This window comes from Solemya velum gill symbiont (genome assembly GCF_002020255.1).
GTDB lineage: Bacteria > Pseudomonadota > Gammaproteobacteria > Chromatiales > Chromatiaceae.
The window spans coordinates 1-57,671 of sequence record NZ_MPQG01000014.1; the positions used below are offsets into that span (position 1 = coordinate 1).

The 57,671-nt window shown below is 53.3% G+C and carries 53 protein-coding genes and 1 pseudogene (1 of these 54 running past the window's edge); 31 read left to right on the forward strand and 23 right to left on the reverse strand.

The window, feature by feature from the left end; genetic code table 11:
• Positions 1 to 122: 122 nt before the first annotated feature.
• Entirely contained in the window at positions 123 to 551 is a 429-nt protein-coding gene (locus tag BOW06_RS09730; protein WP_043116238.1) for a phosphate-starvation-inducible protein PsiE, read from the reverse strand.
• A gap of 217 nt (positions 552 to 768) precedes the next feature.
• Between BOW06_RS09730 and BOW06_RS09735 the strand changes: the two genes are divergently transcribed.
• On the forward strand, positions 769 to 1,455 hold the full coding sequence (locus BOW06_RS09735; protein WP_043116235.1) for a YiaD family glycine zipper/OmpA-like lipoprotein: 687 nt from the start codon (positions 769 to 771) through the stop codon (positions 1,453 to 1,455).
• Positions 1,456 to 1,523: 68 nt separating this feature from the next.
• On the opposite strand, the gene BOW06_RS09740 is transcribed toward BOW06_RS09735, so the two are convergent.
• The 10 genes from BOW06_RS09740 to hemB form a co-directional block, all read right to left on the reverse strand.
• Complete coding sequence (locus tag BOW06_RS09740; RefSeq protein WP_078454668.1) at positions 1,524 to 2,417, reverse strand: LysR family transcriptional regulator; 894 nt, start codon at positions 2,415 to 2,417, stop codon at positions 1,524 to 1,526.
• 86 nt (positions 2,418 to 2,503) lie between these two features.
• Complete coding sequence (pmbA, locus tag BOW06_RS09745; RefSeq protein ID WP_043116232.1) at positions 2,504 to 3,841, reverse strand: metalloprotease PmbA; 1,338 nt, start codon at positions 3,839 to 3,841, stop codon at positions 2,504 to 2,506.
• Entirely contained in the window at positions 3,838 to 5,271 is a 1,434-nt protein-coding gene (gene tldD / locus BOW06_RS09750) for a metalloprotease TldD (RefSeq protein WP_043116230.1), read from the reverse strand. The genes pmbA and tldD overlap by 4 nt, the downstream gene beginning before the upstream one ends.
• Positions 5,272 to 5,276: 5 nt before the next feature.
• Positions 5,277 to 6,146: a carbon-nitrogen hydrolase family protein gene (locus BOW06_RS09755; RefSeq protein ID WP_230209790.1), complete on the reverse strand. Its 870-nt coding sequence runs from the start codon at positions 6,144 to 6,146 to the stop codon at positions 5,277 to 5,279.
• A 51-nt stretch (positions 6,147 to 6,197) separates the two neighbouring features.
• On the reverse strand, positions 6,198 to 9,821 hold the full coding sequence (locus tag BOW06_RS09760; protein WP_078459457.1) for a YhdP family phospholipid transporter: 3,624 nt from the start codon (positions 9,819 to 9,821) through the stop codon (positions 6,198 to 6,200).
• 109 nt (positions 9,822 to 9,930) lie between these two features.
• Positions 9,931 to 11,391, reverse strand: a complete 1,461-nt coding sequence (gene rng, locus BOW06_RS09765) for a ribonuclease G (RefSeq protein ID WP_078452677.1) — start codon at positions 11,389 to 11,391, stop codon at positions 9,931 to 9,933.
• Positions 11,392 to 11,413: 22 nt separating this feature from the next.
• Positions 11,414 to 12,004, reverse strand: a complete 591-nt coding sequence (locus BOW06_RS09770; protein WP_230209658.1) for a Maf family protein — start codon at positions 12,002 to 12,004, stop codon at positions 11,414 to 11,416.
• Positions 11,997 to 12,467: a 23S rRNA (pseudouridine(1915)-N(3))-methyltransferase RlmH gene (gene rlmH, locus BOW06_RS09775; RefSeq protein ID WP_078454666.1), complete on the reverse strand. Its 471-nt coding sequence runs from the start codon at positions 12,465 to 12,467 to the stop codon at positions 11,997 to 11,999. The genes BOW06_RS09770 and rlmH overlap by 8 nt, the downstream gene beginning before the upstream one ends.
• A complete protein-coding gene (gene aroE / locus BOW06_RS09780) occupies positions 12,464 to 13,276 on the reverse strand; it encodes a shikimate dehydrogenase (protein ID WP_043116225.1) in 813 nt (270 codons plus the stop codon). The genes rlmH and aroE overlap by 4 nt, the downstream gene beginning before the upstream one ends.
• 6 nt (positions 13,277 to 13,282) lie before the next feature.
• Positions 13,283 to 14,302, reverse strand: coding sequence for a porphobilinogen synthase (gene hemB / locus BOW06_RS09785; RefSeq protein ID WP_043116223.1), 1,020 nt, complete (start codon positions 14,300 to 14,302; stop codon positions 13,283 to 13,285).
• A gap of 147 nt (positions 14,303 to 14,449) precedes the next feature.
• Between hemB and BOW06_RS09790 the strand changes: the two genes are divergently transcribed.
• The 10 genes and pseudogenes from BOW06_RS09790 to BOW06_RS09835 all read left to right on the forward strand — a co-directional run bounded on the left by BOW06_RS09790 (position 14,450) and on the right by BOW06_RS09835 (position 26,331).
• The gene (locus BOW06_RS09790; RefSeq protein ID WP_043116221.1) at positions 14,450 to 14,812 is read left to right on the forward strand and encodes a thioredoxin family protein; all 363 of its coding nucleotides are present in this window, start codon (positions 14,450 to 14,452) and stop codon (positions 14,810 to 14,812) included.
• Positions 14,813 to 15,102: 290 nt separating this feature from the next.
• Positions 15,103 to 15,945, forward strand: coding sequence for an RnfABCDGE type electron transport complex subunit B (locus BOW06_RS09795; protein ID WP_078454671.1), 843 nt, complete (start codon positions 15,103 to 15,105; stop codon positions 15,943 to 15,945).
• 27 nt (positions 15,946 to 15,972) lie between these two features.
• Positions 15,973 to 20,898, forward strand: a pseudogene (locus BOW06_RS09800) (2-oxoacid:acceptor oxidoreductase family protein).
• A gap of 15 nt (positions 20,899 to 20,913) precedes the next feature.
• A complete protein-coding gene (gene rsxC / locus BOW06_RS09805; RefSeq protein ID WP_078452713.1) occupies positions 20,914 to 22,275 on the forward strand; it encodes an electron transport complex subunit RsxC in 1,362 nt (453 codons plus the stop codon).
• A complete protein-coding gene (locus tag BOW06_RS09810) occupies positions 22,275 to 23,324 on the forward strand; it encodes an RnfABCDGE type electron transport complex subunit D (protein WP_078454664.1) in 1,050 nt (349 codons plus the stop codon). The genes rsxC and BOW06_RS09810 overlap by 1 nt, the downstream gene beginning before the upstream one ends.
• Entirely contained in the window at positions 23,321 to 24,004 is a 684-nt protein-coding gene (locus tag BOW06_RS09815; protein WP_043116217.1) for an RnfABCDGE type electron transport complex subunit G, read from the forward strand. The genes BOW06_RS09810 and BOW06_RS09815 overlap by 4 nt, the downstream gene beginning before the upstream one ends.
• Positions 24,001 to 24,654, forward strand: coding sequence for an electron transport complex subunit RsxE (rsxE, locus tag BOW06_RS09820; RefSeq protein WP_043116215.1), 654 nt, complete (start codon positions 24,001 to 24,003; stop codon positions 24,652 to 24,654). The genes BOW06_RS09815 and rsxE overlap by 4 nt, the downstream gene beginning before the upstream one ends.
• Positions 24,644 to 25,225, forward strand: coding sequence for an electron transport complex protein RnfA (locus tag BOW06_RS09825; RefSeq protein ID WP_043116213.1), 582 nt, complete (start codon positions 24,644 to 24,646; stop codon positions 25,223 to 25,225). Before rsxE ends, BOW06_RS09825 begins: the two co-directional genes overlap by 11 nt.
• 2 nt (positions 25,226 to 25,227) lie before the next feature.
• Complete coding sequence (locus BOW06_RS09830) at positions 25,228 to 25,413, forward strand: chemotaxis protein (RefSeq protein WP_179115110.1); 186 nt, start codon at positions 25,228 to 25,230, stop codon at positions 25,411 to 25,413.
• A 54-nt stretch (positions 25,414 to 25,467) separates the two neighbouring features.
• Positions 25,468 to 26,331, forward strand: a complete 864-nt coding sequence (locus BOW06_RS09835; protein WP_043116211.1) for a ferredoxin reductase domain-containing protein — start codon at positions 25,468 to 25,470, stop codon at positions 26,329 to 26,331.
• A gap of 42 nt (positions 26,332 to 26,373) precedes the next feature.
• On the opposite strand, the gene BOW06_RS09840 is transcribed toward BOW06_RS09835, so the two are convergent.
• The 6 genes from BOW06_RS09840 to tsaC form a co-directional block, all read right to left on the reverse strand.
• Positions 26,374 to 26,571 carry a hypothetical protein gene (locus BOW06_RS09840; RefSeq protein ID WP_043116209.1) on the reverse strand — a complete coding sequence of 66 codons (198 nt, stop codon included), beginning with the start codon at positions 26,569 to 26,571 and terminating at the stop codon, positions 26,374 to 26,376.
• Between the two features lie 24 nt (positions 26,572 to 26,595).
• Positions 26,596 to 27,123 (reverse strand): GNAT family N-acetyltransferase, encoded by a 528-nt coding sequence (locus BOW06_RS09845; RefSeq protein ID WP_052132045.1) that lies wholly within the window; start codon positions 27,121 to 27,123, stop codon positions 26,596 to 26,598.
• Positions 27,062 to 27,733, reverse strand: a complete 672-nt coding sequence (locus BOW06_RS09850; RefSeq protein ID WP_078452672.1) for a transglycosylase SLT domain-containing protein — start codon at positions 27,731 to 27,733, stop codon at positions 27,062 to 27,064. The genes BOW06_RS09845 and BOW06_RS09850 overlap by 62 nt, the downstream gene beginning before the upstream one ends.
• Position 27,734: 1 nt before the next feature.
• The gene (locus tag BOW06_RS09855; protein ID WP_043116208.1) at positions 27,735 to 27,962 is read right to left on the reverse strand and encodes a DUF350 domain-containing protein; all 228 of its coding nucleotides are present in this window, start codon (positions 27,960 to 27,962) and stop codon (positions 27,735 to 27,737) included.
• 102 nt (positions 27,963 to 28,064) lie between these two features.
• A complete protein-coding gene (gene hemF / locus BOW06_RS09860; protein ID WP_370607995.1) occupies positions 28,065 to 28,988 on the reverse strand; it encodes an oxygen-dependent coproporphyrinogen oxidase in 924 nt (307 codons plus the stop codon).
• On the reverse strand, positions 28,985 to 29,551 hold the full coding sequence (gene tsaC, locus BOW06_RS09865; RefSeq protein ID WP_043116205.1) for an L-threonylcarbamoyladenylate synthase type 1 TsaC: 567 nt from the start codon (positions 29,549 to 29,551) through the stop codon (positions 28,985 to 28,987). The genes hemF and tsaC overlap by 4 nt, the downstream gene beginning before the upstream one ends.
• Before the next feature lie 129 nt (positions 29,552 to 29,680).
• Here tsaC and BOW06_RS09870 point away from each other — a divergent pair, with 129 nt between their 5' ends.
• A complete protein-coding gene (locus tag BOW06_RS09870; RefSeq protein ID WP_043116204.1) occupies positions 29,681 to 30,646 on the forward strand; it encodes a hydrolase in 966 nt (321 codons plus the stop codon).
• Here the strand turns inward: BOW06_RS09870 and radC are convergent.
• Positions 30,620 to 31,294 (reverse strand): RadC family protein, encoded by a 675-nt coding sequence (radC, locus tag BOW06_RS09875; RefSeq protein ID WP_078454661.1) that lies wholly within the window; start codon positions 31,292 to 31,294, stop codon positions 30,620 to 30,622. The genes BOW06_RS09870 and radC overlap by 27 nt on opposite strands.
• A 98-nt stretch (positions 31,295 to 31,392) precedes the next feature.
• Positions 31,393 to 32,778: an oxygen-independent coproporphyrinogen III oxidase gene (gene hemN, locus BOW06_RS09880; protein WP_078454660.1), complete on the reverse strand. Its 1,386-nt coding sequence runs from the start codon at positions 32,776 to 32,778 to the stop codon at positions 31,393 to 31,395.
• Between the two features lie 180 nt (positions 32,779 to 32,958).
• On the opposite strand from hemN, the gene coaBC reads away from it, so the two are divergent.
• Genes coaBC through slmA form a run of 4 tightly spaced genes read left to right on the forward strand, consistent with a single transcriptional unit; the run spans position 32,959 to position 36,126 of the window.
• Positions 32,959 to 34,167 (forward strand): bifunctional phosphopantothenoylcysteine decarboxylase/phosphopantothenate--cysteine ligase CoaBC, encoded by a 1,209-nt coding sequence (gene coaBC, locus BOW06_RS09885; RefSeq protein ID WP_043116199.1) that lies wholly within the window; start codon positions 32,959 to 32,961, stop codon positions 34,165 to 34,167.
• A gap of 14 nt (positions 34,168 to 34,181) precedes the next feature.
• Entirely contained in the window at positions 34,182 to 34,637 is a 456-nt protein-coding gene (gene dut / locus BOW06_RS09890) for a dUTP diphosphatase (RefSeq protein WP_043116198.1), read from the forward strand.
• Between the two features lie 12 nt (positions 34,638 to 34,649).
• A complete protein-coding gene (gene argB, locus BOW06_RS09895) occupies positions 34,650 to 35,546 on the forward strand; it encodes an acetylglutamate kinase (RefSeq protein WP_043116197.1) in 897 nt (298 codons plus the stop codon).
• A 1-nt stretch (position 35,547) separates the two neighbouring features.
• Positions 35,548 to 36,126: a nucleoid occlusion factor SlmA gene (gene slmA / locus BOW06_RS09900; RefSeq protein ID WP_043116195.1), complete on the forward strand. Its 579-nt coding sequence runs from the start codon at positions 35,548 to 35,550 to the stop codon at positions 36,124 to 36,126.
• Between the two features lie 27 nt (positions 36,127 to 36,153).
• Here the strand turns inward: slmA and BOW06_RS09905 are convergent, their stop codons facing one another.
• Positions 36,154 to 37,131 (reverse strand): DUF4124 domain-containing protein, encoded by a 978-nt coding sequence (locus tag BOW06_RS09905; protein WP_179115111.1) that lies wholly within the window; start codon positions 37,129 to 37,131, stop codon positions 36,154 to 36,156.
• A 159-nt stretch (positions 37,132 to 37,290) separates the two neighbouring features.
• Here BOW06_RS09905 and BOW06_RS09910 point away from each other — a divergent pair, with 159 nt between their 5' ends.
• From BOW06_RS09910 to BOW06_RS09920, 3 genes are all read left to right on the forward strand, one after another.
• Complete coding sequence (locus BOW06_RS09910) at positions 37,291 to 38,037, forward strand: sulfite exporter TauE/SafE family protein (protein ID WP_043116731.1); 747 nt, start codon at positions 37,291 to 37,293, stop codon at positions 38,035 to 38,037.
• Positions 38,038 to 38,323: 286 nt separating this feature from the next.
• Positions 38,324 to 40,516 carry a primosomal protein N' gene (locus tag BOW06_RS09915; protein WP_043116191.1) on the forward strand — a complete coding sequence of 731 codons (2,193 nt, stop codon included), beginning with the start codon at positions 38,324 to 38,326 and terminating at the stop codon, positions 40,514 to 40,516.
• A gap of 32 nt (positions 40,517 to 40,548) precedes the next feature.
• Positions 40,549 to 40,923: a hypothetical protein gene (locus BOW06_RS09920; RefSeq protein WP_043116190.1), complete on the forward strand. Its 375-nt coding sequence runs from the start codon at positions 40,549 to 40,551 to the stop codon at positions 40,921 to 40,923.
• 360 nt (positions 40,924 to 41,283) lie between these two features.
• Here the strand turns inward: BOW06_RS09920 and moaB are convergent, their stop codons facing one another.
• A complete protein-coding gene (gene moaB / locus BOW06_RS09925; RefSeq protein ID WP_078452668.1) occupies positions 41,284 to 41,805 on the reverse strand; it encodes a molybdenum cofactor biosynthesis protein B in 522 nt (173 codons plus the stop codon).
• A gap of 152 nt (positions 41,806 to 41,957) precedes the next feature.
• Here moaB and argS point away from each other — a divergent pair, with 152 nt between their 5' ends.
• The 12 genes from argS to BOW06_RS09985 all read left to right on the forward strand — a co-directional run bounded on the left by argS (position 41,958) and on the right by BOW06_RS09985 (position 56,144).
• Positions 41,958 to 43,718, forward strand: a complete 1,761-nt coding sequence (gene argS, locus BOW06_RS09930; RefSeq protein WP_043116730.1) for an arginine--tRNA ligase — start codon at positions 41,958 to 41,960, stop codon at positions 43,716 to 43,718.
• Between the two features lie 10 nt (positions 43,719 to 43,728).
• A complete protein-coding gene (locus tag BOW06_RS09935) occupies positions 43,729 to 44,304 on the forward strand; it encodes an SPOR domain-containing protein (protein ID WP_078454657.1) in 576 nt (191 codons plus the stop codon).
• A 72-nt stretch (positions 44,305 to 44,376) separates the two neighbouring features.
• Positions 44,377 to 45,072, forward strand: coding sequence for a phosphate regulon transcriptional regulator PhoB (phoB, locus tag BOW06_RS09940; protein ID WP_043116186.1), 696 nt, complete (start codon positions 44,377 to 44,379; stop codon positions 45,070 to 45,072).
• Entirely contained in the window at positions 45,069 to 46,415 is a 1,347-nt protein-coding gene (gene phoR, locus BOW06_RS09945) for a phosphate regulon sensor histidine kinase PhoR (RefSeq protein WP_052132043.1), read from the forward strand. The genes phoB and phoR overlap by 4 nt, the downstream gene beginning before the upstream one ends.
• Before the next feature lie 90 nt (positions 46,416 to 46,505).
• Positions 46,506 to 47,633, forward strand: coding sequence for a substrate-binding domain-containing protein (locus BOW06_RS09950; RefSeq protein WP_043116185.1), 1,128 nt, complete (start codon positions 46,506 to 46,508; stop codon positions 47,631 to 47,633).
• A gap of 170 nt (positions 47,634 to 47,803) precedes the next feature.
• The gene (gene pstC, locus BOW06_RS09955) at positions 47,804 to 49,159 is read left to right on the forward strand and encodes a phosphate ABC transporter permease subunit PstC (protein ID WP_043116728.1); all 1,356 of its coding nucleotides are present in this window, start codon (positions 47,804 to 47,806) and stop codon (positions 49,157 to 49,159) included.
• A gap of 10 nt (positions 49,160 to 49,169) precedes the next feature.
• On the forward strand, positions 49,170 to 50,978 hold the full coding sequence (pstA, locus tag BOW06_RS13395; RefSeq protein WP_078452666.1) for a phosphate ABC transporter permease PstA: 1,809 nt from the start codon (positions 49,170 to 49,172) through the stop codon (positions 50,976 to 50,978).
• A gap of 25 nt (positions 50,979 to 51,003) precedes the next feature.
• The gene (gene pstB, locus BOW06_RS09965) at positions 51,004 to 51,876 is read left to right on the forward strand and encodes a phosphate ABC transporter ATP-binding protein PstB (protein WP_078452712.1); all 873 of its coding nucleotides are present in this window, start codon (positions 51,004 to 51,006) and stop codon (positions 51,874 to 51,876) included.
• 16 nt (positions 51,877 to 51,892) lie between these two features.
• On the forward strand, positions 51,893 to 52,615 hold the full coding sequence (gene phoU / locus BOW06_RS09970) for a phosphate signaling complex protein PhoU (protein ID WP_043116184.1): 723 nt from the start codon (positions 51,893 to 51,895) through the stop codon (positions 52,613 to 52,615).
• A gap of 119 nt (positions 52,616 to 52,734) precedes the next feature.
• Positions 52,735 to 54,477, forward strand: coding sequence for a chloride channel protein (locus BOW06_RS09975; protein ID WP_043116183.1), 1,743 nt, complete (start codon positions 52,735 to 52,737; stop codon positions 54,475 to 54,477).
• Between the two features lie 232 nt (positions 54,478 to 54,709).
• On the forward strand, positions 54,710 to 55,402 hold the full coding sequence (rpe, locus tag BOW06_RS09980) for a ribulose-phosphate 3-epimerase (RefSeq protein WP_043116181.1): 693 nt from the start codon (positions 54,710 to 54,712) through the stop codon (positions 55,400 to 55,402).
• A gap of 73 nt (positions 55,403 to 55,475) precedes the next feature.
• Entirely contained in the window at positions 55,476 to 56,144 is a 669-nt protein-coding gene (locus BOW06_RS09985; protein WP_043116179.1) for a phosphoglycolate phosphatase, read from the forward strand.
• A 100-nt stretch (positions 56,145 to 56,244) separates the two neighbouring features.
• Here BOW06_RS09985 and BOW06_RS09990 read toward each other — a convergent pair whose 3' ends face one another.
• Positions 56,245 to 57,102 carry an RluA family pseudouridine synthase gene (locus tag BOW06_RS09990; RefSeq protein WP_052132042.1) on the reverse strand — a complete coding sequence of 286 codons (858 nt, stop codon included), beginning with the start codon at positions 57,100 to 57,102 and terminating at the stop codon, positions 56,245 to 56,247.
• Positions 57,099 to 57,671 carry the 3' end of an excinuclease ABC subunit UvrA gene (uvrA, locus tag BOW06_RS09995; protein WP_078454656.1) on the reverse strand. The gene runs 2,256 nt beyond the window's last position, so 573 of the gene's 2,829 nt are visible here — the last part of the coding sequence; its start codon lies off the right edge, out of view; it ends in the stop codon at positions 57,099 to 57,101. Before uvrA ends, BOW06_RS09990 begins: the two co-directional genes overlap by 4 nt.

Here is a 57,671-nt window from a genome sequence, read left to right on the forward strand (position 1 = left end):
TGAACAATCGTCCCCGAAAATGTCTTGGCATTAAAACGCCCAATCAAGTATTTTTCGGGATTAACCCATCCGTTGCACTAGTGAGTTGAATCCGCGCTTGGAAATACCTGTTATCAGGCTCCCTAATCATTAGCGGGATCATCTTCCGGACGGCCATATTTCTTTGAGGTCATTGACAGGACAAAGAGTGCACCACTGAGCAGTAGTATCGAAACCGAGATGCTGAGCAGCAGATAGAGATGAAAGCTGTCCGATACGTGTTGCACGTCAATCACCAGGTGCCTCGAAAGTGCTGTAATGGCAATAAATATCAGGAACTGTACCGGCAGTCTGTGTGTTTTGAAATAAATTCCGATCATTGCGCCCAGTTCAAGATAGATAAAAAGCAGAAGAATATCTTTTAATGCTGCGTACCCTTTGCTCATCATCTCCAGGTACTCGTAAGCAGCAGACCACACGATCGTTGCGCCGATAATAAACAGGGCAAGGTAATGGAATCCATCGACAAGAATGTTTCCGAACCTTTGTACTTTTTCAGTATCTTTATTCATGAATATTTACCAGCCTCTCGATTCCCGGGTGTTTATATATTTTTCTTGTCAGGAAGCATCGCATATTTTTCGATAGATTGCAGTTGTTGCCCTGGGTGCACAGGAGGAGTGCAACAAAACTTTCTTGAAATAAATGCAATGAATACTCTGTTCTATTGTCTAAACTTATAATGTTAAATATAGAGATGTATTTCAAGTTCATTGCGGAGGAGTAGAGATGAAAAAACGAATCATAGCGGTTGCCATTGCGAGCAGTATGATGGTAACTGGCTGTATGGAAAATGACCCGAACAAGCGTGCAAAAATTGGCGCAGGCATCGGTGCGGTGACTGGTGCGATTATTGGCAATAATGTTGGTGGCGGAGGTGGAAGAAACCGTTTTGCCGGCGCAGTAATCGGTGCACTTGCTGGTGGTGCAGTTGGCCATTACATGGATGAACAAGCGCGTGAACTACGACGTGCACTCGAGAGTGAACTGGCGGCTGATTATGCAACCATCGAACGCCTCGATATGGATACTATTAAGATAAGCCTAAGTAGCGAGGCTTCCTTCAGTCTTGATAGTGCGAGCCTGAAAAGTACCATGAAACCGGCACTCAACCGTGTAGCCTCGGTAATGGGCCGTTACAATAAAACCGTTGTTTATGTTGTCGGCCATACCGACAGTACCGGTAGCGACAGTCATAACCAGGGGCTCTCCGAGCGACGTGCATCAAGCGTTAGTGGTTACCTGTCCGGTCGTGGTGTTTCAAGGAACAGGCTATATGCCGAGGGTCGTGGAGAGTCGCAACCGCGTGCTTCAAATTCCACCCACCAGGGGCGTAAGCTTAACCGCAGAGTTGAGCTGTTCATTAATGCCGTGGTTGCCGGAAGAGAGAGCCATGCCAGCCGGAGTCCTTACTGAGTCCGGATCAAGCTCTTCACTTGTTGGCCGCGCACTCACTGCGCGGCCAATGCTTTGCGTTATAACGACTAGATAGAAGTTGCATTCTCCATGACGAAATCACGGAATGCTCTTGCAGCCGGTGACAGGCGTTTGCCTTTGCGGTGAACAAGGTGCCAATGTCGAATCAACGGGAAACCATCGACATCAAGAATGGCGAGACGGCCTGTTTCCAGTTCCAGTTCAATCGTATGGGCTGAGACAATTGAGACACCCATGCCGGCGCGGACAGCTTGCTTGATTGCCTCGTTGCGTGTCATCTGCATGCCGCTTTTAAGCTTCAGTCCAGCAGAATCGAAGAGGCGCTCGATAGCGATGCGTGTACCGGAACCGGTTTCACGAATCACAAAGGTCTCCTCGGCAAGTTCCTGCATGGAGATATTCTTTTTTCCTGCCAGCGGGTGATCAGGCGCTGCGATAACGACCAGCGGGTTTTCCATGAAGGGCTCCCATTCGAGCTCCATCTCTTCCGGAGGCAGGCCCATCAGGACCAGGTCCTCTTCATTTTCCTTGAGTAATTGCACCAGGCTTTCACGATTTGTGACCAGTAGTGATAGCTCGATACCGGGATAGATTTTACTGAATGCTGCAAGCAGGCGCGGAGCAAAGTAGTTGATCGTACTCGCGACGGCAATTTTCAGATGCCCGCTGTTGACGCCCTTCATTGATTTCATCACCTCGGCTGCTTCATCGAGTTCGCGGCAGATGTTCTGACTGTAGTGATTGAGTTCGTGCCCGGCCTCGGTAAGGGATATCTGACGCCCGGTTTTTTCAAACAGCGGTAAACCGACACTCTCTTCGAGTTGGCGTACTTGCATGGAGACTGCTGGTTGAGAGAGGTGCAGTTCTTCAGCAGCGCGTGTGAAACTCAGGTGACGTGCGACGGCCTGAAAGACATGGAGTTGTCTGAGTGTGACATGCATTTGAATAAGCCCACTGAAGAAGTTACATATCAGTATAACAAAAAACTTATCCCTGTTATAACAAAACAGATGGGCAATTTATACAGTTACTCGCCGGCGATCATCATCTCCCTGATCAGCCATGAACCGGTCTGGATACTGCCCGGATAGTCTGCATCATTACCGACAGCAAGAAGGTCCATGAGCATCTGCTTCATGTTGCCGGCGATGGTGATCTCTTCCACGGGATAGAGAATTTCACCATTCTCGACCCAGAATCCGGCTGCACCGCGTGAATAATCACCGGTCACCATGTTGAGGCCCTGCCCCATCATTTCGGTCACAATAAGACCAGTATCCAGTGCAGCCACCATCTCTTCGAAGGTTTCAGTGTTTGGAGTAATTGTCAGGTTTCTCACACCGCCAGCGTTACCCGTGGTTTCCATGCCAAGGCGACGAGCTGAATAGCTGCTTAGAACATAACCCTGAATGATACCGTCGGCGACAATATCTCTGGCCGATGTCGCTACGCCTTCAGAATCGAAAGGTGCGCTTGCCAACCCCCCGGGTTTGAGAGGATCTTCGTGAATATTTATCCATTCCGGAAACACCTGTTGGCCAAGCGAGTCGAGCAGAAAACTCGATTTACGGTAGAGACTGCCACCTGAAATGGCGCCAATAAAGTTGCGCAGCAGGCCGGCTGCGACCTCTGGTTTGAATAGTATCGGTGCAGAACGCGTGGACAACTTGCGTGCACCGAGACGTGAGATGGTACGTTCTGCAGCGCGACGGCCGATCGATTCGACAGACTCCAATTCACTTGCATCACGAGCCGTGCTGTACCAGTAGTCGCGTTGCATGTCGTCATTTTCACTGGCGAGTACACTGCAGCTGATCGTTTGGCGACTGCTCGGATAACCACCAATGAATCCGAGTGAATTGCCATATACTCCAACGCCTTCATCCTGGTTGACGGTAGCGCCGTCTGAATTAGTAATGCGTTCATCGTAAGAGCGCGCAGCTGTCTCACAGGCTGTTGCAATAGATATCGTCTCTTCTACGGGAATCTGCCAGGGGTGATAAAGATCCAGGTCTGGCCACTCTTTTGCAAGGCGGTTCTCATCGGGCAAGCCGGCGCAAGGATCTTCGGCAGCATACTTTGCAATATCGCACGCTGCGGTCAATGCTTCATCTATGGCACCTTCAGAGAGATCTGAAGTGCTGGCTGAGCCTTTGCACTGACCGTAGTATACGGTGATGCCAAGCCCGTTATCCGCGGTGTTTTCAATCGTCTCGACTTCGCCAAGGCGCACCGTGGCAGCGATGCCGTGAGAGCTGTTGGCTGCAACTTCAGCTGCTGAAGCACCCTTCTTGCGTGCATGATTGAGAACCGTATCGACCAGGCTTTGCAACTGTGCCTGTTTTGCACTCGCATCAAAACTCATGCGGTACCTCCAACAGTCAGTTCATCGATTTTGAGGGTTGGCTGGCCGACACCGACCGGGACACTCTGTCCATCTTTACCACACACGCCGACGCCTGCATCAAGGGCCAGGTCATTGCCGACCATACTGACCTTGGTGAGTACATCAGGACCATTGCCGATCAGGGTTGCACCCTTGACCGGGGTCGTAATTTTTCCATTCTCGATAAGGTAGGCCTCGCTGGCAGAGAAGACGAACTTGCCCGAGGTGATATCGACCTGGCCACCACCAAAGTTGACTGCATAGAGCCCCTTGTCAACGCTGGCAATAATTTCATCCGGTTCCTGTTCGCCGGCCAGCATGTATGTGTTGGTCATACGCGGCATTGGCAGATGTGCATAGGATTCACGTCGGCCATTACCCGTGGACTGGCATCCGGAGAGGCGCGCATTGAGCTTGTCCTGCATGTAACCTTTGAGAATGCCCTTCTCGATCAATACCGTCTGCCTGGTTTGTGTGCCTTCATCGTCCATGTTGAGCGATCCCCTGCGCTGTTCAAGCGTGCCGTCATCTACAACCGTACAGAGCGGTGAAGCAACCTGTTCGCCAATGCGGCCGGAAAATGCAGAAGTACCCTTGCGGTTGAAATCGCCTTCAAGTCCATGGCCAACAGCTTCATGCAGCAGAACGCCAGGCCAGCCTGACCCCAGTACAACAGGCATCATACCGGCCGGGGCATCGACAGCCTCAAGATTGACCAATGCTTGCCTGCTTGCTTCCTCGGCGAGTTCCAGGCCTCGACCGTTAAGGAAGAACTCCAGTGTTGTGCGTCCACCCGCGCCGGCACTGCCCTGTTCACGGCGGCCTTTCTGTTCGGCAATCACTTGTACGTTCATGCGTACCAGCGGGCGTACGTCACCAGCCAGTGTTCCATCAGTTGCTGCAACAACGACGCTGTCATGGGCCGCTACAAGACTGACAATAACCTGCTGGATTCGCGGATCCTGTGCACGCGCATGTTGTTCAACTTCTTGCAGCAGCTCTATCTTGTTTTCACGTGAAATGGTGTCGAGCGGATTTACTGGCTGGTAGAGCGCAGGCTGGTTTCTCAGAGAAACCGGCACAGTAACAGAGTTGCCGCTGGCAGCAATGGCACGGGATGTTTTTGCGGCGGATAGGAGGCTGGCAAAGTCGAGATCATCAGTATAGGCAAAACCGGATTTCTCGCCACTGTTTGCGCGGATGCCAGCACCTTGCTCAATATTGTAACTGCCTTCCTTGACGATTCCGTCTTCCAGTGTCCATGCTTCCAGGCGGCTGGCCTGAAAATAGATATCTGCATAATCGAGTTGGTGAGCACAGAGCTCTCCAAGCAGGCGGTCAATTTCCTGTTCACCAATGGAAACAGGTGCCAGCAGTTGCCGGCTGGCAAGTTCATAGGAGGTCGTCATACTGTTCAGCTCGTTTTGCAGGTAAGGCGTCTGTGATTGAGGCTTGGAAAATTGTGGCGAGTTGATTCAAGAAAATCAAGATCAACTGTGGCTGAAGCGACATCTGTACCTTTACCAAGTTCGGCAAGAACATTTCCCCAGGGGTCTACCAGCATGCTGTGGCCATGGGTTTCACGCCCACTGACATGAAAACCACCTTGTGCACTGGCAACCACGAAAGAGAGGTTCTCGATCGCCCTTGCCCTGACCAGAATGTCCCAGTGTGCTTTTCCTGTGGCTTCAGTGAAGGCGGCGGGAACAGCGATGATGCGTGCACCCTTATCGATGAGATCACGAAACATTTCGGGAAAACGCAGATCGTAGCAGATGGCAACGCCGAGTGGGCCGCACGGGGTATCGATTACCAGGCTGGAATCACCAGGCTCGATCGCAAGGGATTCAGAATATTGCTCGTTGGCATCGATCAGTTGGACATCGAAGAGATGCATCTTGTCATAGCGGCCGGCGAGTTCGCCTTCGTTATTAAAGATCAGGCAGGAGGAGCGGACGCGAGTCTCGTCAGATGAGACCAGCGGTACTGTACCGCCGACGATCCAGATGTCGTTGTCTTTTGCCTGTCGACTTAGAAATGATTGTACTTTTCCGTCGCCAAAATGCTCTGCAACGGAGACCATTTCAACGCATCTTTGGCCCATAAAGGAGAAGTTTTCCGGAAGAACAACGAGCTTGCTGCCATCATCGGCCGCTTGCTTGATAAGGCGCTTTGCCTCAAGCAGGTTGGCATCGATATTGGTTCCGCTTGCCATCTGGATGGCGGAGACATTGACGTTCTCTGTCATTGGTGCCTGTTTCAGATAATCCGGACTACGAAGCATACCACAAAGGAGGAAGATAACACGCGGGGTTGCGGCTTTGGAGCGCAATAATCAGTCAAAGACCGGGAGGCCATGAGAATCTGTTTTCTCCTTTTTCTCCTTTTTCTCCTTTTTCTCCTCTTTTTTCTCATTTAGCTCCGCTTCTTGTTGATTGCTTTCTTGTTGCTTGCCCATGCGCTCAATGAGAGGGTCGTCCCATGACCCTGTTACGATATATTTTGTTTCTGCAATACGGTCAATTTTATCTCCGGCAATTGCGCCGGCGAGTAGTAGCGCAGCACCGACAACCGGCCCACCGGCAAGCGTTCCGGCCAGGGGCAGTGTGCCGTGCAGCTTGGGCTTGACGGTGATGACCTGGTCCAGTTCACGTGTTTTCAGGTTGGTTTTCCCCTTGATAAGGATATCTCCGGCCGGTGCCGAGATTTTCAGGTTCTCGGTAGTGGCAATCCCGCTGGCGAGTACCGCCTTGCCGGAAATTTTGTCGAAGCCGAAACCTTCCTTGGTGAAGTCACTGAAATCGAGAGAGAGGCGACGCTGCAGGGCGCGCAGATTAACGAGACCGATAAAGCGTCCGAAACCGGGTTTTGCGTCACTCAGACGGCCTTTGCCTGATTTCACTTTGATTTTTCCTTCAAGGCTCTCAAATGCGAAGTCATCCGGTGTGCCCGGCCAGTTCAGATTGACAGTAAAGGTACCAGGAGACTGTTCAATCTGCTCCGTAATTCCGAGTCCCTTCAGTGCTTTGCCGAGGTCATCCGCAGTGATACTGGCCTCGATGCGCGACTCCTGTTTTGTGCCGTTCTTTGTCCAGGTGCCACTACTATTGATATGGAGGTTCTCATTGGCTATCTCGAGGGCAGAGAGTTGCATACCGTTTTTAATACGTTTTGTCGCCAGTTGCAGTGATCCATATGGAACATCGTTAATCTCAAGTGATTCACTTGAGATCAACAGCAGAGGAGCATTACGTGGATCAAGGGAGCTTTTTTTAATAACTGATTTGCCTCCGTTGTTGGCTTCAAATCTTAGCTTGAGATAAGCAAACTCAGCAATAAACGGAGACTTTTTGTTGATTGGAAATGTAAAAGCACCGCCAATCTTTGGTGAAAAGATTGTTCCTCCATGTCCGCCTGAAACGATGTTGATCTCGTTTTCACCATATTGGATATCCACTGGAGGTTTATCCTGGGTAAGCGGCAGGGAGACCGAAGTACTTCTTTTTTGCTTTGGCGTTTTGTACAGATGCAAGGGCAGTACGACTTCTGTGCCAACAAGCTTGCTGGCTGCATTCAGCCTGACTTGTCCTTTCGACTCAAGCGGAGGAATCAGCACCTTCACATCCCATTCCGATTCTCCACTGATAGGCACTGCCTTGAGTACAGGTAAATGCTGCTTGAGGCGTTCAACGTTGATCAGCGTGTTTGAACGAATTTCAATGCCACCATTTTTCGCCGGAGATATATCAGCCAGGAGCTCAGCCCCAAGCGCAGTTGCCTTGATTTTTTCAGCGAGAAGGCCATCTTGTGTCATATGCAGTACGCCACTAATCCTTTCAATTGGAATGTCAGAGTGGTTGAATTGCAGCTGATTTCCGTCGAGTGCGAGACTGCCCTCGAATTGAGTTTTCGGGTGCGATTTCTTCAGTGGAATTGAGAGATCGATTGCTAGCAGAGATTCGCCTTCGGCCTTAATTGTGTTGGCAAATTTGCCGAAACGGTGACTCAAGGGGCTTTCTCGCAGTAGCCTGAGAGGATCCTGAATGGCGCCCTCAATACGTCCGGTAACCTGCAGTGGTGTGAGAGGTTTCAGGCTCTCTATCCTGGCCGTCGTCTCGGCGACCTGGCTATCGTAAATTTTCCCTGCTGATGCATTGATTGTCATGCTGTTGCGATGGAAATGGACGTTCGCCTGCAGCTCTTCTATGGAAGGCCACTCCTCGCGGTAATCAAGCCTCATGCCATCCACGTCAAACCGGAAGTCGAAAATATCCTCTTCGGCCAGTTTGGCGGGAAAATGATCCAGCGGTCCCTTGATACGTGCCTTGCCATTGCTCAGTTCACCGCCCTGCAAGCTTTTCTCCAGCCAGGAGACAAGGTTGGGTTTCATGATGCCCACAGGGTAGTAAGCTGGCGCCGAGGGAATTTCAGCATGCGAGACCTTGCCCAGGTAATCAAGCAGCGGGGTTTTCTCTTCGCGAGTTGTCAGGCGAAAAGCATGTTCTGTATCCAGGTCATCATTGTTGATCATGATCCGGTTCGAGGCAATCAGCATGCCACCATCGCGTGGAAACCACTGGATTTCTCCCTTGAGACTGCCGATAGCTATTGGCTTGCGGAAAAGGCCTTTGAACTCAACACTCGCCTTGTTCGTATCAAGCGTCAGGCGCCCGCCATTATGACCGGCATCAATTTGGCCGCTGATATTGCTAAAACCGGGAATTTTGTTGACGGCGAGAAGGCCGAGGTTCTCGAGCTTTGCACTGAATTGCCACTCCAGCGGGTGTTCCATTCGAATGCCCAGCAGGATGTCGGATGCGTGTCCTTTCGGAAAGGTTGCAAACAGATGGTCGAGAGTCCTGGAATCGATGGTACGAAATTTCAGGGCTGTAATCAGGTTTTCAATATTGAAGGCATCGGCACCCAGAAACAAGGTATAGGGCGCGTTCTCCTGTTCCTTGCGCAGAGCAAAACCGAGTGAGCGTGTCGGCCATTCCGATCCATTACTCGAGACTTTCATATTGGCGAGATCAATACGCCAACCATGCTCTTCATGATGCCAGCAGAAATTACCACTCGCCCAGTCAACGCTGAGCCTGGGTGCGCCAACATCTGGTGAAATGAATGCAACCTTGTTGGCGGTAAAGCGTCCCTGCAACCTTGTCATTTGTCCTGCTTTCCAGTCACTCCATAATTCAAAGCTGCTGCTGCCGTTCTCGATGCCATAGTGGCCAGGAATCTTGTCGCCAACCAGCCATGCTAGATCAAGCTGAGATGTGATGAGATGGATGCTGCCTTCCCACTCCTGCAGTGATTTGTCGGGTGTTTTGAATTCTGTCGACAGCGTCATTTCGCCACGGTCCTTTTTGTCGAAACCGAGCGTCGCCCGTAACTGGTGTTTGTTTCCGTTGTTAATCAGGACGAGAGACGCTGGTTCAAAACGGGTAATACGGTTGGATTTAAACAGGTCGATAAAGACAATGCGTGCGTTACTTAGCGCCAGGGACTCCGGCTGAAACAGGAGTCGACTGATTTCTGCATAATCGGGTGGCGTATCATCGACGGGCCTCTCCACGCCATAGACGCTGAAGTCTCCGCTGGAATCACGCACCAGTGAGAGAGACATGCCATCAATGATGGCCGACTTGGGAACAATGTTCTGGTGCTCGAGAAGATCGATGATGCTGAGATGGAACTGTATAGAATCTGCCTGAAGGACTATGGCACTACCACTTTTGTCCAGAACGGTAAACTGATGCAGCCTGACTATAGGGCCGGTGCCTGCCCAGTTGCAGCTAATTCTGTCAGCAGATATACGATAGCCAATCTGTTCACTAAGCGATTCCAGAATGGCTTCCTGGTTATTCTCAATATATAGAGGCACAAGAATGCGTGCTGCACTGATCAGTAGTGCAAAAAGCACCAGCAGGAAGACAAAAGGGTTAACGAGATAACGCATTCAGCTGATATCGCAGGCCATAAATAGTGGAGAGTGACTCTGGTCAGTCCCTTGTGTTTGCCCCGTTGTCATACTGTTTCCCGGGGCTTGATTATTGTTCAGATACCTCTTAGAGCAGCACAACGTCAAATTGTTCCTGAGTGTAAAGTTGTTCAGCCTGCAGGCGGATGGTCTTTCCGATGAATTGTTCAAGTTCTGCAAGGCTGGCGGACTCATCGTCGAGTAGCAAGTCAATCACTTCCTGCGATGCCAGAACCAACAGTGATTCGACGTCAAACTGTCGCGACTCTCTGAGAATTTCCCTGAAAACCTCGTAACTTGTCGTTTCTGGCGTCTTTAGTGTCCGACGCCCATTGCATACCGGGCAGGACTCACAAAGGACGTGTTCGAGGGATTCCCTGGTACGTTTTCGTGTCATTTCTACCAGACCGAGAGCCGATACTTCGGTGATCTGGGTTTTGGTGTGATCCCGTGCAAGCGACTTTTCAAGCGCACGCAGCACCTGGCGCTTGTGCTCATCAACCGTCATGTCAATGAAATCGATAATGATGATGCCGCCGAGATTGCGTAGTCGCAATTGACGACTGATCGCCTGCGCTGCCTCGAGATTGGTCTTGAAAATAGTCTCCTCGAGGGTACGGTGTCCGACGAATGCACCGGTGTTGACATCGATCGTGGTCATCGCCTCGGTCTGATCAATGATCAGGTGCCCTCCTGATTTGAGATCAACCTTGCGTTCAAGTGCTTTCTGAATCTCGTCTTCTATACCGTAGAGATCAAAAATCGGGCGTTCACCAGGGTAGTATTCGATACGGTCTGTGATCTCTGGGATGAACTTCTCGGAGAAGTCGACCGCGCGCTCGAAAGTCGCTTTTGAATCGATGCGGACCTTCTCCACATCGGTATCGACCATGTCTCGCAGAGAGCGCCGTGACAGCGGCAAATCCTCGTGAATCAACTCACTGGGCTGCGCTTGTTTCATGCGCTCCTCGATTGATTCCCACAGGCGCGAAAGAAACAGCATATCGGCGCCCAGTGCCATATCATCCGCACTCTCGGCAGCGGTGCGGGCGATAAAGCCACCCTGAATCTTGTGTTGAGCAGCAAATTTTTCGATCAGGTATCGCAGGTGTTTACGTACCTCGCCATCCTCGATCTTCTGCGAAATACCGACGGTACCGGCGGCGTTTGGCAGAAACACCAGGAAACGCGAGGGGATGGAAAGGTTGGTAGTCAGGCGTGCACCCTTGGTACCAAGGGGATCCTTGACGACCTGAACCAGGACGGGTTCGCCATCTCGTACCAGCTCGGTAATATTGGGTGTTCTGTCATCGTTGACCGATGTACCGGAAATATCCGAAGCGTGCAGGAAAGCTGCCCGCGCAAGTCCGATATCGACAAAGGCCGCCTGCATGCCAGGCAGGACCCGGCACACCTTGCCCTTGTAGATATTTCCGACAATGCCGCGTTTCTTGGTGCGCTCGATGATGATCTCCTGGACCACGCCATTTTCAACCACCGCAACACGTGTCTCCGGGGGAGTGACATTGACCAGGATCTCTTCGCTCATCGGTTTTACCCTTTCCTTTTAGTTATAGTTTATATCCGGTTCGCTGTAACAGCTGCCCGGTTTCATACAGGGGTAACCCCATAATGCCAGAATAACTCCCTTCAATCTTCTCAATAAACAGCGCTCCCTTACCTTGTATGCCGTATCCGCCAGCCTTGTCGGCTGGTTCACCGGTCTCCCAGTAAGCCAGGATCTCTGCTTCTGAAATATCACGAAACCAGACACGACTACTGCTTAGCATTTCGTCATGCCGGCCGTCGGTCACCAGTGAGACGGCAGAGAGGACTTCATGCATGCGTCCTGAAAGCTGTATGAACATGGAGATAAAATCTTCGGCGTCACGTGGTTTGCCCAAAATCCTGTTGTCGAGGATGACGCTGGTATCTGCCGAAATAATCCTGTCATCCGCTGTGTAGCTGGAAGCGACAGCTGCCGCTTTCTCTCTCGCCATGCGTATCACGTAGTCAGCAGTCGCCTCTTTATCAAATGGTGTTTCGTCAATATGGGCGGGATGCACATCGGCAGTGATGCCAATTTGCCGGAGCAGTTCAAGGCGACGAGGTGATGCCGATGCAAGTACGACGTGTTGGGCGGACAGGAGTGACTCACTCACGATGATAGGGATGACCGTTCAGAACCGACAAGGCCCTGTAGAGTTGTTCGGCGAGTAATACCCGCACAAGTGGATGCGGCAACGTCAGGGCGGAGAGAGACCAGCTGGTACGTGCACTTGCGCGGCAGGATGCCGAGAGGCCATCAGGCCCGCCAACCAGCAGGGCAGTATCACTCCCCTGCTGCAGCCAGCCATCAAGTTGTTTGGAGAGCTGCATGGTTGACCAGGACTTGCCTTTTTCATCCAGGGCAATCACGTTTGCGCCTTTGGGAATGGCTGCAAGCATGCGCTTGCCTTCATCTTCAATCGCTTTTTCGATACTCGCATTTTTACCACGATGCCTGGGGGCGATTTCAACAAGCTTGAGACTGCATTCACGTGGCATGCGCTTGCTGTATTCTTCGTAGCCTTGTGTCACCCATGCAGGCATACGTGTACCAACAGCAATCAGGTGGATATTCATTCGCGCAGCATGGCAATCACTGGTGCAGTGTCAGGGCGTACACCGCGCCATAACCAGAAGGATTCCGCCGCCTGTTCTACCAGCATACCGAGACCGTCAAGAGAGATTGCTGCGCCTTGTGCCTTGCCCCATTTGACGAATGCGGTTGGCTCGTTGCTGTACATCATGTCGTATGTCCATCCATCTTCTGCCAGCAACCCGTCCGGAAGAGGCGGCACCTCTCCATGGATACCGGCCGAGGTGGCATTGATGATGAGATCAAATTTACCGCCAAGTTGATCGAAACCGCACGCGGCGACGGGGCCATAATTGACAAAACGGAGAGCAAGCTCCTCGGCACGGGAGACAGTACGATTGACGATGGTGACTGAAACGGGATTCTTGTAGAGCAGTGGCGCGATGATGCCGCGAGTGGCTCCACCCGCCCCAACGACGAGGATACGTTTGCCGGTGAATTCAAAACCGTGATTTTTCGCCAGGTCTGTGATCAGGCCGACACCATCCGTGTTATCGCCACGCAGTTCATTGCCTGTAGCCACAATTAGTGTATTCACCGATCCGGCAAGTTCAGCACGTTCGCTGAGGTCGTCAACCATCTGAAAGGCGCGTTCCTTGAAAGGTACCGTGACATTGAGACCGCAGCCGCCGTCATTCAGAAAATCATGTACGTCGCCGTTAAAATCTTCCATGTCGCCGAGGATGCGGGTATAGAGCACCTCTTCACCGGTTTGCTCGGCAAAGGCGGCATGAATTTCTGGCGACTTGCTGTGTTCAATAGGGTTGCCAATCACGGCATATTTACAGAACATACTCTTTTACCCTGCCTGCTCTGCGAGCAACTCGGCAGCACGGCGTGCGAAATAGGTCAGAATGCCATCGGCACCGGCGCGCTTGATGCAGGTGAGTGACTCCATCATTACCGCATCGCCATCCAGCCAGCCATTTTGTGCTGCAGCCATGTGCATGGCGTATTCGCCGCTGACCTGGTAGACAAAAGTTGGTGCCGCGAAACTCTCTTTGACGCGACGGACAATATCAAGATAGGGCATGCCCGGCTTGATCATCACCATGTCAGCACCCTCTTCGATATCGAGAGCCACCTCGTGAAGCGCTTCGTCACTGTTGGCAGGATCCTGCTGGTAGGTGTACTTGTTACCGGCACCGAGATTGGCTGCAGAGCCGACAGCATCGCGAAACGGACCGTAGTAGCTTGAAGCGTACTTGGCGGAATAGGCAAGAATTCGGGTGTGGATATGCCCTTCTGATTCGAGCGCCTCGCGTACTGAACCGATGCGTCCATCCATCATGTCGGAAGGTGCGACCACGTCTGCACCGGCTGCAGCGTGTGACAGAGCCTGTTTGACCAATACCTCGACAGTCTCGTCATTCATCACGTAGCCAGAGTCGTCAATCAGTCCGTCCTGTCCGTGGGTGGTGAAGGGGTCGAGAGCAACATCCGTGATAACGCCCATATCAGGCAGGGCGTTTTTCAGCTCCTTGACAGCGCGTTGTGCGAGTCCGTCCGGATTAAAGGCCTCGCGAGCATCTTCAGACTTGGCCTCGGCAGGTGTAACCGGGAAAAGCGCCATTGCCGGTACACCAAGTGAGTGCAGCAATTTGGCCTCTTCAAGCAGCAGGTCGATACTGAGGCGGTCAACACCGGGCATGGAAGCAACGGCCTCACGCTGGTTACTGCCTTCAAGTACAAAAACCGGATAGATCAGATCATCAGGGGTAAATGTTGTTTCCCGCATCAGACGGCGAGAAAAGTCATCACGGCGCATGCGTCGCATACGCGTTGCAGGAAATTGGCGGGATACCTGTTGCCAGCTCATATCATCAAGCCCTGATAAGTTTATTATTCAACCTTAGCATTGTAACTGTTGTTGGATGCACTTGTCAGTCATGCCCTTGCACCTTGCACCTTGCACCTTGCACCTTGCACCTTGTACCCTACGCCTTTCTATTTTTTACCCAAATCGATGAAAACTGAAAGTAAGGCGATATTCGACGTCGACGAACATGACTTCCAGGCACGTGTTCTCGATGCCTCTGCAACAAAACCCGTTCTGGTTGATTTCTGGGCTGACTGGTGCGGGCCTTGTCATGCGCTTGCGCCACATCTCTATCGAGCGATTGAGGAGCATGATGGTGCAGTAGAGCTGGCCAAGCTGGAGGTGGACGAGGGCGAGAACATGCGTCTCGCGGGCAAATACCTGGTGCGTGGTTTTCCGACCGTGATCGCATTCTGGCAAGGTGAGGAAGTTGCGCGTTTCTCAAGCGCGAAACCGATGCACTGGATTACCGAGTGGATCGATACGAATCTCCGTGATGCACTGACCTGACTGAATCAGGTATCTCATCCATCGCTCCTTTTGGCTGTGCGGGAACTTCTCCCGCCCTTCTGCACGTCTCTTACCGCTCGTCACTCCCCGCGGCCTCACTGAATTATGTCATTTGGGAAGGCCAGCCTATCCATTTCGGGTAGAGTGTATAATGAAATTCTATTGATGTATGTCATTGTTGCATTGCACTAGGCACAGTAATTTGTTAGTCGATTTGTGCGGTGCGAAATACAGGAGTGGCGGTGATTTCGACGATCTTCAATTCGGACATGGCCATTGCCCTTGGGTATATGCTTGCCCTTGGCGTTGTTCTTGCCGCTTTGCTGGTTATTGCGAACCGCTTCCTGTTCGTCTTCCAGGATCCTCGCATCGATGAGGTTGAATCCGCCCTTCCGCATACCAACTGCGGCGCCTGTGGCGAGGCCGGCTGCCGTATTTTCGCAGAAAAACTGATCGTTGGTGATGTCCAGCCAGGGCAATGCACTGTCAACTCGCACGATAACAGCAAGGCAATTGCCGATTACCTTGGCGTGGAACTGGGCGGCCAGGAGAAACGCGTGGCGCGCCTCGCCTGTGCGGGTGGAAAGCACGTGGCACAAACACGAGCCCTGTATACGGGACTGCATTCCTGCCGTGGAGCAGCAATTGTTGGTGGCGGTGGCAAGGGCTGCGCATGGGGCTGCCTTGGCATGGGCGATTGCGAGGATGTGTGTGAGTTAGACGCCATTGCGATGGATGACCACGGCTTGCCGATTGTGGACAGCGAGAAGTGCACGGCCTGTGGCGACTGCGTCGAGATCTGCCCGAGACAGCTTTTTGAACTGCACCCGGTGAGCCACCGGTTGTGGGTAGCCTGCAAAAATCTCGATTCAGATGACGACGCCGAGATTGAATGTGAAGTCGCCTGTACTGCATGCGAACGCTGTGCCACTGACTCACCTGAAGGGCTGATTACGATCAAAGATAACCTTGCAGTTATCGACTACAGAAAGAATGCTCTTGCTTCCAGGGTCGGCATTGAACGCTGTCCGACGGGAGCCATTGTCTGGATTAACCAGAAAGACGAAATCGAGAAAGGGGCAAAGGCAAAAAGCATTATTCGCAAGCAAGTCTTGCCGCTGCGCCGTGCATAATCATTACTAATCCGAGAGGCATCAACAATGTTCGGAAACAAGAAATCAAAACCAGCTGTCAAGTACCCGGGTACGCGCATGGCGATGGACGGCAACGCTGCTGTCATCATGTGCGAGCGCGAAGCCTCTGATGCAGCGGGCGCCTACCCGATTACGCCATCGACACAGATGGGCGAATACTGGGCTGAAGAGGTTGCCAAAGGACATGTCAATACTGCCGGGCAGCCGTTGATTTTTGTCGAACCTGAATCTGAACATGCCGCCGCCGCGTTGACAGCAGGCATGTCGATGTCGGGATTGCGTGCAACAAACTTCTCTTCCGCGCAGGGTGTTGCTTTCATGCACGAGTCGCTTTACGCCGCTGTCGGCAAGCGCCTGCCCTACATTCTCAACATCGGCTGCCGTGCAATTACCAAGGCGAGCCTGAATGTGCACTGCGGACATGATGATTACCACTGTATCGACGATACCGGTTTCTTCCAGGTCTTTTCCAAAGATGCACAGGAAGCAGCCGATCTTAACCTGATTGCACGCAAGATCGCCGAACTGTCGTTAACACCTGCCGCTGTCGCCCAGGATGGATTTTTGACGACTCACCTGATCGAGCCATTGCAGGTACCAGAGCGTGAACTTATCGAAGAGTTTCTCGGCTATCCGGCCGACATGATTGATTGCCCGACTCCTGCACAGGAGATGATCTACGGTCCGAAGCGCCGCCGTGTTCCGGAAGTCTGGACAGTCGATAATCCGATGGTAGCGGGCACGGTGCAGAACCAGGATGCCTACATGCAGGCAACCGCAGCACAGCGCCCCTATTTTTTCGACCACATCCGTGACATTAGCGAAGAGGTGATGGCTGAGTACACTGAACTCACCGGCCGCAGTTACGGGCGTATTGCCGAGTATCGCTGTGATGACGCCGAGTATGTCATTTTCGGCCAGGGCAGCATGATCGTGCAGGCCGAGGCTGTTGTTGACTATCTGCGTGAGACACGCAAGCTCAAGGTTGGTGTGATCAATCTCACCATGTACCGTCCGTTCCCCGGTGATCTCGTCAGCAAGGTGCTGAAGGGCAAAAAGGGCTGCGTGGTACTGGAGCGTACCGATCAGCCGCTGGCTGAAGATTTGCCTGTCATGCGCGAGGTGCGTTCGGTGATTGCCAAGAGCCTGGAAAACGGCACGGCAGACGGAGAGCTTCCATTCCCCGATTATGTGAGTTACAGCAAGGCAAGTGATGCTCCGGCTCTCTATTCAGGCAGTTATGGTCTTGGCAGCCGCGACCTGCAACCTTCCGCGCTCATCGGTGCGATCGAGAACATGCTGCCGGATGGCAAGAACAAGCGTTTCTTCTATCTCGGTATCGAATTTTACCGCGAGGCCGCAACACCGAAACAGGAGATTCACCTCACCGACCTGGTGTCGAGTTATCCGCAGATCAAGGATCTTGCCATTGACGGCAGCGAGAATCCCAACCTGATGCCCGAAGGCTCGATTACCGTGCGCATGCACTCGGTTGGCGGATGGGGAGCCATAACGACCGGCAAGAACCTTGTCATGACACTCTACGAGCTCCTCGGTTTTGATATCAAGGCGAATCCAAAGTATGGCTCGGAGAAGAAAGGCCAGCCGACGACATACTATCTCTCTGCGGCCCCCGAACCGATCCGTCTGAATTGCGAGTACCATTACGTTGACGTGGTGTTATCCCCTGATCCGAATGTATTCCAGCACTCCAACCCGCTGCATGGACTCGACAATGGCGGCGTATTCATTATCCAGAGCAACCTGGATACACCCGAGGAGGTGTGGGCACAGATTCCACGCCAGGCACAGCAGTACATCGTTGAACACGGCATCCGCATTTATTACGTTGACGGTTTCAGGATAGCGAGGGAAGAGGCCACCAATCCTGAATTGCAGTTCCGTATGCAAGGCAACGCCTTCCAGGGTGCGTTCTTTGCTGCTTCCCCACTGATGGAGCGCAACAACATGACCGAGGAGACCCTCCTCGATGCGATCGAAAATCAGTTGCAGGACAAGTTTGGTAGCAAGGGTGCGCGCGTGGTCCAGGACAACCTCAAGGTCGTGCGCCGCGGCTTTGACGAGATTGTCGAGATTACTGAAAAAACTGTTGGTGTCACCCCGGACGAGGTACGCAGGCAAGCGAGCAACTTGCCCGTCATGCTCAAGCAGTTGCCTGAGGGGGATGGCCGTCTTTCCGATATTCACCGCTTCTGAGAGCAGACCGGCAGCTTCTACATTTCAGGAAAGGGCAACGACAACCTCGCCGACCCCTACATGGAGACCGGCCTGACGCCGGTGGCAACAGGTTTTTACCGCGACATGACACAGATTCGCTTCGAGTACCCGGAGTTCATTGCGGAAAAATGTACCGCCTGTGGTGATTGCTACAGTGTCTGCCCGGATAGCGCGATACCCGGCCTGGTCAACTCTATCTCCGAGATATTCAACTCAACCATCATGCGAATCGAGCGCGGTGGCAATCCGACACGCTTCCTGCGTCGCGAGGTGCGAAGCGTTGAGAAAAAACTGAGAGACCTGATCGAGCAGAACGGCGAAGAGGCGGATGTCAGTAAGCTGATCGATCATGCAGTTCTTGAAACACTGGCCGAGTCTGAGCTGCAAGGCAAAGAGCGAGAGAGCCTGGAGCGTGAATTTACCCGCCTGATGGAGACCATTGGTGACTTCCGCTTCTCAATTACCAAGCCCTACTACTCGACACGTGAGAAGCGTCAGAAAGGTAGTGGCGGATTCTTCTCCGTTACCATCAATCCCTACACCTGCAAGGGCTGTATGGAGTGTATCGATGTTTGTGACGATGAGGCGTTGATTGCGGTAACCCAGACGGAGGAGAGCATTGAGCGCATGCGCAGGGAGTGGAATTACTGGCTCGATCTGCCCAGCACCAATCCGGACTTTATCCGTATCGATGATCTCGATGAAAAGATTGGAGCGCTGGAAACCCTGCTGCTGGACAAGCGCAACTACAATGCAATGTTGTCGGGTGACGGCGCCTGTCTTGGCTGTGGTGAAAAAACCAGTGTGCACCTGTTCACCGCAACTGTTACCGCACTGTTGCAGCCACGCATCCAGAACCATCTGGAAAAGATTGACGGGCTGATTAACCAGCTGGAAACAAGGGTGTGCATGACGCTTGCCGACAATATCGATCTGGATAACACCGAGGCTTTCCGCAATGCCATTGATAGCAACCAAGAGCAGGATCTTACTCTTGGCACGCTGTCGCACACGCTGGAAGAAGATAGCGACACTCGCCCGTTGAACCAGGAGTGGCTCAAGGAGATCACTGCCCTGCTCGATGCATTGCGTGATCTCAAGTGGAAATATACCGAGGGTCAGACAAAACAGGGTCGTGCAGAGATGGGCATCATCAACGCAACCGGCTGTACCTCGGTGTGGGGTTCAACTTTCCCCTATAACCCTTATCCATTCCCGTGGGCCAACCACCTGTTCCAGGATGCACCATCCATGGCGATGGGTATCTTCGAAGGCCACATGGCAAAAATGGCCGGGGGCTTCAAGGCGATTCGCAAGGCCGAGCTCATCCTTGCTGACAAGTATGACCCTGCCGAGCACAACAACTTCTTCACTTACTTCAACTGGAAGCAGTTCAGTGATGACGAGTGGCACCTGTGCCCGCCGGTTGTTGCTGTCGGCGGTGATGGCGCCATGTATGACATCGGTTTCCAGAACCTGTCGCGTGCCCTGATGTCAGGTATGCCGGTCAAGATGCTGGTACTTGATACCCAGGTCTACTCCAATACCGGCGGCCAGGCATGTACTTCAGGTTTCATCGGCCAGGTGTCTGATATGGCACCGTACGGCAAGGCCTGGAAAGGTAAAGAGGAGATTCGCAAGGAGATCAGCCTGATCGGTATGGCGCACCGTACCTCATATGTACTGCAGGGCGCGATATCCAACATGACACACATGATCGAAGGTTTCGTTGACGGCCTCAACAGTCGTCGCCCAGCCTTGTTCAATCTCTATGCCGTGTGCCAACCGGAACACGGCGTGGGCGACGATGCCTCCGAGGCGCAGAGCAAAATGGCGGTCGAATCACGCGCCTACCCGCTGTTTCGCTACGATCCGGATGCTGGCGAAACCCTGATGGATTGTTCAGATATCGAGGGTAACCCGTCGCTTGACGAGGATTGGCCCACCTATACGCTGAATTACATTGACGAAGAGGGTGAAGAGAAGGATATGGATGTGCCCATGACCTTTGCCGATTTCGCCATGACAGAGGGGCGTTTCCGCAAAAACTTCCGCCAGGCGCCACCGGAAACCTGGAACGACAGCATGATTCAACTGCATGAGTTCATCGACCTGGACGAGGATGAGCGTGATGGTATGTTTCCCTATATCTGGGGCGTGGATGGCAAGAACCGCCTGATGCGGGTGCTGGTATCGCAGGAGATGGTCAAGTCAACAGAGGAGCGTCGCAGCTTCTGGCGCCAGCTCAAGTCATTGGCTGGTGTCGACCAGGTCGTCAACATGGATGAGGTCAAACTCACGGCCAAGGCCGAGGTGGCACAGCAGCTGACTGCCACGCTCATGGGTATGGCGGCCGGCAACCTGCCGGCAGGCCTGCTGGATGGTGCAACAGGAGACACTGGCACGGCTGCCACAGCAGCAGGTGGCGGCAATGGTGCGACGGACTTTGAACCCGTCTGGGTAGAAACGCCCGAGTGCACAACCTGTGATGAGTGCATAGAGATCAATCCGAATATCTTCGCCTATGATGACAACAAGCAGGCCGTCGTGATCAATCCGACCGGTGGCGCATTCAAGGATATTGTCAGGGCCGCGGAGAAATGCACGGCCGGTTGCCTGCACCCTGGAACACCTTTCAACCCGGATGAACCGGGCCTGGAGAAGCTGGTGCAACGGGCCGCGAAGTACCAGTAGGTGGAACTGACTTTTATGTTCCCGTTGTTTAACAGGTTTCGCAAGGGCCATTTCGAGCACGGTGTACACCCTGACTATCACAAGGGAATAACGTGCGATAAGGAGATCAGGCGGATGGCTTTTGCTCCGCGACTGATCGTGCCCGTGTCCCAGCATATCGGTGCGCCCGCTGTGCCAGTGGTCAAGGCCGGACAGGAGGTTGTTCGCGGACAGCTGATTGCAGAAGCTGACGGTTTTTTCTCAGTGCCCGTGCATGCTCCTGCTACCGGTATCGTCGAGGCGATTGACCTGATGCACAGTGCGGCAGGTCCAAAGGTATTGTCGATCGTCATCAAGGTCTACGAGGCGGCCTCGCAACAGGTGCTGGAGAGCTATCCCGTGGATCCGATGCAACTGGACAGGGACGAGCTCATCAAGCGAGTGCAGAACAGCGGCCTTGCCGGGCTTGGAGGTGCTGCCTTCCCTTCGCATGTGAAACTGCAGGTGCCCGAGGAGAAGCAGGCCGAGGTGCTGGTAGTCAACGGCTGTGAATGTGAGCCTTACCTGACTTGCGACCATCGTGTCATGCTTGAGCAACCAGAGAATCTGCTCCAGGGCGTTCGCTATGCCCTGCGCATCACGGGAGCGAAGCGGGCGATCATCGGTATCGAGGATAACAAGGCCGATGCGGCCCGGCTACTGCGTGAAAAGCTGACGGATAACGATCCGATCAGTGTCGAATTGGTGGAAACCAAGTATCCACAAGGCGCTGAAAAGATGCTGCTCAAATCACTGCTTGGACTCGAGGTTCCGGTTGGTGGGCTGCCTATTGATGTTGGTGTGGTGGTCAACAATGTTGGTACTTTGGCACAGCTTGGCAGGCTTCTGCCCAGCGGTGAGGGCTTGACCGAAAGGGTGATCACTGTGAGCGGATCCGGCATGGAGAAGGCGGGTAACTATCTTGTGCCGATTGGTACTCCGGTCAGTTTTATCCTCGAGCAGGTGGGGGTGGAAGCCGAATATGAAGAGGTCATCATGGGTGGCCCCATGATGGGTATGTCAATCGCCTCACTGGAGGTTCCTGTCACCAAGGGCACCTCGGGTGTGCTGGTATTCCGGGAGCGCAGATTCATTGAAGAGCAAGGTGAGCGTGGCACCCGGTTTCCCTGTATCAAGTGCGGCCGTTGCGTGGATGCCTGCCCGATGCGCCTCAATCCCGCCCAGATGGTGTGGCTCGCCGAGAAGCGTGAATACACGGCGATGCAGGAGAAGTTCAATCTCAACAGCTGTTTTGAATGCGGTTGCTGCAGTTTTGTCTGTCCTTCGAATATTCCGCTGGTGCAGTACTTCCGTATCGCAAAGAGCATTAACAATGAAAACAGGGAGGCAACAGCCTGATGTCGCGCAAGCCTATCGTATTGCATACGGCACCGCACGTGAAAAGGCCGCAGGAGGTTCCGGTCATCATGCGGAACGTCGTGTTTGCCCTGTTGCCGATCCTGGCTTTTGCAATTTACCAGTTCGGCATCAGTGTGCTGGCACTGACGCTGGTGGTGACGTTGACCTGCCTGGCCACAGAGCGCTTCTTCAACTGGATGAGTAACAGGACAAGTTCGCTGGGTGACTGGTCTGCAGTGATTACCGGCATCTTGATGGCACTGACGCTGCCTCCCGGTTTTCCGTTATGGATGGGTGTAGTTGCCGGCTTTGTCGGCATGGCCATGGGCAAGATGGTTTTTGGTGGTATCGGTTTCAATGTTTTCAATCCAGCCCTGGTGGGGCGTGCTTTTGTACAGGCAGCCTTCCCTGTCGCTATCACGACCTGGACACCGGCCTTTTTTGACGGGCGATTTACCCAGTTTATCCCGACAACGCTGACGATGCCCTTCATGATGCCGCCGGATATCTCCGCATGGGCAAGCAGCGTGGCAGTCGACGGCTTTACCGGTGCAACGCCACTCGGGCTGCAGAAGTTTCAGGATACGCAGACAGCGCCGATGGAGCTGTTGACCGGTATGACCGCGGGCTCTGCCGGTGAGACCTCTGCCCTGCTGATTTTCGTCTGCGGTCTCTATCTTGCGTTTCGCAACATGATGAACTGGCGTATCCCGGTATGGATTTTTATCGGCGTGACAGTCACATCCGGGGCGCTCTACCTGGTGGATGCCGACAAGTATCCCGATCCACTCTTCATGCTGCTTTCAGGCGGCCTGATGCTGGGCGCGATGTTCATGGCTTCTGACATGGTCGGCTCCCCAGTCACGGCGAGGGGCGTCATGATCTACGGTCTGCTGATCGGTTTTCTGACAGTTGTAATCCGTGTATTCGGCAGCCTCTCTGAAGGAATCATGTATGCCATCCTGCTGGGCAATGCGGCCACGCCCCTTATCGATGCGATGACCCAGCCGCGGGTTTTCGGGGCGCGACGCAAGGAGCAATCGCCATGAGCGATAATCCGCAAGTCGACAGGGCTCACAAAACAACCAGCACGGCAATGATATTGACCCTCGGGTTGGTGACGGCTCTGTCAGGCTTCCTGGTTGTATTTGTCTACCAGGCGACCAAGCCGGTGATTGCCGAAAACAAGCGCCTTGCTATCGAACAGGCGGTGTTGCAGGTGATTCCGGGTGCCGAGAGCTTCACGCCGATGCTGTTGACCGAGGATGCACTGGTTCCTGTTGCGCCCGGGATCGAAGGCACAAGGGTCTATGCCGGTTATGATGGCGAGAACAGCTTTATTGGCCTGGCGGCCGAGGGCGCAGCACAAGGCTATGCCGATATCATTCAGTTGATCTATGGCTACAAGCCGGCCTGCGAATGCGTCACCGGTATCAAGGTGATCAAGCTGGCGGAGACGCCCGGGCTGGGTGACAAGATCATTACCGACAAGAACTTTGTCGCCAACTTCGATGCGCTGGATGTCAGGCTCAATTCCGATGCTACAGCACTGGCGAACGCGGTCGTCCTCGTCAAGAAGGGTTCCAAGACGAACCCGTGGGAGGTTGATGCTATAACCGGTGCGACGATTTCATCTAACGCGGTTGCCAAGGCCATCAATGCCAGTGCGCAGCAACTGCTTCCGCAAATTCAGCCATACCTCGAAGAGTTGGAAGGAGCGCAGCCATGAGCCTGCTCAAACAGGATGATCGCATCACCGCAGAGACCTTTCTCGAAGGGATCTGGCGCGATAATCCGGTGTTTGTCATGTTGCTGGGTATGTGTCCGGTTCTCGCGGTGACCAATTCTGCCGTGAATGCACTGGCGATGGGAGTGGCAACCACTTTTGTCCTGCTGGCCTCGAGTGTGCTCGTCTCCCTGTTTCGCAAGCTGATCCCGAAAGAGGTCCGGATCGCGACCTACATCGTCATCATCGCCACCTTTGTCACCATAGTCGATTATGTCATCCAGGCCATCAGTCTCGATCTTTACAATGCGCTCGGCGCGTTTATCCAGCTGATCGTTGCCAATTGCATGATCCTCGGGCGGGCCGAGTCGTTTGCTTCCCGCAATACGCCCATGAAGTCGGTCGTCAATGGTCTCGGCATGGGGCTCGGTTTTACACTTGCGCTCTTGTGTCTCGGTGTCGTGCGGGAAATTTTAGGCAACGGTTCACTGTTTGGCTTGCCCCTGTTTGGCGATGGTTTCCAGCCATGGATTGTTATGGTGCTGCCACCGGGAGGCTTCATAGTACTTGGCGGCTGGTTGCTCTTTTTTGAATGGCTCAAGGTGCGCAAACAGGAACTGTCCGGTGACGAGGAGGCAGTGCATGGAAGTTAACAGCATTTCATTTATATTTTTTAACGCATTCCTGGCGAATAACTTCGTGTTAGCACTGTTCCTTGGGCTGTGCCCTTTCCTCGGGGTTTCGGGGAAGCTGGAGACAGCCGTGCCAATGGGCCTGGCAACCACATTCGTCATGCTGGTGAGCTCGGTATGTGCATATGCGATCAACCAGGTACTGGTGACGTTCGATATCGAGTACCTGCGCCTGATCAGTTATATTGCAGTAATTGCATCGGCTGTACAGCTGGTGGAGATGGCGATGAAGAAGCTTTCACCTGCGCTGTTTCGCGCGCTGGGCATCTTTTTGCCACTGATCACGACCAATTGCGCAATTCTTGGGCTGGCACTATTCCAGACCTTCAAGGAGTACAATTTTATCCAGTCGGTCGTCTATGCGCTTGGTGCCGGTGCCGGCTTTATCCTTGCTATCGTACTGATGGCCGGTCTGCGCGAGAGACTGGAGTTGGCGAAGCTGCCAAGTGTGACACAGGGTGCTGCGCTGAGCCTGATTCTCGGTGGCGTGTTGTCACTGGCATTTATGGGTTTTGCAGGACTGGGAGCTTGATGATGCGAGATTATCTTGTTGCGATGTTGGCTCTGCCCCTGCTCTTCCTGGTATGGGTTGTCGTACAGTGGATTACACGACAATATGCCATGCGTCACCCGGAATTCGGGCCGCCGCGGGAAGAGGGCTCAGGGTGCGGATCTTCCTGTCAATGCGGCAGTGGCGGTTCATGCAAGAAACAGAAATAGCGACGTGAATTTGCGGCGTACTGACTGAATGATCTACTTTATACGGGATTCGATATGACAGATATAAACTTGGAAGAGGCTCTTGGCAATAGCTGCCAGGCCACGGTTAAATCTAGCAAGCGTATTACTTCTGACAACACCGATGAGATCCGTGAACTGCACCTGTCCATCGATGAGCCGGCATTTCGCTGCATGGCGGGACAGAATATCGGTGTTCTGGTGCCAGGCCCACACCCGTTCGGGAATGAATTTCACCATCGTTACTACACGATTGCAGGCATGCACACGGAAGATGCTGAAAACGTGGAGATAGAAATTCTCGTGAGACGCTGTTTCTACATTGACGAGGTGTCGGGCGAGAGTTACCCTGGTATCTCTTCCAATTACCTGTGTGATGCGATACCCGGTGAGCAGATTACTATTACCGGACCCTACAAGGCGGCATTCAGAGTGCCGGCCGACAAGGGCAGCAACCTGCTGATGATCGGCACAGGCACGGGGATTGCGCCGTTCCGTACCCTGGTTAAATCGATCTACGACCAGCACGGGGACTGGCAGGGAAAGGTTCGACTTTTCTACGGCGCCAAAAGTGGTCTGGACACGCTATACATGAACGACCAGAACAGTGACCTGACAAACTACTACGATGAGGCGACTTTCAAGGCATACAGTGCCATCAACCCGCGTCCCCGTATGGATGCTTCCGTCGCACTGGGGAACAGCCTGGCTGAAAACAGCGCTGAGACCTGGGCGCTGATGCAGGAGCCAAATACTTACGTCTATCTTGCCGGATTAAAAAAGCAGGTCGCCGTACTGGACAAGGTGATGAGTAAAGTGGCGGGTTCGGAAGCCGCCTGGCAGGCGTTAAGGAAGCAGTTGGCCCGTGAGGGACGCTGGGCAGAATTGACGTTCCAGTAGTTTGTTGTCAGGCGAAAGTGCCTTGCTGTTTATTGACGGCTGTCAGAAAGGAATCACCGCGTCAGTCACCCAGGCGGCAGCTTCGCCGGTTGATTCAACAGCATCACCTGCAGAACCCGGTATGACGGCATCGGCCACTTCAAACGGCGCCTTGACCACGAAGGCCGCAGTTTCACCGACGATACAGCCACCAAGACATATGGCGAGAAATGGAATTGTCAGAAGCTTGATATATTTCATCCACGAAGCTTATATGCGAGCTATTCAGTTGCCAAGCTGTTTCTCAAGGCAATAGTCATCCATCACAAAGCCGTTGCCAATGTCGGTCACCAGTTCGCCAGTGATGACCATTCCCCAGCGTTGATAAGTGGCCAGTGCACTGCTGTTGTGCCGGTTGACGGTCAGCGTGATGGCTGTTGCGCCAAGCTTGAGGGCCTGTTTCTCGATGAAATCGAAAGCGTAGAAACCAGCGCCCTTGCCGCGATAGTCGGCGTCGATATAGATCTTGCTCAGAAACAGTTCCTGCCCGCGTAACTGGAATGAAAAGTAGCCAAGTGCCTTTTGCCTGTCGGAGACCAGGTAGTAGTGGTATCCGGCATCAATTTGCTCTTTCATCGCCGCCATAGACTGAAATCGGCGCAGCATGAATTCAATCTGTTCGTGGCTGAGAATTACCTTGTAATGGTTACGCCAGATCTTCTTTGCCAGCGCTTCGGCAGCTCGAATGTCGTTATCGCTGGCGAAAGAAGTGATAGAGAAAGGACTTGGGTTGTTGCTGTTTTTGTTCTTCATTTTCTGGTGCTGATGTTGGCTCGGGTTTTGGTACCGATGCTGTCTGCATCAACCCGTGGATGCGCTTGACATAGTTGCGGGTCTCTTTCGGTGCATAGGGAGAGACCTCCTGCCAGCTTTGGGCTTTTTTATCACTGGTTGAGGCTTTCCTGTATGCCTTGCGGACTCCGCCAAAACCGGCATTGTAGCTACCGAGGGCAAATGCGAGGCGCTCCTTGGGCGATATGTTTTCGTTCTCTTTTTTCCAAAGCTTGTACATCTGACGGTCGTAATAGATTCCTGCAGCGATATTCCAGCGCGGCGTGGTGATATCCTTGTAGTGCGGATTCTTCTTCTGAATTTCGCGGAAAGTGGCAGGCATAATCTGCATGACGCCTTTTGCGCCCACGCGGCTCTTTGCCTTCGGTTTCAGGTTGGATTCGGCTATTCCCTGTGCCTTGAACCAGCGCCAGTCAAATGCCGGGCCAAAATAGTGCTTGGAATATTTGCGGAAATGATCGTCGTACTTGTTGCTCCAGTGTTCGTCATCCACCGGCGGGTCCTTGACTGCAGCCAGTGCAATGACCGGCAGCAGCAGTGCAACAAAAAACAGCAGGCCAGGCCTGTCCATGTCAGTTCAAACCCATTCCTATGACAAGGCCAAGAGCTGTTCCAATACCGACGAACATACCGGCAATCATGATGCCGACGGCGATGTTGCCCTCGGCAAGTTTGTCGGGGATGCTGAAGTTGACAATGTGGCTGAAAAGCTTGCAGCCCATCCACATGAAAAACAGCACCATGACACCACCGGTAGCGACATAGATGATGTTAAGTAATAGCGGGTCGAGGTCGGTCATAAAATCCTCCGGGATTCGCCCGTTTATATACGGGCCTGTTGTTCTTTATTTGTATTAAGTATAGCCGAATCAGCCAACCTCAGGCTGTTCCAGCGTTTGACTCTAGATCCACTCCTGCGGCTTGAGATAGCGTTCGTACAGAAGAGCCTCGGGTGAACCGGGTTCCGGTGACCAGTTATAGCGCCACTTCACCAGTGACGGCAGTGACATCAGGATTGATTCAGTGCGGCCGCCGCTCTGCAGGCCGAAAATGGTGCCGCGGTCATACACCAGGTTGAACTCGACATAGCGCCCGCGACGATACAGCTGGAAGTCACGTTCCTGCTCAGAGTATGGCATTTCGCGTCGCTTCTGTACGATTGGCAGGTAGGCGGGAATATAGGCGTTGCCGACGCTCTGCATGAATTCAAATGTCTTATCAAGGCCCCACTCGTTGAGGTCGTCGAAAAAGAGGCCGCCGACACCGCGAGTTTCATCGCGGTGCTTGAGGAAGAAGTAATCATCGCACCACTTCTTGTAGTCGGCGTAAACGTTATCACCGAAGGGATCGCATGCTGCCTTTGCTGTGGTGTGCCAGTGAACCACATCCTCCTCAATCGGATAGTATGGGGTCAGGTCAAAACCACCACCAAACCACCATACCGGCTCTTCTGTTTCATGTTCGGCGACGAAAAAACGCACATTGGCATGTGATGTTGGCACGTGAGGATTGTTAGGGTGTATTACCAGCGAAACTCCCATTGCCTGGAAGCTGCGGCCGGCCAGTTCCGGGCGAGCAGCAGTTGCTGACGGCGGCAGCTGGGTGCCATGAACATGTGAGAAGTTGACACCGGCTTTTTCAAAAACCTTGCTGCCTTCCATCACACGTGTGCGCCCGCCTCCGCCGGCTTCACGTTCCCAGCTCTCTTCCATGAAGCCGTCGCCGTCATCCTCTTCGGCAAGTGCGTTGCAGATGCTGTCCTGCAAACCAAGAAGGTAGTTTTTTACATTTCTGATCGATATTTCATCCATATTTTTTATTCTCATGCCCTCAGAAGGATGCCGCTTGTAGCATCACGGATCTCGGTCGGTCTGTCCAGCTTGCCGGTGGCGCCGTAGACGATCATATCAGGAAGGTGTCGGAGTCTTTGACGCACCTGCAAGGGGTTGCGAGCAGGTTCTTTGCCAGAGGTGTTGGCGCTGGTTGAAACCAGTGCGCCACCGAAGGCTGTACACAGGTCACTGGCAATGGGGTGTGCTGTCACTCGCACAGCAACAGTGTCGCGACCACCGGTGATCCATGCCGGAACATCGGTTGCGGCTGGAACAACCCAGGTGACCGGTCCGGGCCAGCTTTTTTCGAGTTCCCTTGTGGTTTTCTCGTCGACACGGATATAGGGTGCAAGCTGCTCGATCGCTGATGCGACCAGAATCACTCCTTTTTCAGGCGCCCTGCCCTTGAGCCAAAACAGTCGTGCGACTGCCTGTGGGTCGAGCGGGTCGCAGCCGAGGCCGTAAACAGCCTCGGTCGGGTAGGCGATGACGCCGCCGCTATGGAGGCAGCGCCTGGCCTCACGTAATTTCCACGCAGGCAATAGTGAGTTACTCAAAGTTGCTCCTGCAGTTCCATGTCGGCCGTGATCGGACCACAACGAATGGTTTACTCATAATCGATTTCTTTTTCGGGAGAAGGGAGCGAAGATAACGATTAATTCTTATTAAGGCAAGATGTACAGATAATGGGTGGATTACTGATCAAGAGTCAATTCAGGCCGACATGGTGGCTGAAAAGTCCTCACTTGCAGACATTCTGGCCGGTTTTCTTCGCGCGACAGCGATTTGAAGGGCGTAAAGAGCGCTTTGATCTGCCAGACGGTGATTTTGTTGACCTTGTCTGGGGCGAAGGTGATGGGCCGCTGGTCATGGTTGTCCATGGCCTGGAGGGGTCGATTGATTCACATTATGCTGCCGCGATGATGAATTCACTGCAGATGAGCGGATATAGCGCTGTTTTCATGCATTTTCGCGGCTGTAGTGGTGAGCCAAACCGATTCGACCGGGCCTATCATTCGGGTGATACGGCTGACATTTCCGCTGTAGCGGCACATGTTGTTGAGGTCACCGGCAAGTCTTTGCAGGCAATGGTTGGTTATTCACTGGGGGCCAATGCGATGCTCAAGTGGCTTGGTGAGGCGGGTAGTGATGCAACACCCCGATCTGCGGTTGCAGTCTCAATTCCTTTTCGTCTGGAGCTTGCGGCAAAACGTTTGCAGCAGGGCGGTTCGCGCATCTATCAGTCCTACCTGTTGCGTAAAATGCGCGCTGCCTACCAGCGCAAGTTCGACAAGCGCCCTTCTCCACTCGATATCGACGTTGCTGACTTAAAGGATTTTTTCCAGTTTGATGACCAGGTCACGGCGCCATTACACGGTTTTGACGGTGTTGATGACTATTATCGTCGCAGCAGTTGCAGGCAGTATCTCGGCGGCATTCGCAAGCGCACGCTGATCATTCACTCCAGTGACGATCCCTTTATGTATCCATATGCAGCGCCTGAACCAGAAGAACTGTCCGAGCATGTCACGCTTGAATTGACTCAACACGGCGGTCATGTCGGATTCATCACAGGTGGTTTGCCGCAGCGCTGGCTTGAGAAGCGGATTATCGAGTTCCTGAAATCAGATGAGCCCCCGGTCGGCCATTGATTCAGCGCCATCGGCAGTGACAATAATGTGATCCAGCAGGCGGACTTCGACCAATGCCAGCGCTGATTTTATCTTTTCCGTGATGTTGATGTCAGCGCGACTCGGCTCGGCAACGCCGGATGGATGGTTGTGCGCAAGAATCACGGCTGCGGCGTTGTGCTGCAGGACGCGCTTGACTACCTCGCGAGGATGAACGCTTGCGCCATCGATGGTGCCGCTGAAGAGGGTTTCGAAACAAATGACCCGGTGTCGTGTATCGAGAAACAGAACGCCAAAGAGTTCGCGTGTAGCACTGCCGATCTCTGCCTGCAGGTTGCTGAATGCCTTGCCGGGTGAGGTGAGTTCAGCGCCACGCTTGATTTTTTCACCCTGGTAGCGACGTGTCATCTCGACGACCGCCTGCAATTGGGCAAACTTTGCATCGCCGAGGCCGGCGGCCTCGCAGAAACGCTGCCTGTCGGCGGCCAGCAGGTTGCGCAGACCGTCAAAGTTGCTGAGCAGTTCCCGTGCCAGGTCAACAGCGCTTTTACCCTTAACGCCGGTGCGCAGAAAAATCGCCAGCAGTTCGGCGTCCGATAGCGCAGTCGCGCCGCGCTGAAGCAGTTTTTCCCTTGGCCTTTCCGCGCTCGGCCAATCGCTGATAGCCATTCCATGACTCCGTTCGTGGTGAACATAGAGTCTGGCAAAGTTTGCCTGAAAAAGCCTGCAGTAACCTGCAGGCGGGTTTGCTGAATCCCTGCTGTTGTTTAGAGTACCTTGGAGTAACGGTTGCTTGCGCCATCTCTGTCGAGATAAGCATCGAACTGCATGCAAATGTTTCGAATAAGCAGTCTTCCGCGTTGATGGACGGTGATTTTGTGGTCACCTACTGTGAGTAGATCATCCTCGATCATTTCCTGCAGGCGTTCCAGTTCTGTGGCGAAGTGGTCCAAAAAATTAATACGCCATTTTCGCTCAAAAGAGGCGATATCAAGCTGAAAATTGCAGATAAGGCGGGTAATGACGTCACGGCGAATCATGTCGTCAAGTGTCAGTGTGAGACCATGTGAAACAGCCAGCTCACCGGCATCAATACGTGCATTATAGTCATCCAGACCACGCATGTTCTGTGCGTAGACGTTGCCGATCATGCCAATGGAGGTAACACCGATACCGATCAGGTCGCAGTCTGCGTGAGTCGAGTAGCCCTGGAAGTTACGATACAGGGTGCCTGCCTTCTGGTGTGCCACGAGTTCATCTTCTGGCTTGGCGAAGTGATCCATACCGATGTAAACATAACCGGCCTCGGCCAGTTTGCTGCCAGTACGGCGCAGGGTCTCCAGTTTCTCTTCAGGCGGTGGCAGCTCGTCTTCATTGATGCGGCGCTGCGGCTTGAAGCGCTCTGGCAGGTGTGCGTAGTTGAATACCGACAGGCGGTCGGGAGAGATTTCGATCATGCGATCAAGCGTGCGATCAAAACTATCTGCAGTTTGAAGTGGTAATCCGTATATCAGGTCGACACTGACAGACTTGAAACCGGCATCGCGGGCTGCTGTCAGCACCTCGATGGTCTGTTCTTCGGGCTGTATTCGGTTGACCGCAACCTGCACCTTGTGATCAAAATCCTGTACGCCGAGACTGATACGGTTGAAACCGATTTCACGCAGCTGCATCACTTTTTCACGGTCTGCTTCACGCGGATCGATTTCGATCGAGTATTCGCCCGAGTCATCATCGACCAACTGGAAAGCCTCACTGGTCTTGAGCATTAACTCGTGCATCTGCTCGTTGCTGATGAAGGTCGGTGTGCCGCCTCCCCAGTGAAGTTGCCTGACCTGGCGTGATGAATCGAACAGCCTGGATTGCATTTCCAGTTCCTTGTAGACACGGTCCAGGTATGGCTGTGCCTTGCTTCGGTCCTTGGTTGCAATCTTGTTACAGGCGCAGAAGAAGCAGACCGTGTCGCAAAAAGGAATGTGGAAATAGAGCGACAGCCCACGGTCAGTGTGATTGGAGTCCTCCGCAGCTGTGCGATAATCATCAACTGTAAAGCTGTCATCAAATTGCAGCGCAGTTGGGTAGGAGGTATAGCGCGGGCCGCTGAGGTCGTAGCGCTTGATCAGTTCGGGATCAAGTATCAAGGGATTGTCCATCAGGGCATTCTAAGGTTAAAAGAGTAATCTTTAAAGGGTTATTGCTCGTTTGTCATTAGTTGTTAGCCTTTTTATTGCCGGTCGCTGGCTGATGGAAGTTTATTGTGAGTGCTTACTACCGCAGCAGATTTCTATCTGATAATCTATCTGCGTAGAAGAGCTCTTACAGGAACAGTTGCCTTGTCTTTACTGGGGCGTCATATATTACTGGGTGTCAGCGGCGGAATAGCAGCCTACAAATCCGCTGAACTCGCGCGCCTGCTGGTCAAGGCCGGAGCCGAGGTGCGGGTCGTCATGACAACGGCAGCAACCGAATTCGTCGGCCCCATGACATTCCAGGCACTAACAGGACACACGGTCAGGAGCGGGCTTTTTGACGAAGAGCACGAGGCGGCCATGGGCCACATCGAGCTGGCACGCTGGGCAGATCTCGTGGTGATTGCTCCTGCAACGGCAGACCTGATGGCACGTCTTGCGCATGGAAAGGCAGAAGATCTGCTGACAACACTGGTGCTGGCAACACCGGCAGCGGTAGCGATTGCCCCGGCGATGAATCAGCAGATGTGGGCAGATACTGCCACGCAGGCGAACCTTGAACGGTTGGACGAGCGTGAATACCTTATATGGGGTCCTGCAGCCGGAGAGCAGGCGTGTGGTGACGTCGGCATGGGCAGGATGATCGAGCCTGCAGAGATTGCAGAAAAAATAGATGCCAGTTTCCCGGGAGGCCGCCTTGATGGTATTAGTGCCATGGTCACGGCAGGCCCGACCTATGAGGCGATCGACCCGGTACGTTTTATCGGCAATCGCAGCTCGGGCAAGATGGGTTTTGCAGTGGCCCGGGCACTGGTCGAGCAAGGCGCCGAGGTGACCCTGGTTGCAGGGCCGGTCAAGCTGGAGGCGCCGAAAGGTGTGCGGCGCATCGATGTCGAGTCGGCAGCAGAAATGCACGCTGCTGTGATGGACTCAATTGCCGGCCAGGCGCTGTTCGTGGCGAGCGCCGCAGTGGCCGATTACCGTCCGGCAGATGTCGCTGACGGTAAAATCAAGAAATCAGCACAGAGTATGACGCTGGAGCTGGTTCGTAATCCTGATATTCTCGCCGACGTTGCCGCCCTTCCCGAGCCCCCCTTCTGTGTCGGCTTTGCTGCCGAGACGCACGATGTTGTCGGGCATGCCGAAGAGAAGCGCACACGCAAGAACCTGGACATGATCGCGGCCAACCATGTTGGCGGCGAAACAGGCGGTTTTGATGCGGCAGACAATGCCCTGACTGTCTTGTGGAAGAATGGCAGTATCGAACTGCCGATGATGGATAAACAGCGGCTGGCCCACAGGCTGGTCGAACTGATTTGTGACCAATTCAAGAAGCCTGAGGGCGATGATTAAAAAGAGCAAGATTTATGCATGAACTCGAACTGAAGATACTGGACCAGCGTCTCGGACATGAATTCCCCCTGCCCGCTTATGCCACACCCGGCTCGGCCGGTATGGACCTGCGCGCGATGCTGGAAGAACCCATGCTGTTGGCACCCGGTGAAACCAAGCTGATTCCGACCGGAATCGCCATTCATATTGGTGATCCCAAGCTTGCTGCAGTGATACTGCCGCGCTCCGGGCTTGGTCACAAGCACGGTATCGTTCTTGGCAACCTGGTTGGCCTGATTGATTCCGACTACCAGGGTGAGCTGTTTGTCTCCTGCTGGAACCGTGGCAGTGAGGAGTTCCGTATAGAGATTGGTGAGCGGCTTGCGCAACTGGTGGTACTGCCAGTGGTACAGGCGCAATTCACAATTGTTGACGAGTTTGACGAGAGTCACCGCGGCGAAGGCGGCTTTGGTCATTCCGGGCGTCACTGAGGGGTTTTAGCGATGGGACTGACAGCTGACGAAGCAAAAAATGTCGCACATGTATTGACGGAAGCTCTGCCCTATATTCAGCGCTTTCGTGGAAAGACCGTGGTGATCAAGTACGGCGGCAATGCCATGGTCGACGAGGATCTGAAAAGAGGCTTTGCACGTGACGTGGTGCTAATGAAAACGGTTGGTATTAATCCGGTCGTCGTTCATGGTGGTGGTCCGCAGATTGGCAGTTTGCTCGAGAGACTCGGCAAGGAGAGCGAGTTTGTCCAGGGTATGCGTGTCACAGATGCCGAGACCATGGACGTGGTCGAGATGGTACTTGGTGGTCTGGTTAACAAGGAGATCGTCAATCTCATTAACCGTCATGGTGGATCAGCCGTTGGTCTCACCGGTAAAGATGGCGACCTGATTCATGCAAAGCGCCTGCAAATGCGTAGTAACGCACCTGAACTTGATGTGCCCGAGATTATCGATATCGGTCATGTCGGTGAGGTCGAGAGTATCGATGCCTCGGTCGTTGATATGCTTGTGCATGGAAATTTTATCCCGGTTATCGCGCCTATCGGTGTTGGCAAGGACGGTCTTAGCTACAACATTAACGCTGACCTGGTGGCTGGCAAGATGGCAGAAGTGCTGGAAGCCGAGAAACTGATCCTGCTGACCAATATCGAAGGACTGCTCGACCAGCAGGGAAAGTTGCTCACAGGGCTGGATACGAAACGGGTCGGCGACCTGATTGCCGATGGCACCATCCATGGCGGCATGCTGCCGAAAATCGGCTGTGCCCTTGACGCAGTCAAGTCAGGTGTTGCCAGTGCACATATTATCGACGGGCGCGTGCCCCACGCGGTTATGGTTGAGCTCTTCACGGATCAGGGAATCGGAACCCTGATCATGGGGTCCTGAGATGCCACGGCCCTCGCGCAAGCAGGCGATCCTTGAAAGTCTCGCCCATGAACTGGCGGCACAATCAGGCAACCGGATTACGACGGCATCACTGGCTGCCTCGGCCGGGGTGTCTGAAGCAGCGCTCTATCGCCATTTCGCCAGTAAGGCAAAAATCTTCGAAGCGCTAATCGAGTTTGCCGAAGAGAGTGTCTTTTCACGTATCAACAAGGTTCTAGCTGATAGCCAGGAGACGGTGGCACGCTGCTATGGCATCTGTTACCTGCTGCTCGCGTTTGCAGATCGTAATCCCGGAATCACCCGCTTGCTGCTGGGCGATGCTTTAACAGGAGAAAACGAGCGTCTGCACAAGCGCGTCGAGCAATTTTTCAATCGCCTTGAAACCCAGTTACGCCAGGTGTTGCGCGAGGCTGCTATGCGTAATGAACGTGAGGCCAGCGTTGATCCTGAGGTTGCTGCCCGTTTTATTGTTGACTGGAGTGAGGGTCGTCTGCACCACTATCGCCGCTCTATTTTCACTACCTCACCGATGGATGGGCTGGAGCAGTCGTGGGCGCTTGTCGTCAAGGCAGTTTTTTAGAGAACCTTTAACAGAGATTCTTTGGTATCAATACGCCCCGGTGACAAAAGGCCTGAATTGTTTGCTGATACCTTTTGAGCGCTGGCTAATACACTCCCCTTCATAGCTGGTCTGCCGTCTCTCGCCGGACGGATTGATATCACCGCAATCGAGATCCAGCAGAATCTCACCGGATCCATTCGCTCCCCTTGGCTCGAACGCTGCACTCAGACTGATGTCTTCGCTCTGAATAGGCATTTGGGTTGACAGCAGCGTCTCCGATTCGAGCAGCAGCGGCATATCCGAGTTCTCGGTGATGTATTGCTTTGTATGTTTCCACCAGCGTGTGCAGGTTTCACTATCGGGGCACTTGAGATGGACATTGTGGCAAGTCAGGAAGGGCACATCCGAGTCAAGCGAATTCTCCATCAGAGCCGTTGCGCCGGGACCAAAACTTTGAATGTGTCGGTAACGCAGCAGCAGGTCATTGTATTTTTCCTCAATCCCCTCGCGTTCATTGTCATAGCGGAAGAGTGATGCATAGTTCCTGTGGAGCAGTTTTTTCAGATCAGAAACCTGCTTGTCGGTCAGGGAAGACATGTGCAGCAGGTGAAGCCTGGTGCGGTGGATGTTGCCATTAATAACCAGCTCGGCGGCGCTGACGATGGCGATATTTTCATCCCTTGCTTCCAGTATATCTCGCTCATGGCGATAGGCCGCAAGCAGGGATTTGTCCGCTGCAACCTGGCGCTTATGCCGTTGCTCCTCGATTTTGCGTGCGTGTTCATCATCGACTATTGCCTGTACTTCGTTTTTTGACTTAGGCGGTGTGATTGTCCTGACACGAATGCCCTGTTTATTGAGTACATCTGTGCCCTTGAGGGCGACTTCCGGGGGCATCGAATCCGAATAGTGGACTTTACCGTTCGCGTCAACCCAACGGTACAGGCCTGCATGCAGCTGGCTCGCTATAGCAAGCGAAAGCACTGTAATTAACGTTAGAATGGCAAAACGAAACGTGATCACCAGGAGCATCCTGCGTGAAGTTCAATAGACATAAGGTAAAGGGTATCCCAACAATGTGGTCTGTGAATAGTCAAAAACCAAGATTATTTTCCAATACTTCGGTCGATTATATCAGCAAGCTCACGCCCGTGAACCTGATTTGCGGGGCCGTCAAGAGTGATTGAAAACCTCGCGCTGTTCCTGATCTCCTATGTGGCTAATCTCTTTTCTGCCTTCTCCGGTGGTGGTGCCGGCCTGGTGCAATTGCCAGCATTGCTTTTCCTCGGACTGCCTTTCGGGGTCGCACTGGCAACACACAAGGTCGCTTCTGTTGCACTCGGCATAGGGGCAACGCTCAGGCACCTGAGGTCAAGTTCGCTGGAACGTGATTTCATGCTCTTTATTCTTGCAACAGGTCTCCCGGGGGTTGTGTTGGGAGCGAGCCTGATCCTCTCCGTTAAGGATCGTCATGCTGAAATTGCCCTCGGTATTCTGACGCTCGGGCTAGGGCTCTATTCGATCTGGCGTAAACAGCTTGGTCAGGAGCACTTGCCGGTACACCGAAATCGGTCAGGCTATCTCCTGGGTGGTACGGGGCTATTTTTTATCGGTATACTTAACGGCTCTTTGACCTCTGGAACCGGGCTTTTTGTCACCATCTGGCTGATCCGCTGGTTCGGGCTGGATTACCAGCGCGCCGTTGCCTATACGCTGATTCTTGTCGGGCTTTTCTGGAATGGCGCGGGTGCGCTGACGCTGGGCCTGTTGGGCGACATAAAATGGGAATGGTTACCTGTCTTGATCGTCGGTTCGCTGCTCGGCGGCTATTCAGGAGCGCATCTCTCGATTACCAAGGGAAATCGCTGGATTAAACGGGGTTTTGAGGCCGTCACAATCGTGCTTGGCATCAAGTTGATTTTCGGTTGACGGACGCGTGAATTGCCTGTAGGAATGTGAGTTCTTCACACCATGGCAATGGATGCTGACTTGTGCGATGCAAAATCAGCAAATCATTTATTAGAATCCATTGAAATTCTGTAAAATATTGATTTTATTAAATATATGTACTGGCGCATCTTTATTGTGCAAAATATTTGATTGGCAAAAAAATGAGTAAAATCAGTCAACTCAGGTTATCAATCCACAGAGTTATCCACAGGCTGTGTGTAATTGACAGCAGTCCGAAAAGAGGCATGCGTGTAAGATTGTCGTAATGAGAAAAAGAATCGTCCGTGTCGCAGTGCAAGCCCCCCTTCCAGGGCTGTTCGATTACCTGTTTCCGGCACATATGACGGCCGAACCGGGCTGTCGTGTACTGGTGCCATTCGGACGCGGCAAACGAGTCGGAATTGTATGGGAATTTGCCGAGCAAAAGGATGATCTTCCCTACAAACTGAAACCTGTTGAGCAGGTCATCGATGACACCGCACTACTTGATGTACCACTGCGCAAGCTTCTGGAGTGGAGTTCAAACTACTATCACCATCCAATTGGCGATGTGGTAGCGACAGCTTTGCCGGTCAACCTGCGCCAGGAGCGTTCGGTAAGAGCGCACCGACAGCGTTACTGGGCCTTGACTCCGGAGTGTCCGGACGTCAACGAACTTAATGCGCGGGCTTTACGCCAGATAATTGTGATTCAGAAACTGAAAGAGGCGGGAAGTGCCGTAGCAGAGGCGCAACTGCGTGAACTTGGTGCTGATATCGGTGGCGTACTGAAACGGCTTGCACAAAAAGGGTGGATTGAAGAGAGTGCCCATTTTGATTCAGCAAGCAATGAAAACAGGCAATCGAAACAGGCACTCAAGCTCAACGATGAGCAGCACGATGCCGTCACTGCGATGGTTGAGGCTGACGGGAAATTTGCTCCCATCCTGCTACAGGGAGTGACGGGTTCCGGCAAAACCGAGGTCTATATTCAGGCGGCACAAGCCGTCATCGGGCAGGGCAAACAGGTGCTGGTATTGGTGCCGGAGATCGGTTTGACCCCACAGCTGTTGAGGCGTTTTCAGGCCGGTATCGAATCAGTGGTCGTCAGCATGCACTCCGGTATGGGTGACAGCGAGCGCGAACGTGCATGGAATGCAGCGCGCAGCGGGGATGCACGCCTGCTGGTTGGTACGCGATCAGCCGTTTTTGTACCGCTGCCTGAACTCGGACTGATCATTATCGACGAGGAGCATGATCTCTCTTACAAGCAGCAAGAGGGCTTTCGCTATGCTGCACGTGATGTTGCCGTGATGCGTGCAAAGCAGTTGGAGATTCCGGTTGTGCTGGGCTCGGCAACACCCTCACTTGAAACCATATACAACGCATTGCAGGGACGTTATCAGCATTTGCGACTGACCCAACGCGCGGGTGGGGCAGTGCCACCGACCCTGCAAGCGGTCGATATTCGAAGTGAGCATCTGCACGGTGGTCTGTCAGCAACGCTGATCAAGGCGATACGCAAGCGCCTGCAGGCAGGAGAGCAGGTGATACTGTTTCTCAACCGACGTGGTTATGCGCCGCAGCTGACCTGTAACCAGTGCGGCTGGATTGCCGAGTGCGAACATTGTGATGCACGCATGACTTTCCATGCATCAGCGCACAGGCTCTGGTGTCACCACTGTGGATATCAAAAGCCACAGCCGAAGGTTTGCCCGGCCTGTGAAAGTGAGGAGATTGTCTACCTGGGGCAGGGTACGGAACGCTTGGAAGAGACTCTCGGTGAGCTGTTTGCGGAAACGCCTGTGGTGCGCCTTGACCGTGATACCACCCGTCGCAAGGGCAGTCTTGAAGCGCACCTGGAGAAAATGCACAAGGGGGAGTCGGGCATCCTCGTCGGTACCCAGATGGTAGCGAAGGGGCATGACTTCCCCAATGTCACCCTGGTTGGCATTCTCAATCTCGATGCGGGTCTGTTGTCACCAGATTTTCGTTCACCGGAAAAGACGGCACAGCTGATGCTGCAGGTGGCTGGCAGGGCAGGGCGAGGTGAAAAATCGGGGCACGTGATCATCCAGACGCGCAATCCAGACCACCCCCTGTTGCAAGAGTTGTTGCGTGGGGATTACGACAGTTTTGCGAAAGCTGAACTCAAGGAGCGCCATGAGGTGCAGTTTCCTCCCTACAGCTACCAACTGCTTCTGCGCGCTGAGAGTAGTTCGGCAGAAAAAACCGACAATTTTCTCGAGTATGCTGCTGATACGGCGAGGGAGTTGCTGAATAATGTCGAAATCTGGGGGCCTGTTCCAGCGCCGATGGAGCGTAAGGCTGGCCATTTTCGCGGCCACCTGCTATTGCAGGCTACAGAGCGTGCGACTTTGCATGCGCATATTGATAGCTGGTCTCAGCGGCTGAGGAAACTCAAAACAGCACGTTCGGTACGTTGGAGTATTGATATCGATCCGCAGGAGCAGTTGTAAAACCTGCCACATGCAACAACGAGGAATCGGTAATGGAAGTCTTGGTTAATGTTGGTGGTGTCTACTGTATCGCGCTGGTTGTTTTTCATTTGCTGTTCTGGCGCATCTTCAAGTGGCCTGAGGAGCTGCCACGGTTATCCAGCCTGAACCAGGCAATCATGCAGGTTCTCAATCTGAGCCTGACCTTTGTTTTCGTCATATTTGCATACCTTTCAATTTTTCATGCAGACGAACTGTTACACACAGGGCTGGGGCGATCGATACTGGGCCTAATTTCGATATTCTGGTTGTTACGCGCAACTCAACAAGTGGTTTTCTTCAGGCTGAAGCACTGGATCTCGTGGGCATTTCTTGTCTGGTTCATCATTGGTGCGCTGATTTACGGCGTTCCGCTTTTTTTGGCCTGAGTGACTTCTGAATATTGGGGATAGCGTGGGGATATCGGAGACAGACCACGTTTTTTACTGTGATTATCGCCCGGCACCAACAGTCATTATCTCCTGACCTTTGCCTGTTTCGTTCACGCGCCAGCGGAGCCGTGTTTATCCCACGGAGGAGAGCGAAAGGGTGTTTGAGCGATCAGCGATCGCGAGTTCCTTTCGCGTCCGTGGGGTGGACACAAAAGGCATAGCGTGAAGGGATGGGGAGACGGGTATTGTACTTGTTACGCCAGAAGCCAAGGGGAGAAAAACGTAGTTAGTTCAGCCCCAGGTTGACTGGATGCCGGCCCAGGGCCGGTATGACGCGGTATTGGGTGTTCCAGGCAGTCACTTTTCCAGCAGGCGCGGCATCAGCTCCACCATGTTGCATGGGCGTGTGCGGTAGTCTAACTGGTGCGAGATAAGCTTGTTCCAGCCATCCTTGCAGGCACCGGTCGAGCCGGGCAGGCAGAAGGTGTAGGTGGCATTGGAAACTCCGGCAATGGCACGAGACTGCATGGTTGAGGGGCCAATCAGATCATATGAAAGTACGCGGAACATTTCACCAAAGCCATCGATGATTTTGTCGAGCAAGGGTGTGACTGCCTCGGGCGTGCTGTCCCGGCCTGTGACACCGGTACCACCGGTGGTGATGACGACGTTGACCTCGTCGTTCGCTATCCATTGTGAAACCACGGCACGGATCTGGTAGATATCATCCGGAGTGATGGCCTTTTCATAGACATTGTGACCGGCCTCTTCGGCCAGTTTTCTCAGTGTATTACCAGATTTGTCATCCGCCTCGGTACGCGTGTCGGAAACGGTGAGGATGCAGATGTTGAGTGGTATGAAGTCGCGCTCGCTGGACATGAATCGATTTCCTGATGTGTCTGTTTGCCTCATTGTACCCAAGCAAGTCGTGAATTCACGCTTTTTCAGGTTTATACAGGATGATCTTTCCGTTATCCTTCACAACCAATTCCCAAGAACTTGTGCTTAACAGCCTTTTACGTGCCCACTTCATGAAAGCCGCGATTCAGAAAATCATCTCCACCGCCGTCGACACCCTGGTATCAGAGGGCATTTTTGACGCCTCTGTCAGCATCGAGCCAAATATTGAGCGTACGCGTGACTCTAGCCACGGCGACTTTGCCACCAATGCGGCCATGGTTCTGTGCAAGCAGGCAAAGATGAACCCGCGCGCACTGGCTGAAAAGCTGGTTGCAGCCCTGCCGCAGGATGATGTCATCGATCGTGTCGAGATCGCAGGCCCCGGTTTTATCAACTTTTTTGTCTCAAGTTCGGCGGCTTACCAGCATGTACCAGTGATTCTGGAGCAGGGGCACCAGTACGGTCGCTCAACAGTCGGTGCCGGCAAGCGTGTGCAGGTAGAGTTTGTTTCGGCCAATCCGACCGGCCCCTTGCATGTCGGGCATGGTCGTGGAGCAGCCTATGGCGCAACCGTTGCCGATCTTCTGCAGGCAGCCGGATTCGACGTGCATCGTGAATACTATGTTAATGACGCCGGACGCCAGATGGATATCCTCGCCACCTCGGTGTGGTTACGCTACCTTGATCTTGCTGGCGAGACGATTGTGTTTCCTTCCAATGGATACAAGGGTGACTACGTGTGGGATATCGCAGCAACCCTGCACCGCGAGTTTGCAGATACCTATCGTCACGCAGCTGATGTTGTCTTTGCCGACATTCCGGCTGATGAGCCGGATGGCGGTGACAAGGAGCTACATATCGATGCGCTGATCGCACGCGCCAAGCAGCTGCTCGGCGAAACCGGTTATCGCCACGTGTTTGATCTGGGCCTGAATACGATTCTTGACGATATCCGTGAGGACCTCGAGCTCTTCGGCGTGACTTTCCAGAACTGGTATTCAGAGCGCTCACTGGTCGATTCGAAAGCGGTCGTGCGCGCCCTCGAAGCCTTGCAGAATGCTGGATATCTGTATGAGAAGGGCGGGGCACAGTGGTTTCGTTCCACCGATTTCGGAGATGAAAAAGACCGTGTGGTTGTGCGCGACAATGGCCAAACGACCTATTTTGCATCTGACATCGCCTACCATATGGAAAAATTCGAGCGTGGCTTCGAGCAGGTGTTTGATGTCTGGGGTGCTGATCATCACGGTTATGTTCCGCGTGTCAGGGCAGCAATGCAGGCACTCGGTGCCGAACCATCAAACCTCGAAGTGCTATTGGTGCAGTTCGCTATTCTCTACCGCGGCGGTGAGAAGGTCCAGATGTCGACGCGTTCGGGTGAGTTTGTCACCCTGCGCCAGTTGCGTAAGGAAGTCGGGGCGGATGCGGCACGTTTTTTCTACGTTATGCGCAAGTCGGAGCAGCATCTCGACTTTGATCTTGATCTTGCCAAGTCACAGTCATCTGATAATCCGGTCTACTATGTGCAGTACGCACATGCGCGCATCTGCTCGGTACTGCGCCAGGCAGGCGAAAAGGGTATTGATGTCACAACATCAGAAGGTGACGAGCACCTCGACCTGTTGACTGAGCAGCATGAAGAGGAGTTGCTGACACAGCTGGCACGTTATCCGGAAGTTCTCGAGGCTGCGGCCCTCCACCATGAGCCACACCAGCTGTGCCACTACCTGCGCGAGCTGGCAAACGGTCTGCACACCTATTACAACGCACACCAGTTCCTGATCGACGATGAAAATTTGCGCGATGCGCGTATCAAGCTGATCCAGGCAACGCGCCAGGTGCTTGAGAACGGTTTAAAATTGCTGGGCGTTTCTGCGCCTCAGAGCATGTAAGCGGACACTTATGCCACACGACTATAAAAAACGCCCGGCAGCACGCAAGAAGAGAGCGCCCGCACGCAGGAAAAGTGATCATTCACTGCCGTGCTGGGCCTGGTTTATCAGTGGCATTGTGCTGTCAGCAGCCGTTGTGTTTATCATTGCCAAGGTACAACCACAGTGGCTCACCACCGCAGGGGTCGTGGCTCAGAAGCCAACCCTGCCAGTTCAACCGCCAAGGCCCGTACCGCAGCAGCCGAAAGGTCCGAGCTACAGCTTTTACACGGTATTGCCGGAGATGGAAGTTGCTGTTCCGCCCGAGGCACTGAAGCCGACAGCAGAAAAATCAACCCAAAAAAGCGGTCTCTATCAACTGCAGTTGGCCTCCTATCGCAACAGGCCTGACGCGGCAAAAATGGAGGCGAGCCTGGCCCTGATAGGTATCTCGGCACGCATCGAGAAAGTAGCGATCAACGACAAAACCTATTACCGTGTACGCAGTGGTCCCTATCCGCGTGAACAGGCATACGGACTGCACATGCGCTTGCGGGATCACGGCGTTGAAAGCCTGATTCTCAAGGTAAGAAAAAACGAGGGTTAGCTGACAACTGTCATCAAACTGTCATGATCAGATGGTTTAATTCGCGATTAACCGAATTGGAATAGTGCCAACATGACCAGAATATTAATCGTTGAAGATGAGCCGTCTGTGCGTGAAATGACCTGCTTCACACTGAAACAGTCTGGTTATGAATGCCTTGAGGCAGAGACAGCCGAAGAGGCTCGAGAAATTCTCACAACCGGTGAGCCTGCCCTGATCCTGATGGACTGGATGCTGCCGGGGGTTAGTGGTGTTGAGTTGACTCGTGAACTCAAGGAGAGTCCTGTAACCCGGATGATCCCGATCATTATGTTGACAGCGCGCGGAGAAGAGGATGACAAGGTACGCGGCCTCGAAAGCGGTGCAGATGATTACATCACCAAGCCCTTTTCACCACGCGAGCTGACGGCACGCATCAAGGCCTTGTTACGTCGAACATTGCCGCATGTAACCGATGACATCGTTAAAAACGGTACTCTGCAGCTCGATCCTGCATCACACCGGGTGCATTGTGAGGATGATCCAATCGACCTGGGCCCGACCGAATTCAGATTGTTGCACTACTTCATGACACACCCGGAAAAGGTTTATAGCAGGGGCAAGCTGCTCGACAACGTGTGGGGCACCAACGTCTATGTCGAGGAGCGAACTGTCGATGTCCACATTCGCCGTTTGCGCAAGGCGCTTGAACCCTATGGCGCAGATGAGATGATCCAGACGGTCCGCGGAGCAGGCTACCGCTTCTCCGGGAGCAAGGCCAAGTCGTGAGTATCGGCCGCTCATGGTGGCATGAGATACTGCTGCTCGCAGCATTCGTTGTCGTTGCCGTCATACTGGGTATCGTCAGCGGTTACCCGAGCGGAGCATTTCTGCTTGCCGGCGCTATATATATAGGCTGGCACCTGCTACAGATGCTGCGCTACCACGCCTGGATGCGGGACAGTGAGAATTATTCAATGCCCATTTCTCTTGGCGTGTGGAAAGCGGCAATCGATGGTGCCGTCGAACTGCGCCAGAGTGAACGCCGGAGAGAAAAGCAGCTGCTACAGATGCTCGAGAGCTTCCAGGCATCAACCAACGCCCTGCCTGACGCCACCCTTGTGGTTGATGAGAGTGGAACCATCGAGTGGATCAACCAGGCGGCAACCCGCTTGCTCGGTATCAGTCGGCATGATGTCAGTCGTGTGAAGGTCTCCAGTATATTCGCTTCATCAAGATTCGATTCCTATCTGAAAAACAACAATTACCGCACGCCAATCAAGCTGACATCGCCGGTCGATAATGGTGTGTTACTAGAGCTGCGGGTTGCTCCTTTTGATGAAAACAAGCTGCTGTTGCAGCTGCGCGATATCTCCCGCCTTGAGCAGCTTGAAACCGTACGCCAGGACTTTGTCGCCAATGTCTCGCACGAGATGCGTACTCCGTTGACAGTGATTCGCGGTTATCTCGAAAGCATGCGTGATGCAGGCGAATCGATGGACGAATGGCAGCCTGTGATCGAACAGCTGGACAGGCAGTCTGCACGCCTGCAGCAGATTGTCGAAGACCTGCTGCTTCTGTCACGGGTTGAACAGGGTGAGGCAACGGGAATTGAAGAGATTGTCGATGTTCCCGGTCTGCTCGAGGCGCTGCAGACTGAAGCGCGCCTGCTGAGTGGCGAACGTGCCCACAGAATTTCACATCAGGCTGATGAAAAACTGCTGTTGAAGGGGCACGCGAGCGAGTTGCGCAGCCTCTTTTCAAACCTGGTTTTCAATGCAATCGCCTACACACCGCCACGTGGTGTGATTGAAATCAGGTGGTTCATGGAGGGCGACTCTGCCGTATTCAGCGTTCTGGATACGGGAATCGGCATCGAGCAGCAACATATTCCACGTCTCACCGAGCGTTTCTACCGGGTTGATGAGGGGCGCTCGCGTAAGAGTGGTGGTACCGGTCTTGGGCTTGCTATCGTCAAACATGTTCTCAATCGCCACGATGGCAGATTGGAGATTGAAAGCCATTACGGCTCCGGGTCGACCTTTGTGTGCCGCTTTCCACCATCCCGTGTGGCCAAATCCGGGAGTCTTGAGGCTGCAGAAGTAAGCAGTCCGGCAGGGCGGATTTTGTAACAAAAAGTTCATATTTCTCCAACAGATTTGTAACAAAATGCTTTCATACTTGCGAACGTCAATTTATGACCCTCATTTCTGGAGAATTTAATGAAAAAGCAGATTGCACTGATTGCAGCTCTGGCGTTCGCAAGCACTGCGGCACAAGCGGCATCTCGTGACTATATTGAGATCGTTGGCTCTTCTACCGTCTATCCTTTCGCAACAGTTGTTGCTGAGACTTTCGGCAAGACCAGTGGTTTCAAAACCCCGAAAATCGAATCCACCGGTTCCGGCGGCGGCCTCAAGCTGTTCTGTGCAGGCGTTGGCGTTGATACACCTGATATCACCAATGCATCACGTCGCATCAAGAGCAGCGAAGTTGAGAAGTGTGCTGCAAACGGCGTGGCCGATGTCACCGAAGTCAAGATCGGTTACGACGGTATCGTTATGGCTAACGCCAAGGGCGCAGCTGATTTCGCACTGACCCGTAAAGACATCTACATGGCGCTGGCTGCCATGGTTCCAGGTGCGGACGGCAAGCTGGTTGCCAACCCTAACAAGACCTGGAAAGACGTTAACAGCAGTCTGCCAAGTGCACCGATCAAGGTCATCGGTCCACCACCTTCATCAGGTACCCGTGACGCGTTCGAAGAGCTTGCTCTCGGCGGTGGTGCAAAAAAAGTAGAAGCACTTGCAGCCCTGCGTGGCGAAAAGGATGTTGAAACCGTTAAGAAAATGATGGCTGACCTCGGTATCGACATGGCGATCTTTGATGCAGTCATGAAGAAGAAAGGCAAGGTCAAGGGTAAGGACATCTTCAAGAAGGTTGCACACCACATTCGTGAAGATGGCGCATACATCGAAGCGGGTGAGAATGATAACCTGATCGTCCAGAAGTTGGAAAATGACAAGGGCGCACTTGGTGTGTTCGGTTACAGCTTCCTCGAGCAGAACAGCGACAAGGTCAAGGGCGCGACTGTTGATGGCGTTGCACCTGAGTTCGAAATGATCTCTGACGGTTCATATCCTGTTTCACGTGCACTTTTCTTCTATGTCAAAAAGGCGCACGTAGGCAAGATTCCCGGCATGGCAGAGTTCCTGGCAGAATTCACTGCTGACAAGGCCTGGGGCGATGAAGGCTACCTGGCTGACAAGGGCATGATCCCGATGCCTGCTGAAGAACGTGCAAAGTACGCTGCTGATGCAAAAGAGCTGAATAACCTCATGCTCAAGTAAGCAGGTTGCCATGTGCATTGTTTGCACATGATAATGAGGAGGTGGTGCCGGGTCGGCACCGCCTTTTCTCGCCTTAAGGGCCTTGTACGGGTTCTTCTGGAAATGCAATCATATAATGTATTTCCAGAAGTCCATTCATTAACTCAACAATAAGTCTGGAGACGGTCTTGATTGGAACACCGCTACTGTTACTCATACTGCTCCTGATCATGTCAGGCCTGTATGTACTGGGCAAAAAGCGCGCACTGGCATCAGTAGATGGTTGGTCAGGAATCAGGCATCTGCACTCTCTTCCCAGCTACTATGGTTTCTACGCTGCGCTATGGGCAGGTTTACCGGCTTTTCTGGTACTGGTTTTATGGAATGGTTTCCAGGACACCTTCATTATGGATCTGGTTGTTTCGGGACTTCCACAGGAGTTGCAGAAGCTCGAAGAAGCGCCCCTCAGCCTTGTAATAAACGATATCAAGAACCTGGCTGCCGGTGATGTTGTGTCAGCTGACTCGGAAGCCATCCAGGCAGCTGCCGCCCACTATTCCAGCCTGCAGGCAACGGCGATGGCAGCCAAGGCTGTACTGATACTGATACTCGCGGCTCTTGGTGGTGTATACGCCATGAGGGTGATCACACCACAGCTTCGTGCGCGCAATCTTGTTGAATCAATTATCAAGGGGCTACTGATTCTCTGTTCTACCCTGGCGATCTTTACTACCGTCGGCATCGTCCTGTCGGTACTGTTTGAATCGATTCGTTTCTTCCAGATGATTCCGGTTACGGATTTTCTGTTTGGAACTCACTACAACCCGGGCACTCTGTCATTTGGTGCAGTGCCACTGTTTGCCGGCACCCTGCTGATTTCACTGATCGCCATGGTGATCGCAGTGCCAATCGGCCTGCTTGCGGCAGTCTACCTTGCCGAGTACGCAAGCCCGAATCTAAGAGCATATGCGAAGCCGGTACTTGAAATCCTTGCCGGTATCCCGACAGTCGTATACGGCTTCTTCGCTGCCCTGACAGTTGCCCCCTTTATTGCCGAGCTTGGTACATCGGTTGGCCTCACGGTTTCAACAGAAAGTGCACTGGCTGCGGGCGTGGTAATGGGCATCATGATTATCCCCTTTATCTCGTCGCTTTCCGACGATGTCATCAACTCGGTGCCCCAGGCAATGCGAGATGCCTCGTATGGTCTCGGCGCGACGCGTTCAGAGACAATCACCAAGGTGATTTTGCCGGCAGCCCTGCCGGGTATTGTCGGCTCTGTACTGCTGGCCGCATCTCGCGCCATCGGCGAGACCATGATCGTGGTGATGGCCGCAGGTCTTGCGGCCAAACTGACAGCCAATCCGCTGGATACAGTGACCACGGTGACGGTGCAGATCGTAACTGCACTGGTTGGCGATAATGAATTCGACAGCCCCAAGACACTGGTCGCATTTGCTCTTGGCCTGGTGCTTTTCTTTGTCACACTGGCGCTTAACGTCGTTGCCTTGCACGTGGTACGCAAGTATCGCGAGCAGTACGATTAGGGAGAGGCACATGGCAATCAACAACACAGAAGCCGTCAAAAAAACGCTGCCCAGGCGCTATCGCAAGGAGCGTCATTTTCGCTTGATCGGGCTGTCGGCTATCTTCATCGGTCTGGCGTTCGTATTCCTGCTCTTCTACAACATAATTTCGAAGGGCTACTCGGCATTTACCCAGTCCTATATCGAATTGCCGATTACCTTTTCCGAGGAAATGATCGATCCCAAGGGCGACCGCGATCCGAAAGTGATTGCCGGTGCCAACTATAGTGGCCTGATCAAGAAAGTGATGAGAGATCAGTTCCCTGATGTGAAGGGGCGCAAAATCAAGCGGAAACTCTACCGGATTGTCAGCAGTGGAGCTGGTTACGACCTGCAGGCGATGGTCGTGAATGATCACTCCCTGATCGGCCAGACGAAAACACTGTGGTTGCTTGCCGACGACGAAGTCGACATGTACATGAAGGGCTATGTCTCTGATGTCGAAAAACGCACCCCTGATGCAGAAGCGACTGTCACCGTGACGGATGGAAAGGTTCTCATTCAGAGTCGTGGCCAGTTTACCGGGCTGGTAGAGATAGCCCGGGCCAGTGCCGAAGAGGTTATTCGACAGGGTGATCGTCGTATCAGCCGGGTCAAGTCAAGGCAGCAGAGCGTCAAGGATGATCTCGAAAACCAGAGACAGCTCCTCGACGAAGCAACGAATTACGGACATGTAAAGTCAATTGAACGAATCTCGGAGGTTATTCAAGACCTCGAGGGACGCATCGCTTCCCTGCAGAGCGAGATTGATGCACTCGAGAAGCGTGTCGCTTCGATCCAGGCAACACTGGATATTCCTGATGGCATACTTCAACAGACTCCGGAATCTGCCAGCCTCTTGATCAAGATGCATGGCGGTGTTGTCAAGGTGGCCAGCCTCTCTGCTGATATCATCAATGGAGAATCTCTAGTCGCCCTGAAAGAGACAACCCCACTGCAGCCGGGGGAGTGGGAAATCCTGAGTATACAGACACCAGAGCAGGATCGCCGCTTCTCTGACAGGTCGATTGCCTGGGCGGAAATCCTCAAGAGCAAAGGCATGATAGAGAGCAAGTTCAACGTGCCTTTCTTTACCCATGGTGATTCACGTGAGCCTGAACAGTCTGGTATTGCCGGTGCGCTGATGGGCTCTTTCTATACCCTGGTGGTGACCCTGTTATTGTCGTTCCCGATCGGCGTCGCTGCAGCCATTTATCTCGAGGAGTTCGCGCCCAAGAACAGGTGGAGTGACCTCATCGAGGTCAACATCAACAACCTTGCGGCTGTGCCATCGATTGTATTTGGCCTGCTAGGCCTTGCCGTGTTCATCAACTTTTTCGGCATGCCGCGATCAGCACCTGTTGTCGGTGGCGTGGTGCTGACACTGATGACCTTGCCGACCATCATTATCGCCAGTCGCGCTGCTCTCAAATCGGTGCCGCCGTCGATTCGCGAGGCGGCACTGGGTATGGGTGCATCACGCATGCAGACAATTTTTCATCATGTGTTGCCACTCGCTATGCCGGGCATGCTGACCGGCTCCATTATTGGCATGGCACAGGCGCTGGGTGAAACAGCACCGCTGCTGATGATCGGCATGGTTGCCTTCATCGTCGATATTCCGGGCAGTGCATTTGACCCGTCAACCGTGCTGCCAGTACAGATCTACCTGTGGGCTGACAGCCCGGAACGCGCCTTTGTGGAAAGAACATCTGCTGCAATCATCGTGCTGCTTGTATTCCTGATCACCATGAATGCTTTGGCAGTCTTGTTGCGCAAGAAATTTGAACGCCGTTGGTAAGCACCAATATCGTGATATTGAGGATATGAATGTGAACAAACCAGTTGAGCCCGCTGTCTTGCCGGCCGAGGAAGAGTTGGATCAATTTGCCGCTTTTGAGAAGTCAGGCTTCGATGGTACTGTCGGCAAGGTAACCAGCGATGACCCTTGTATGACAGCGAAAAATGTCGATGTCTTTTATGCCGAGAAGCATGCGATCATCGATGTCAGCGTTGATCTCGGGCGTAACGAGGTGCTGTCGATGATCGGTCCTTCGGGCTGCGGTAAGTCGACCTTTTTGCGTTGCCTTAACCGCATGAATGACACAATCGACATCTGTCGTGTGGAGGGAGATATCCAGCTAGACGAGGAAGATATCTACAACAAGCAGATGGACGTGGTGTTGCTGCGTGCCCGTGTCGGTATGGTTTTTCAGAAACCCAATCCGTTTCCCAAATCCATTTACGAGAATGTCGCCTACGGTCCGCGAATCCATGGTTTGGCTGCGAGCAAGACCGACATGGATGAAGTCGTCGAGACCAGTCTGCGCAAGGCCGGTCTGTGGGGCGAGGTTAAAGATCGTCTCGATACCCCGGGAACCGGTCTCTCCGGTGGTCAGCAGCAGCGTCTCTGTATAGCGCGAGCCATTGCGGTATCACCCGAGGTGATCCTGATGGATGAGCCCTGTTCGGCGCTTGATCCAATTGCCACGGCAAAAATAGAGGAGCTGATCGATGAGTTACGTAAAAACTACACCATTGCTATCGTCACTCACTCAATGCAGCAGGCGGCACGTGTGTCGCAACGTACGGCCTATTTTCATCTTGGCTACCTTGTCGAAGTGGGTGAGACCGACGACATTTTCACTAACCCGCAACATAAACTCACAGAAGACTATATAACGGGCCGTTTCGGTTGATCGAGGAGATGAGTCAATGAACGAACAGAGTAACCAGCACACAGTACGTGCCTATAACGTGGAGCTTGATCAGCTGCGGCACCTGATTCGCAGTATCACCAAGCTTGTACGCCTGCAGATTCATGACGCAGCTGCGTCGCTCAAAAATGAAGACGTGGAAATGGCACGCGAGGTGATTCTGCGCGATATGGAGGTCAACAAGCTCGATTTGCAGGCCGATGAAGAGATCATTCGCGTGATCGCAAAACGCCAGCCAATGGCGAGGGATCTGCGCGAAATCATGACGGCAGGAAAGATTGTTTCCGATCTCGAACGTATCGGTGACCAGGCACGGCGTGTGGCACGTTTGACAATTCAGTTCTATGACGGTGATCGCAATCCGCCGAATCAGCACATGCTCTCCGATATCTACACGATGAGCCGTTATGTTGACGAGATGATCGAGAAAGCGATCGACTCATTCGATAACCGTGACCTTGATAGTGCGGGTGAAGTGGTTGAGATGGGCCTCGACCTGATAGACCAGTTCCGTTCAGCGATCCGTCGCCTGTCGACATTCATCATGGAAGACTCCCGCAGTGTTGGTTACGCAGTTGATATCGTCCTGGCACTGCGTGCACTTGAACGTGTTGGTGGCCACTCGAAGAATATCGCCCGTTACATGGTTTACATGATCAAGGGCAAGGATGTTCGCCACGAAACAACTGAACGCCTTCTGCAGGAGATGCATACCGACTGACCAGGCAGTCAGTAGTTATTGATCAATAGTCACCCCGGTTGCCTTGCTTCCGGGGTTTTCTTTTTTGTCACCTCTTGCTGGTGATATCATGAGGACTCTCAACAGAATCGGGCCAATCTATGACGCCATGGTGGCAAAAACAGTCTGAAGAGGCGCGCCTGCGCCTGGCGAGACATGATGCGTTGTTGCATCTTGCCGTGCTGGCTGTCATTGCAGGCGTTCTTTCAGGCCTGGTGATTATCGCCTTCCGCCTGTTGGTTGAGGAGTTGGCAGCTTTCTGGTCGCCCTCAGGTTCTGAAGAAGATTTCGAAGCGGTGTCGCTGCAGTATCGCCTGGTGCTGCCATTGCTTGGTGCTGTTTTACTGGCAATCCTCTATGTCAGGTTTGGCAAGGGTGTGCGCGTACTGGGTGTGGCTCGTGTCATCGAGCGCATGAATTATCACCAGGGCCATCACAGCCTGCGTGGATTCCTGATGCAGTTTTTTGGCGCTACTATTGCTATCGTCAGCGGTCACTCGGTTGGGCGCGAGGGTCCACACGTCTTTCTGGGCGCTGCTGCCAGCAGTCTCTTCGGGCAGAAGCTGCGGCTGCCCAACAACAGTATTCGTACACTGGTTGCCTGTGGAACCGCCGCCGGTATTGCCGCCTCTTTTAATACACCACTGGCCGGGGTGATTTTTGCCCTTGAAGTTGTGGTGATGGAATACACGATTGCGAGCTTCATACCAGTCGTTCTTGCCGCGGCAAGTGCAACCCTGGTTTCGATTGCTGCCTTTGGAAATGCTCCTGCTTTTACCATTCAACCACTGTCGCTGACGTCGCTGACAGATGTGCCCATGGTCATATTGCTCGGACTGATTGCCGGTGCGCTTGCAACGCTGATGATCCTGCTGGTCAAGCTGGTTGCAGGGCGTGCCAAGCGACTGGAGATGTGGCAACGCATGTTGATCGCGGGTTTCGTCATGCTGCCGTTCGCGTGGCTGTTGCCGCAGACCATGGGTGTTGGCTATGACACGGTCAACCAGTTGTTTGGTGGTGAGACCCTGCTACAGCTGGCGCTATTGCTGGTGCTTGGCAAGTTGCTTGCAACCTCGGCCGTGATTGGCCTGGGCATACCCGGTGGCATTATCGGGCCATCTCTTTTCATCGGTGCTGCCCTGGGCGCTGCCTGTGAAGCGCTTGCTGTTTCGGCCGGTATGGATGTGGTGCCGGGATTCCTGCCGCTGCTTGGCATGGGTGCCATGATGGGGGCCACCTTGCAGGCGCCACTTGCAGCGTTGACCGCAATGATGGAACTGACGCATGCGCCGGGAATTATCATGCCGGGCATGCTTGCGATCGTGATTGCTTCCATGACCGCGAGCGAAGTATTCGGTCAGGAGTCGATTTTTATCACCATGATGAAGGCGGCGGGGCTCGACATCGATCAAAACCCGGTGCGACAGGCTTTGCGACGTCTTGGTGTTGTCAGTGCCATGTCGACAGATTTCAGTAGAACGCGTCAGCAGATCAAGGTCGGCGAGGCGCAGCAGTTACTGCAAGACAAACCAGTATGGTTACTGGTGGAGAAGGATGATGGCAGTGCAGTTCTGCTGCGAGCAGTTGATCTTGCCGGTGTTATTGGTGAGAAGGAGGAGGCAAATAGCGACCCGGTGGAGGAAGCAACTATTGATTTGCTCGATATACCCGGGCAGCGATTCGATGCCACGGCTGTCTCATCACGTGCGACCCTGCAGGAAGCGCTGGAGAAACTTGATACACAAGTCGCCGAGGCGCTCTACGTGGAAAGTGACAGTGTGACTGGTGTTCCAAGGATCTATGGCATTCTGACGCGTGACATGATCGAATCTGCTTATCGCTAGGTTTTTTGGATCAATCTTTCAGGCAGGATCGCCTTTTTTCAGTGCCTTTTTGCATTCAAACGGAGTTATTTCTCAGATAACTCCATTGTAATCAATGGCTTGTTAGTTTCCCCGGGCTGTTTCAGCATACCCCCCTTTAGGGATGTTTCAGCAGCTTTTTGCATACGGTAAAGTGCCATGCTGAATATTTATCTGCTCTTGAGTGGAATGAGAAAACTGGAGATAAAAGAAAATGGCCAGACAAACTGATTTTATTGCACCGTCGATCCTGTCGGCAGACTTCGCCAAGCTGGGTCCCGAGTGTGTCGATATACTCAACGCCGGTGCCGACGTGATCCATTTCGACGTAATGGATAACCACTATGTACCTAACCTGACTATTGGCCCGCTGGTGTGTGACGCGCTGCGTAATCATGGCATCACCGCTCCTATTGATGTGCACCTGATGGTCAAGCCGGTTGATCGAATCATTCCCGATTTTGCCAAGGCGGGTGCCAGCTACATCACTTTCCATCCGGAAGCGTCTGAGCACGTTGATCGTTCGCTCTCACTGATTCGGGAAAGTGGCTGTAAATCAGGTCTCGTATTCAACCCGAGCACTTCGCTCTCTCATCTTGAATACGTGATGGACAAGGTCGACATGATCCTGCTGATGTCAGTTAACCCGGGTTTCGGCGGCCAGAGCTTTATTCCGTCAGCACTCGACAAGCTGCGCATCGTACGCAAGATGATTGATGATTCGGGCCGTGATATCCGTCTCGAAATCGATGGCGGCGTCAAGGTTGACAACATCGCCGAGATCAAGGCTGCTGGTGCAGATACCTTCGTTTCCGGCTCCGGTCTTTTTGCTTTTGGTAACGATGAAGATCCGAACCGTTACGACACTATCATCAAGCAGATGCGTGACGCGATGGCGACTGTCTGACAGGCACGCTAATCCTGTACAGCGCCCGCAATAGCGGGCGCTTTGTTTTTCACGTCAAAATGGCGAATCTGATATGGCAATTACAAAACCTGAAATGATCCTCATCGATGTCGACGGCACCCTGGTCGACAGTGTTCCTGACCTGGCTTACTGCGTAGACGAAATGATGCAGCAGATTGGACGCCCCCCGCACGGCAGCGAAAAGGTGCGTGACTGGGTCGGCAACGGTGTTGAGCGTCTTGTGCGCCGTGCGCTGGTAGGCCGTCTTGTTGGTGAGCCGGCGGATGAGGATTTTGAAAAAGCATACCCGATCTTTCTCGATCTCTATGCCGAAAACACCTCGAAGCGCTCAAGCCTCTATGACGGTGTTGCCGAGGGGCTCGAGTACATGAAGAGTGCGGGCTACCGTCTCGGTTGTGTCACCAACAAGGCGGAGCAGTTCACTCTTCCTCTGCTGGCTGACCTGGGAATTGCCGATCGTTTCGAAGTGACTATTTGTGGTGACACGCTGGCAAAGAAGAAACCAGATCCCATGCCTTTGCTGCATGCCGCAGAGTTTTTTGGCATTGAGCCCGCTAATGCATTGATGCTGGGAGACTCAATCAGTGACATCAAGGCTGCACGTGCGGCAGGTTTTCAAATCATCTGCATGAGCTACGGTTACAACCACGGTGAGGATATCCGTAACTACGATCCTGACCTTGTGATTGATTCGATGGTTGAATTGAAGGGCGTGCTCTGATGGATCGCGGGCCGATTATTGCTCCTGCAAAAATGGCATTTCTGCCGTGCAGGGACGCACAAAAGCGGCCGCCATCCTGGCGGCCATGAGGGCTCAGTTCCTACGGGGTGTGGTGTTGTTGTAGGAGTCCCGCCCCCGGGGCGATTCTGTAATTCTTGAACTCACCATCCGCAGGTGAGGCAAAAGCGAGCGCACTTGAAAGCAGTTGCAGGTCTCCCTCTTTTTCATCGGCCTTTCCATAGAGCCGATCCCCGATGATCGGAAATCCGGCCTCTGCAAGATGCTGCCTGATCTGGTGTTTTCTGCCTGTCTCGATATTAATCTCCAGCAGTGATCTGTCACTTTCTGAATCATAGTTGAGAAGGCGCGCATGACTGACTGCGGCCTTGTAATCGACCGGGGTATCCATCGTTAGCATCTCGGGGAATCGTCCACTCACGATCGCTTCGTAACGCTTGTCGATTTTGCGCTCGCGGAACAGTTTCGCGAATGCGGCGGCAATTTTTTTACTGTGCGCAATGATCATCAATCCGCTGGCATGTCGATCGAGACGGTGGACGATAAAGGCAGGGCGCTGCATACGCGTCTCGACATGGCGATCGATGCTGCAGTGGTCACCCCATTTTGATCCCTGGCTGAACATGCCGCGAGGTTTGAACCAGATACTGAAGCTGGTCTCGTCTGCAATCAATTCTGCTTGTGCTGGCTGTTGTGCAAGGATGGCCTCGTCATAGTAGAGGTGTAGTTCATCTCCCGCCACGAGCGCTTTTTTTGCACGCCGGATGCGATGTGTCTGCTTGCCACGCGTGTGCCAGACTGCACCACTTGCCATGACTTTCTTGATCGCCTGTTTTGACAGGCCACTGGCATCGGCAAGCAGCGTGACTGCATCTGCCTCACTGCTCTCGACCTGGATATGCTTTTCGATTTTTACCGGTGCCTTGTCAGGTGAATTCATTGAAGAATCCTGGCGATAAAGTGGCCGGTATGTGATTTGTCTGCCATCTGTGCAAGTTGCTCAGGCGTGCCGGCAGCGACAATTTCACCGCCCAGGTTGCCGCCCTCGGGTCCGAGATCAACAATCCAGTCGGCCGTCTTGATGACATCGAGGTTGTGCTCAATGACAACCACGGTATTGCCGTGGTCGCGCAGCCTGTGCAGTACGGCAAGCAGGTGCTTGACGTCATGAAAGTGCAGTCCTGTTGTCGGCTCATCGAGAATGTAGAGCGTGTTGCCGGTATCGCGCTTGGAAAGTTCTCGTGAGAGCTTGACGCGCTGTGCCTCGCCACCCGACAGGGTTGTCGCATTCTGGCCCAGCTGGATATACGAAAGGCCGACATCCATAAGTGTCTGCAGCTTGCGCTTGATGGCTGGCACTGCGTCGAAAAACTCCAGGCCTTCCTCAATGGTCATGGCGAGTACTTCGTCGATGGTCTTGCCCTTGTATCGAATATCAAGGGTCTCGCGGTTGTAACGCTTGCCCTTGCAGGTGTCGCACTGCACGTACATGTCGGGGAGGAAATGCAT

Coding starts and splice junctions, on each gene's coding strand:
- BOW06_RS09870 (WP_043116204.1), top strand. CDS start 29,681: ATGGGTGGATTACTGATCAAGAGTCAATTCAGGCCGACATGGTGGCTG.
- BOW06_RS09950 (WP_043116185.1), top strand. CDS start 46,506: ATGAAAAAGCAGATTGCACTGATTGCAGCTCTGGCGTTCGCAAGCACT.
- rng (WP_078452677.1), bottom strand. CDS start 11,391: ATGAGCGAAGAGATCCTGGTCAATGTCACTCCCCCGGAGACACGTGTT.
- BOW06_RS09835 (WP_043116211.1), top strand. CDS start 25,468: ATGACAGATATAAACTTGGAAGAGGCTCTTGGCAATAGCTGCCAGGCC.
- BOW06_RS09730 (WP_043116238.1), bottom strand. CDS start 551: ATGAATAAAGATACTGAAAAAGTACAAAGGTTCGGAAACATTCTTGTC.
- BOW06_RS09840 (WP_043116209.1), bottom strand. CDS start 26,571: ATGAAATATATCAAGCTTCTGACAATTCCATTTCTCGCCATATGTCTT.
- hemB (WP_043116223.1), bottom strand. CDS start 14,302: ATGAGCTGGCAACAGGTATCCCGCCAATTTCCTGCAACGCGTATGCGA.
- phoU (WP_043116184.1), top strand. CDS start 51,893: ATGAACGAACAGAGTAACCAGCACACAGTACGTGCCTATAACGTGGAG.
- phoB (WP_043116186.1), top strand. CDS start 44,377: ATGACCAGAATATTAATCGTTGAAGATGAGCCGTCTGTGCGTGAAATG.
- BOW06_RS09810 (WP_078454664.1), top strand. CDS start 22,275: ATGTCGCGCAAGCCTATCGTATTGCATACGGCACCGCACGTGAAAAGG.
- BOW06_RS09935 (WP_078454657.1), top strand. CDS start 43,729: ATGCCACACGACTATAAAAAACGCCCGGCAGCACGCAAGAAGAGAGCG.
- BOW06_RS09795 (WP_078454671.1), top strand. CDS start 15,103: ATGCTTGCCCTTGGCGTTGTTCTTGCCGCTTTGCTGGTTATTGCGAAC.
- BOW06_RS09755 (WP_230209790.1), bottom strand. CDS start 6,146: ATGCTTCGTAGTCCGGATTATCTGAAACAGGCACCAATGACAGAGAAC.
- slmA (WP_043116195.1), top strand. CDS start 35,548: ATGCCACGGCCCTCGCGCAAGCAGGCGATCCTTGAAAGTCTCGCCCAT.
- pstA (WP_078452666.1), top strand. CDS start 49,170: ATGGCAATCAACAACACAGAAGCCGTCAAAAAAACGCTGCCCAGGCGC.
- moaB (WP_078452668.1), bottom strand. CDS start 41,805: ATGTCCAGCGAGCGCGACTTCATACCACTCAACATCTGCATCCTCACC.
- argB (WP_043116197.1), top strand. CDS start 34,650: ATGGGACTGACAGCTGACGAAGCAAAAAATGTCGCACATGTATTGACG.
- BOW06_RS09990 (WP_052132042.1), bottom strand. CDS start 57,102: ATGAATTCACCTGACAAGGCACCGGTAAAAATCGAAAAGCATATCCAG.
- BOW06_RS09735 (WP_043116235.1), top strand. CDS start 769: ATGAAAAAACGAATCATAGCGGTTGCCATTGCGAGCAGTATGATGGTA.
- rpe (WP_043116181.1), top strand. CDS start 54,710: ATGGCCAGACAAACTGATTTTATTGCACCGTCGATCCTGTCGGCAGAC.
- BOW06_RS09850 (WP_078452672.1), bottom strand. CDS start 27,733: ATGGACAGGCCTGGCCTGCTGTTTTTTGTTGCACTGCTGCTGCCGGTC.
- pstB (WP_078452712.1), top strand. CDS start 51,004: ATGAATGTGAACAAACCAGTTGAGCCCGCTGTCTTGCCGGCCGAGGAA.
- BOW06_RS09815 (WP_043116217.1), top strand. CDS start 23,321: ATGAGCGATAATCCGCAAGTCGACAGGGCTCACAAAACAACCAGCACG.
- BOW06_RS09975 (WP_043116183.1), top strand. CDS start 52,735: ATGACGCCATGGTGGCAAAAACAGTCTGAAGAGGCGCGCCTGCGCCTG.
- BOW06_RS09855 (WP_043116208.1), bottom strand. CDS start 27,962: ATGACCGACCTCGACCCGCTATTACTTAACATCATCTATGTCGCTACC.
- argS (WP_043116730.1), top strand. CDS start 41,958: ATGAAAGCCGCGATTCAGAAAATCATCTCCACCGCCGTCGACACCCTG.
- BOW06_RS09915 (WP_043116191.1), top strand. CDS start 38,324: ATGAGAAAAAGAATCGTCCGTGTCGCAGTGCAAGCCCCCCTTCCAGGG.
- BOW06_RS09740 (WP_078454668.1), bottom strand. CDS start 2,417: ATGCATGTCACACTCAGACAACTCCATGTCTTTCAGGCCGTCGCACGT.
- BOW06_RS09790 (WP_043116221.1), top strand. CDS start 14,450: ATGAAAACTGAAAGTAAGGCGATATTCGACGTCGACGAACATGACTTC.
- BOW06_RS09830 (WP_179115110.1), top strand. CDS start 25,228: ATGCGAGATTATCTTGTTGCGATGTTGGCTCTGCCCCTGCTCTTCCTG.
- aroE (WP_043116225.1), bottom strand. CDS start 13,276: ATGTTCTGTAAATATGCCGTGATTGGCAACCCTATTGAACACAGCAAG.
- rlmH (WP_078454666.1), bottom strand. CDS start 12,467: ATGAATATCCACCTGATTGCTGTTGGTACACGTATGCCTGCATGGGTG.
- hemF (WP_370607995.1), bottom strand. CDS start 28,988: ATGAGAATAAAAAATATGGATGAAATATCGATCAGAAATGTAAAAAAC.
- radC (WP_078454661.1), bottom strand. CDS start 31,294: ATGGCTATCAGCGATTGGCCGAGCGCGGAAAGGCCAAGGGAAAAACTG.
- BOW06_RS09985 (WP_043116179.1), top strand. CDS start 55,476: ATGGCAATTACAAAACCTGAAATGATCCTCATCGATGTCGACGGCACC.
- dut (WP_043116198.1), top strand. CDS start 34,182: ATGCATGAACTCGAACTGAAGATACTGGACCAGCGTCTCGGACATGAA.
- rsxE (WP_043116215.1), top strand. CDS start 24,001: ATGAGCCTGCTCAAACAGGATGATCGCATCACCGCAGAGACCTTTCTC.
- BOW06_RS09760 (WP_078459457.1), bottom strand. CDS start 9,821: ATGCGTTATCTCGTTAACCCTTTTGTCTTCCTGCTGGTGCTTTTTGCA.
- pmbA (WP_043116232.1), bottom strand. CDS start 3,841: ATGAGTTTTGATGCGAGTGCAAAACAGGCACAGTTGCAAAGCCTGGTC.
- tldD (WP_043116230.1), bottom strand. CDS start 5,271: ATGACGACCTCCTATGAACTTGCCAGCCGGCAACTGCTGGCACCTGTT.
- BOW06_RS09920 (WP_043116190.1), top strand. CDS start 40,549: ATGGAAGTCTTGGTTAATGTTGGTGGTGTCTACTGTATCGCGCTGGTT.
- rsxC (WP_078452713.1), top strand. CDS start 20,914: ATGTTCCCGTTGTTTAACAGGTTTCGCAAGGGCCATTTCGAGCACGGT.
- BOW06_RS09845 (WP_052132045.1), bottom strand. CDS start 27,123: ATGAAGAACAAAAACAGCAACAACCCAAGTCCTTTCTCTATCACTTCT.
- hemN (WP_078454660.1), bottom strand. CDS start 32,778: ATGGACAATCCCTTGATACTTGATCCCGAACTGATCAAGCGCTACGAC.
- BOW06_RS09825 (WP_043116213.1), top strand. CDS start 24,644: ATGGAAGTTAACAGCATTTCATTTATATTTTTTAACGCATTCCTGGCG.